The organism is Terriglobales bacterium (genome assembly GCA_035567895.1).
Classification (GTDB): domain Bacteria; phylum Acidobacteriota; class Terriglobia; order Terriglobales; family Acidobacteriaceae; genus Gp1-AA112.
On sequence record DATMPC010000060.1, the window covers coordinates 54,971 to 104,200 of the forward strand.

At 55.8% G+C, this 49,230-nt stretch carries 39 protein-coding genes and 1 tRNA gene (1 of these 40 running past the window's edge); 24 read left to right on the top strand and 16 right to left on the bottom strand.

Annotation, left to right across the window (positions count from 1 at the left end; genetic code table 11):
* From VNX88_13805 to VNX88_13820, 4 genes are all read left to right on the top strand, one after another.
* A protein-coding gene (locus tag VNX88_13805) for an aldehyde dehydrogenase family protein (protein ID HWY69740.1) crosses the window boundary here: on the top strand, nt 1-610 show its final stretch. It extends 884 nt beyond the left edge of the window; 610 of the gene's 1,494 nt are visible here — the last part of the coding sequence; its start codon lies beyond the left edge, outside the window; its stop codon occupies nt 608-610.
* A 98-nt stretch (nt 611-708) separates the two neighbouring features.
* On the top strand, nt 709-1,824 hold the full coding sequence (gene ald, locus VNX88_13810) for an alanine dehydrogenase (GenBank protein HWY69741.1): 1,116 nt from the start codon (nt 709-711) through the stop codon (nt 1,822-1,824).
* Nucleotides 1,825-2,133: 309 nt separating this feature from the next.
* Complete coding sequence (locus VNX88_13815) at nt 2,134-4,356, top strand: ATP-binding protein (protein ID HWY69742.1); 2,223 nt, start codon at nt 2,134-2,136, stop codon at nt 4,354-4,356.
* A gap of 312 nt (nt 4,357-4,668) precedes the next feature.
* Nucleotides 4,669-6,024: a sigma-54 dependent transcriptional regulator gene (locus tag VNX88_13820; GenBank protein ID HWY69743.1), complete on the top strand. Its 1,356-nt coding sequence runs from the start codon at nt 4,669-4,671 to the stop codon at nt 6,022-6,024.
* Between the two features lie 98 nt (nt 6,025-6,122).
* Here the strand turns inward: VNX88_13820 and VNX88_13825 are convergent, their stop codons facing one another.
* The 7 genes from VNX88_13825 to rlmB all read right to left on the bottom strand — a co-directional run bounded on the left by VNX88_13825 (nt 6,123) and on the right by rlmB (nt 16,072).
* Nucleotides 6,123-6,740 (bottom strand): UbiX family flavin prenyltransferase, encoded by a 618-nt coding sequence (locus tag VNX88_13825; protein HWY69744.1) that lies wholly within the window; start codon nt 6,738-6,740, stop codon nt 6,123-6,125.
* Between the two features lie 35 nt (nt 6,741-6,775).
* The gene (purB, locus tag VNX88_13830) at nt 6,776-8,113 is read right to left on the bottom strand and encodes an adenylosuccinate lyase (GenBank protein ID HWY69745.1); all 1,338 of its coding nucleotides are present in this window, start codon (nt 8,111-8,113) and stop codon (nt 6,776-6,778) included.
* A 163-nt stretch (nt 8,114-8,276) separates the two neighbouring features.
* Complete coding sequence (locus VNX88_13835; GenBank protein HWY69746.1) at nt 8,277-10,517, bottom strand: oligopeptide transporter, OPT family; 2,241 nt, start codon at nt 10,515-10,517, stop codon at nt 8,277-8,279.
* 244 nt (nt 10,518-10,761) lie between these two features.
* Nucleotides 10,762-11,175 (bottom strand): thioredoxin, encoded by a 414-nt coding sequence (gene trxA, locus VNX88_13840; GenBank protein HWY69747.1) that lies wholly within the window; start codon nt 11,173-11,175, stop codon nt 10,762-10,764.
* A 698-nt stretch (nt 11,176-11,873) separates the two neighbouring features.
* On the bottom strand, nt 11,874-13,286 hold the full coding sequence (locus tag VNX88_13845) for an MBL fold metallo-hydrolase (protein ID HWY69748.1): 1,413 nt from the start codon (nt 13,284-13,286) through the stop codon (nt 11,874-11,876).
* 12 nt (nt 13,287-13,298) lie between these two features.
* Nucleotides 13,299-15,014, bottom strand: coding sequence for a hypothetical protein (locus tag VNX88_13850; protein ID HWY69749.1), 1,716 nt, complete (start codon nt 15,012-15,014; stop codon nt 13,299-13,301).
* The gene (gene rlmB / locus VNX88_13855) at nt 15,011-16,072 is read right to left on the bottom strand and encodes a 23S rRNA (guanosine(2251)-2'-O)-methyltransferase RlmB (protein ID HWY69750.1); all 1,062 of its coding nucleotides are present in this window, start codon (nt 16,070-16,072) and stop codon (nt 15,011-15,013) included. The genes VNX88_13850 and rlmB overlap by 4 nt, the downstream gene beginning before the upstream one ends.
* 102 nt (nt 16,073-16,174) lie before the next feature.
* On the opposite strand from rlmB, the gene VNX88_13860 reads away from it, so the two are divergent.
* The 5 genes from VNX88_13860 to VNX88_13880 all read left to right on the top strand — a co-directional run bounded on the left by VNX88_13860 (nt 16,175) and on the right by VNX88_13880 (nt 20,446).
* Nucleotides 16,175-17,356 carry an acetyl-CoA C-acetyltransferase gene (locus VNX88_13860; protein ID HWY69751.1) on the top strand — a complete coding sequence of 394 codons (1,182 nt, stop codon included), beginning with the start codon at nt 16,175-16,177 and terminating at the stop codon, nt 17,354-17,356.
* 318 nt (nt 17,357-17,674) lie between these two features.
* Nucleotides 17,675-18,271 (top strand): RNA polymerase sigma factor, encoded by a 597-nt coding sequence (locus VNX88_13865; GenBank protein ID HWY69752.1) that lies wholly within the window; start codon nt 17,675-17,677, stop codon nt 18,269-18,271.
* Nucleotides 18,268-18,762 (top strand): hypothetical protein, encoded by a 495-nt coding sequence (locus VNX88_13870; protein ID HWY69753.1) that lies wholly within the window; start codon nt 18,268-18,270, stop codon nt 18,760-18,762. Before VNX88_13865 ends, VNX88_13870 begins: the two co-directional genes overlap by 4 nt.
* A 25-nt stretch (nt 18,763-18,787) precedes the next feature.
* Entirely contained in the window at nt 18,788-19,318 is a 531-nt protein-coding gene (locus VNX88_13875; GenBank protein ID HWY69754.1) for a zinc ribbon domain-containing protein, read from the top strand.
* 354 nt (nt 19,319-19,672) lie between these two features.
* Nucleotides 19,673-20,446 carry a response regulator gene (locus VNX88_13880; GenBank protein HWY69755.1) on the top strand — a complete coding sequence of 258 codons (774 nt, stop codon included), beginning with the start codon at nt 19,673-19,675 and terminating at the stop codon, nt 20,444-20,446.
* A 290-nt stretch (nt 20,447-20,736) separates the two neighbouring features.
* Here the strand turns inward: VNX88_13880 and VNX88_13885 are convergent, their stop codons facing one another.
* A complete protein-coding gene (locus tag VNX88_13885; protein ID HWY69756.1) occupies nt 20,737-21,285 on the bottom strand; it encodes an inorganic diphosphatase in 549 nt (182 codons plus the stop codon).
* A 46-nt stretch (nt 21,286-21,331) separates the two neighbouring features.
* Between VNX88_13885 and purS the strand changes: the two genes are divergently transcribed.
* The 4 genes from purS (at nt 21,332) to VNX88_13905 (ending at nt 28,397) form a co-directional block, all read left to right on the top strand.
* A complete protein-coding gene (gene purS, locus VNX88_13890) occupies nt 21,332-21,577 on the top strand; it encodes a phosphoribosylformylglycinamidine synthase subunit PurS (protein ID HWY69757.1) in 246 nt (81 codons plus the stop codon).
* Between the two features lie 131 nt (nt 21,578-21,708).
* Nucleotides 21,709-23,580, top strand: a complete 1,872-nt coding sequence (gene glmS, locus VNX88_13895; GenBank protein HWY69758.1) for a glutamine--fructose-6-phosphate transaminase (isomerizing) — start codon at nt 21,709-21,711, stop codon at nt 23,578-23,580.
* 208 nt (nt 23,581-23,788) lie between these two features.
* Nucleotides 23,789-27,544 (top strand): alpha-amylase family glycosyl hydrolase, encoded by a 3,756-nt coding sequence (locus VNX88_13900; GenBank protein HWY69759.1) that lies wholly within the window; start codon nt 23,789-23,791, stop codon nt 27,542-27,544.
* Between the two features lie 112 nt (nt 27,545-27,656).
* Entirely contained in the window at nt 27,657-28,397 is a 741-nt protein-coding gene (locus VNX88_13905) for an FAD-dependent oxidoreductase (GenBank protein HWY69760.1), read from the top strand.
* A gap of 290 nt (nt 28,398-28,687) precedes the next feature.
* Here the strand turns inward: VNX88_13905 and VNX88_13910 are convergent, their stop codons facing one another.
* Nucleotides 28,688-28,927, bottom strand: a complete 240-nt coding sequence (locus VNX88_13910) for a hypothetical protein (protein ID HWY69761.1) — start codon at nt 28,925-28,927, stop codon at nt 28,688-28,690.
* A gap of 41 nt (nt 28,928-28,968) precedes the next feature.
* On the bottom strand, nt 28,969-30,798 hold the full coding sequence (locus tag VNX88_13915; protein ID HWY69762.1) for a sodium:solute symporter family protein: 1,830 nt from the start codon (nt 30,796-30,798) through the stop codon (nt 28,969-28,971).
* Nucleotides 30,799-31,058: 260 nt separating this feature from the next.
* Here VNX88_13915 and VNX88_13920 point away from each other — a divergent pair, with 260 nt between their 5' ends.
* Entirely contained in the window at nt 31,059-31,976 is a 918-nt protein-coding gene (locus VNX88_13920) for a GntR family transcriptional regulator (protein ID HWY69763.1), read from the top strand.
* A 39-nt stretch (nt 31,977-32,015) separates the two neighbouring features.
* Here VNX88_13920 and VNX88_13925 read toward each other — a convergent pair whose 3' ends face one another.
* Nucleotides 32,016-32,501, bottom strand: coding sequence for a hypothetical protein (locus VNX88_13925; GenBank protein HWY69764.1), 486 nt, complete (start codon nt 32,499-32,501; stop codon nt 32,016-32,018).
* 205 nt (nt 32,502-32,706) lie between these two features.
* On the opposite strand from VNX88_13925, the gene VNX88_13930 reads away from it, so the two are divergent.
* The 3 genes from VNX88_13930 (at nt 32,707) to VNX88_13940 (ending at nt 34,127) form a co-directional block, all read left to right on the top strand.
* Nucleotides 32,707-33,564 (top strand): hypothetical protein, encoded by an 858-nt coding sequence (locus VNX88_13930; GenBank protein ID HWY69765.1) that lies wholly within the window; start codon nt 32,707-32,709, stop codon nt 33,562-33,564.
* Nucleotides 33,565-33,640: 76 nt separating this feature from the next.
* Nucleotides 33,641-33,925 carry a type II toxin-antitoxin system HicA family toxin gene (locus tag VNX88_13935; GenBank protein ID HWY69766.1) on the top strand — a complete coding sequence of 95 codons (285 nt, stop codon included), beginning with the start codon at nt 33,641-33,643 and terminating at the stop codon, nt 33,923-33,925.
* Nucleotides 33,918-34,127: a type II toxin-antitoxin system HicB family antitoxin gene (locus VNX88_13940; GenBank protein HWY69767.1), complete on the top strand. Its 210-nt coding sequence runs from the start codon at nt 33,918-33,920 to the stop codon at nt 34,125-34,127. Before VNX88_13935 ends, VNX88_13940 begins: the two co-directional genes overlap by 8 nt.
* 34 nt (nt 34,128-34,161) lie before the next feature.
* On the opposite strand, the gene VNX88_13945 is transcribed toward VNX88_13940, so the two are convergent.
* Complete coding sequence (locus tag VNX88_13945) at nt 34,162-34,917, bottom strand: ABC transporter ATP-binding protein (protein ID HWY69768.1); 756 nt, start codon at nt 34,915-34,917, stop codon at nt 34,162-34,164.
* 104 nt (nt 34,918-35,021) lie between these two features.
* Nucleotides 35,022-36,521 carry an efflux RND transporter periplasmic adaptor subunit gene (locus VNX88_13950; GenBank protein ID HWY69769.1) on the bottom strand — a complete coding sequence of 500 codons (1,500 nt, stop codon included), beginning with the start codon at nt 36,519-36,521 and terminating at the stop codon, nt 35,022-35,024.
* Nucleotides 36,522-36,796: 275 nt separating this feature from the next.
* Here VNX88_13950 and VNX88_13955 point away from each other — a divergent pair, with 275 nt between their 5' ends.
* The 4 genes from VNX88_13955 to VNX88_13970 all read left to right on the top strand — a co-directional run bounded on the left by VNX88_13955 (nt 36,797) and on the right by VNX88_13970 (nt 43,008).
* Entirely contained in the window at nt 36,797-38,560 is a 1,764-nt protein-coding gene (locus VNX88_13955) for a GWxTD domain-containing protein (GenBank protein HWY69770.1), read from the top strand.
* A gap of 102 nt (nt 38,561-38,662) precedes the next feature.
* Nucleotides 38,663-40,366: a TonB-dependent receptor gene (locus VNX88_13960; protein HWY69771.1), complete on the top strand. Its 1,704-nt coding sequence runs from the start codon at nt 38,663-38,665 to the stop codon at nt 40,364-40,366.
* A gap of 238 nt (nt 40,367-40,604) precedes the next feature.
* Complete coding sequence (locus VNX88_13965) at nt 40,605-41,462, top strand: CHAD domain-containing protein (protein HWY69772.1); 858 nt, start codon at nt 40,605-40,607, stop codon at nt 41,460-41,462.
* A 25-nt stretch (nt 41,463-41,487) separates the two neighbouring features.
* Entirely contained in the window at nt 41,488-43,008 is a 1,521-nt protein-coding gene (locus tag VNX88_13970; protein ID HWY69773.1) for a Ppx/GppA phosphatase family protein, read from the top strand.
* Here VNX88_13970 and sixA read toward each other — a convergent pair.
* Together sixA and ppk1 are read right to left on the bottom strand one after the other, a co-directional pair.
* The gene (gene sixA, locus VNX88_13975) at nt 42,960-43,604 is read right to left on the bottom strand and encodes a phosphohistidine phosphatase SixA (GenBank protein HWY69774.1); all 645 of its coding nucleotides are present in this window, start codon (nt 43,602-43,604) and stop codon (nt 42,960-42,962) included. The genes VNX88_13970 and sixA overlap by 49 nt on opposite strands.
* Nucleotides 43,601-45,754 carry a polyphosphate kinase 1 gene (gene ppk1, locus VNX88_13980; protein HWY69775.1) on the bottom strand — a complete coding sequence of 718 codons (2,154 nt, stop codon included), beginning with the start codon at nt 45,752-45,754 and terminating at the stop codon, nt 43,601-43,603. The genes sixA and ppk1 overlap by 4 nt, the downstream gene beginning before the upstream one ends.
* A 310-nt stretch (nt 45,755-46,064) precedes the next feature.
* On the opposite strand from ppk1, the gene VNX88_13985 reads away from it, so the two are divergent.
* Nucleotides 46,065-46,140, top strand: a tRNA-Lys gene (locus tag VNX88_13985).
* 784 nt (nt 46,141-46,924) lie between these two features.
* Here VNX88_13985 and VNX88_13990 read toward each other — a convergent pair.
* Complete coding sequence (locus tag VNX88_13990; protein ID HWY69776.1) at nt 46,925-47,881, bottom strand: LysR family transcriptional regulator; 957 nt, start codon at nt 47,879-47,881, stop codon at nt 46,925-46,927.
* A gap of 204 nt (nt 47,882-48,085) precedes the next feature.
* Between VNX88_13990 and VNX88_13995 the strand changes: the two genes are divergently transcribed.
* Together VNX88_13995 and VNX88_14000 are read left to right on the top strand one after the other, a co-directional pair.
* Nucleotides 48,086-48,847: a hypothetical protein gene (locus VNX88_13995; GenBank protein ID HWY69777.1), complete on the top strand. Its 762-nt coding sequence runs from the start codon at nt 48,086-48,088 to the stop codon at nt 48,845-48,847.
* 133 nt (nt 48,848-48,980) lie between these two features.
* Nucleotides 48,981-49,230, top strand: a 250-nt coding sequence (locus VNX88_14000; GenBank protein ID HWY69778.1) for a hypothetical protein, incomplete at its 3' end; no start/stop codon positions are given.

The window sequence follows — 49,230 nt, forward strand, 5'->3', positions numbered from 1 at the left end:
GGGCGTCTACAACCAGTTCGCCGACAAGTTCGTGAGCCGTGCGAAAGCGATGAAGGTTGGAGCAGGCATCGACGAACAGAGCGACATGGGCCCCCAAATCAACCAGCAGCAGATTGAGACGACGCAAAAGTATGTCGAGATTGGCAAGAATGAAGGCGCAAAACTGCTGACCGGCGGGAACCGCATTACTTCCGGCGGCCTTGGCGACGGATTTTTTTGGGAACCCACGATTTTCGGCGATGCGCACGGAAAGATGCGAGTCGCCCAGGAAGAGATCTTTGGTCCCGTGGTTTCGCTGATTCCAACCGACAGTCTCGAGCAGGCAGTCGAGATTTCAAACGGCGTGGCGTATGGTCTTTCCTCGGCTGTGTACACGCGCGACGTGAACAAAGCATTCACGGCCATGCGCGATCTGCAAACGGGAATCACCTACATCAACGCGCCAACCATTGGCGCAGAAGTGCACCTGCCGTTCGGGGGCACGAAGGCAACCGGTAACGGACACCGCGAAGGCGGCATCGGCGCAATCGATTTCTATACGCAATGGAAAGCGATCTACGTGGATTACTCCGACCGTCTGCAACGCGCACAGATTGATACAGGGGAATGAATGATTCACCACGGATACACGGAGTCACGGAGAACAGCAGCGGCTTTCCTCCGTGACTCCGTGTCTCCGTGGTGAAAAATGATTTTTCGAGGCATACGATGATTATTGGTGTTCCGAAGGAAGTAAAAGATCACGAAGCAAGAGTGGGCATCGTGCCCTCCGGCGTGAAGGCGCTGGTCGAAGCCGGCCACAAGGTTCTGGTTGAGACCAAAGCTGGCGAACTTTCATCCATGCCGGACCGGGATTACAAGCAGGCAGGCGCTGAGATCGCCAGCTCGGCGGCAGAGGTATGGAACCGAGCCGAAATGGTGGTCAAGGTCAAAGAGCCAATTGAACAGGAAGTGCAGTTCTTCCGCGAGGGACTCGTGCTCTTCACCTATCTGCATCTGGCTCCGATTCCTGACCTGACGGATCATCTTCTCAAGAAAAAGGTAGTTGGCATCGCCTACGAAACGGTCACGGACCGTAGTGGCACGTTGCCGCTGCTCACACCAATGTCTGAGGTTGCAGGACGCATGTCCGTCCAGGTTGGCGCCAGCTATCTCGAGCACGAGAAGGGCGGCCGCGGCATTCTGCTAGGCGGCGTTCCCGGAGTGGCCCCGGCGAAGGTCATGATCATCGGTGGTGGCATCGTCGGCATCAACGCAGCCAAAATCGCTCTTGGCATGGGCGCCGATACGACGATCATCGACATCAATCTGAATCGCCTGCGAGAGCTGGATGACATCTTCAATGGGCAGGTTCGCACTCTAGCGTCGAACTCCTATACCATTGCGAAGTCTTGCGCCGAAGCCGATCTCGTGATCGGAGGCGTCCTGATTCCTGGCGCCGCGGCTCCGAAGTTGGTAACTCGCGAGATGGTGAGCCACATGAAACGCGGCGCAGTAATCGTTGACGTCGCCATCGACCAGGGTGGCTGCATCGAAACCGCTAAGCCAACCACCCACAGCAATCCGGCATACACAGTGGATGGAGTGGTTCACTACTGCGTGACGAACATGCCGGGCGCAGTGCCGCACACTTCTACGCTCGCGCTAACCAACGCAACCTTCCCCTATGTGCTGAAGCTGGCCAACCAGGGCGCAAATGCGGCGATCAAAGCTGATCCAGGAATTCGGGAAGGCGTGAATACCTTCCACGGACATCTCACATACTCAGCCGTGGCGGAGTCCCAACGAAAGCCGTTCAAGCCAGTAAAAGACCTCGTGGCCTAAATGGTAGAGACGCATCATGCTGCATCTCTGCGAAGCGGCTTGGGGCATTATCAGTATCTGTAAAGCAAGAACAAGAACACGGATTGAACGGATCTAACGGATCGGACGGATAAAAACGAACTTGTGATTTCCATGATCCGCTATTAAGAAAATCACGCGGTATCTGACGACTCCATAACCTGATCACGAAATCGCCCGAGTTGGGTGTATCCGTCCGATCAGTCGATCCGTCCAATCCGTGTTTTAGCTTTTGCTTCAGACGGAAGTTCGTAGCCCCTTCCCAGCCGCCCTATAATTTCAGCAGCACCCGTGCCAGCCACCAACCCCAAACCAGTCGAGCGCAAGGCCCTCATCATAGGCCTTGGCATAGCTATCTTCGTCCTCTTTCTAGTGCTCGCCTCGCAGCAGGCGTTCAATCTGACCTTCCTGAACCCCGGCGGAGCGCAGCAGACCGTTCTCCTCACGGCACTCTCCGCCCTTGTCTTTCTGCTGTTCGTCGCGCTCACGTTCGTGTTGCTGCGCAATCTACTCAAGCTACTGGCAGAGCGCCGCGTTGGCGTCCTCGGCTCCAAGTTCCGGACGAAGATGGTTTTCGGAGCGCTGCTGATGTCGTTTACGCCGGCGCTCTTTATGTTCTTGTTCACTTATCTTCTGACCAACCGGTCAATCGATCGTTGGTTCTCGCGTCCGGTACAGAACCTGCGTGAAGGCTCGGAGCAAGTCGCAGCGCTGCTCGTTGACTATGCAAACGCGAATGCCCAAGCCGAAGCAAAGGCTTTGGCAGCCAATTCCCGCATTCAGCGAGCTTTCGAGGTCGGTGATTTTGCCGCAGTTAATTCCGTACTCCACGAGGAAGAACCAGCCCTGCAAGACGGCTTTGCCCTTGCGTTGCACGGACATGTACCGGTGGCTTCAATTAATCTCCCTACGGAGTGGGAAAAAATTGGGCCGCCCCTTGCCGAAGCGGTTGCAGCGAGTCGCCGGTTTGCCTGGGGGAATTCGATTTACGCGGTTGCACAAAGCGGTGCGGGAAGAAACGGCGCAATCATCGTGGCGATTCCCCTGCCGGCGAGCTTCGATGCCACGATGCAGCAAATTGCTGAAAGCCAGCGCAACTATCAGGAACTCGCCACTGCGGGAAAAGCGGTACGCCGTGCATACATCCTCCTGCTTCTCCTGATTACCGCGCTCGTGCTGTTTGCCGCTACGTGGCTTTCATTGTTTATTTCCAAACTGGTAACTCGACCTGTTGCTGCTCTTGCCGAAGCGACTCAGGAGCTCTCACAAGGACACTTCTCTTATCGCGTAGCGGTAGCTGCCGCGGACGAACTCGGAGAGTTGGTAGCCTCCTTTAATCGCATGGCCGCCGACTTGGAAGAGAGTCGCACAAAGATCGAGCAATCCTCGCGCGAACTCGAGAAGGCAAATGCGAACATTGAACACCGACGCCGTCAGACCGAAATCATCCTCGAGAACATTCCCACCGGCGTGCTTTCTTTGGACGGCTCGGGAAGGGTTCGCCACGCGAATCCCGCATTTGTTCGCCTACTGAAGTTCCGCGATCAATCTTCCGCGAATGCTTCCTCGGAAAATTTCGAAGGCGCTTCCTTACGGGACATCTTTGGCCCCGAGATCGCAACGCAGATGGTTCACCTGATGCGCAAGGCTGACCGGATGGGGACGACCACGAGCCAGTTTGAGCTGCAGTCGGGCGGCGGCAGACTCAACGTTGCGATAACCGTCGCATCCATGCGCTTCGACCGCCAACGGCTCGGTTATGTAATGGTGTTCGAAGACTTCACAGAATTGTTGCGCGCGCAAAAACAGGCCGCCTGGCGCGAAGTAGCGAGGCGCGTGGCGCACGAGATCAAGAATCCACTTACGCCCATCGCGCTCTCGGCAGATCGCATTCGCCGGCATCTAGAGCGTGGGACTCCTCCGGACAAGAATTCTATGGCGGTAATGTCAGGCTGCGCCGACACAATCACGAATGCGGTAGAAACCGTTCGTCAACTGGTCGATGAATTCTCCACGCTCGCCCGATTTCCGACGGCGCAACCTCGTCCCAGCGAAATCAACGCAATCATCGAAAGCGCCTTGCAACTATTCAGTGGGCGCCTCGATGGAGTGACAATTCGGACTCATCTCGCTCCAGAGTTGCCGGTCGTCCTGGCCGATCCCGAGGCCATGAAGCGGGCCATTGCCAATCTCATTGACAACGCGGCTGAAGCTCTTCACGATTCGCTCGTTCGCGAGATCTATATTTCCACATCCCTTGTAGAAAGCCGTGACTCAGTAGAGGTCGTAATCGCGGACACCGGCCACGGAATCACCGACGATGTGAAAGAACGGCTGTTCCTGCCCTATGTCTCAAGCAAGAAAAGAGGCACAGGCCTGGGACTGTCGATTGTGAGCCGCATCATGCAAGAGCACAACGGCTCGATCCGCATCGAAGAGAATCACCCAGTAGGCGCTCGTTTCATTTTGGAACTGCCTATGGCAGTGGAGGCTGCGACCCCCGTGAGTTCATGAGCCTTATGGAAGTCAAAGACTCGAACACGGATTGAACGGATTTGACGGATCGGACGGATACATTTTCCCGGGGAGTGCGGAATGAAGCATGAAGACCTAACCGAGAAGTTGATCGGAATTCACTACACTCTGGAAAACGAGTTCGGTCACTGATTTCTTGAGAGCAGTTATCGCCGAGGGTATAGAGAATTAGTACAAGACCCAGGGTGCATCCGCTGCAGCAGGTTAGCCAGCAATTGGTTCATCCGTCCGATCCGTTAAATCCGTTTAATCCGTGTTCTGCTTTTCCACCTGTAAAATCCTTCCTTACCCATGAACTCTATTCTTGTAGTCGATGACGAAGCCGACATTCGCAAATCGTTGCGCGGCGCATTGGAAGACGAAGGCTTCAAGGTCGACACGGCTGAGAGCGGCGAAGCATGTCTGGAGACGCTGAAGGCGCGTTCTTACGATGTCGTTCTTCTGGATATCTGGCTGCCGGGAATCGACGGCCTGGACACGCTCGAAAGAATCAAAGAACACGAGGATCCGCCAGAAGTCATCATCATCTCGGGGCACGGCACGATTGAAACCGCCGTTCGAGCCACCAAGCTCGGAGCCTTCGATTTTTTGGAGAAGCCGCTCTCGCTGGAGCGGATGCTGATCCTGATTAAGAACGCAATGGAGGCGCGGAAGCTGCGCGGTGAAAACCGCGAATTCCGCAAGCAGCTCGAAGCCAAGAGTGTCATCGTCGGCGAGAGCGTTCCTACGAAGGCTTTGCGCCAACAGATTGGATTGATGGCGCCAACCAATGGGCGCGTCTTGATCTACGGCGAGTCCGGAACGGGAAAAGAACTGGTCGCGCGCGCCATTCACAACCAGAGTCTGCGTCGCGATAACGTATTTACCGAAGTAAACTGTGCAGCGATTCCTGAAGACTTCATCGAGCCGGAACTGTTCGGATACCGAAATTCGGCGGTCTCAGGCGAGGCTGCCGAGAAGATCGGGACGTTTGAACGCGCCGACGGCGGAACGCTGTTCCTCGACGAAGTTGGCGACATGAGCCTGAAGACTCAGTCAAAAGTTCTGCGCACTCTCGATGAACAGCGCTTCACCCCGGTAGGCGCCGCCGATCCCATCACCGTGGACGTGCGCGTAATCGCTTCAACCAACAAGAACCTCGAAGAGGAGATCGCCAGCGGTAACTTTCGCGAAGACCTCTTCTATCGTTTGAACGTTATTCCGTTCTATGTACCTCCGTTGCGAGAGCGCATCGAAGATGTTCCCCTTTTGGCAAAACACTTCATCAGGGAATTCTCCTCACGTTATAGCCGGCGTACGAGAGAGATTACCGACGACGCAACCGAAGCGCTCATGAAGTACTCCTGGCCGGGTAACGTCCGCGAGTTGCGGAACGTAATCGAACGCATCGTAATTATGAATCCCGGAGCAACAAAGCTGGAGCGCAAGCACCTCCCGCCGCTCGTTTATCGCGACGGATCGCGCCGTAGCTCGACTCCAGAATTCTCGTCGTTACAGCAGGCGCGCGCGGCCTACGAGCGCGATTACATTCTGAAGAAGCTGGACGAAAGCAAAGGCAACATCAGTCGTGCCGCCGAGATTCTCGGTCTCGAGCGCAGCCACTTGTATCGAAAGATGAAGGCGCTGGGGATTTCAGTGAAGGAATAAAGTAGATACGCAGCATGCTGCGTATCTATTGATGCCGCTGCGGCTTTCTTCTCATTCGTTTGTTGGTCCCGAAAAAGGAACTGAGCCATTTGAGCTGCTCAGTGAGACTTCCATTGATAGGCGCCCTCCTGCTGCAATCCAAGATGCGCCAACACCCGACAAGCAAACTGCCGAGCCATCTCCTCTAGCGATTGAGGCAGATTGTAAAAAGTGGGAATGAGTGGATACACGGTAGCGCCAGCATCGGCAGCCCGATACATATTCCTGATATGGATCTTGTTCAGCGGCGTCTCGCGCACGCACAGCACCAGAGGACGCGCCTCCTTGAGACAAACATCTGCCGCGCGTTCGATCAAATTTCCCGCTAGACCGTTGGCCACGCGCGCCAGCGTTCCCATGCTGCAGGGAAGAACGATCATTGCGTCGGTAGGATAAGAGCCACTAGCTACATTCGCGCCGATGTCACTATTGCCCTGTTGCTGTATCTTTCGGCTCCTTTCACCCAGTAGCTGGGCAACAAGATCATTGCGGCCGCGAATTTGGAGCTCCTCGGCAAAGACTCGAAGGGCATTGTCAGACGCGATGAAGTTAACAGTTGTAATTCGGGAATCAGCTTCCACGGCAGTGAGCAGCTCGCGCGTGAAGATCGCACCGCTTGCACCAGTTGCAGCAACCGTGAGGTTATGAGGAAGGTCCGGCATACCGGCTGGAGGCATTCAAAATAGCAGATCGCATTCGAACAAGCGCGACTCTAGCTGCTTCCTTTCGCGGTTTTCTCTGTGTCTCCGTGTCTCCGTGGTGAAAAAACCCGCTTGAAGATTCCATCCACGTTGCCAAGCTGACGCTTCAAATCGAACGCACTCTCCAATTGTTGTTCGGAGAGTTTGCCGCGAATTTCAGGATCGCCGCGCACAGCATCGCGAAAATTGTCGCCATTCTTCCAGGCTTCCATCGCATGCTTCTGCACTAAACGGTACGCGTCTTCGCGTGACATGCCAACTTCAGCGAGATCGAGCAGCAGTTGCCCGCTAAAGATCAAACCACCGCTACTTTCGAGGTTCTTGAGCATGCGGTCCGGATAAACCAGCAAAGTGTCTATCAAATGCGTGGTCTTGTGGAGCAGATAATCGACAAGAATCGTCGAATCGGGAAGGATAATGCGCTCGACCGACGAGTGTGAGATGTCGCGCTCATGCCATAGCGGCACATTTTCCAGCGCGGCTTGAGCATTCGAGCGAACGACGCGCGCGAGTCCACTGATCTGCTCGCACGTAATCGGATTGCGTTTGTGCGGCATCGCCGACGAACCCTTCTGCTTTTCGCTGAAGTATTCTTCCGCCTCGCGCACTTCGGTACGCTGCAGGTGGCGTATCTCGACCGCAATCTTGTCCAGAGTGCTCGCAATTACCGCCAGAGTGGCGACGAAGAACGCATGCCGGTCGCGCTGAATTACCTGGCTGGAGATTGCAGCGACCTTTAATCCCAGCCGCGCGCAGATTGTTTCCTCCAATTCGGGAGTCAAATGCGCCAGAGTTCCCACCGCGCCGGATATCTTTCCGACACGCATGTCCTCAGCCGCGTGATCAAAACGCTCGATGTTCCGCTCGATCTCCGAAAACCAGTTGGCTAATTTCAGGCCAAACGTAGTTGGCTCGGCATGGACGCCGTGCGTTCTTCCAATGGTTGGAGTGTTCTGAAACTCAAACGCGCGCCGCTTGAGGACGGTCTTGAGGGCCTCGAGATCGTTACGAATAATGAGAAAAGCATCGTGGATCTGCAGCGCCTGCGCTGTATCGACAACGTCATTCGAGGTGAGACCGAAATGCAACCAGCGGGATTCAGGACCTACCTTTTCCGCCACCGCCGTGGTGAACGCAATCACATCATGCTTCACCTCGGCTTCGATTGCGCGAATCCGCGACAGGTCGAAGTCGCCGCGATCCCGAATGGCTTTCGCGGCCGATTGCGGCACCATACCGGCCTCGGCAAGGGTCTCAGTGGCCGCAATTTCGACCTTTAACCAGGCGCGAAAACGGTTTTCTTCGCTCCAAATGCGCCCCATTTCGGGTCGCGTGTACCTTGCAATCAAGTTTTTGTGTCCCCGAAATGAGCTGGAAACGCCTCTTATCTGCCCTGAATACGACTAAAAGCATAGCGTAGAACTTCACCCTGTGACACAGCCGGCCTCGGCCGTGAGGGTGTGATGGCATGCAAACTACACAGGCGAGAGCGCCTGTCCCAAGAGCAACGCGCTATTTCCTCTCCGGAACACGCTCGGCGCTCTCCAGCGGCTTGCGCGCGTAGTGATACAGCGACCATCCGAGCACGAGAAAGGTAACGACAGCGACCACGTTCAAGGCAACGGGTCCAAAGCCCATGGCAGGCAAACGCGAGCTGATGTCCAGCGGGTTGGGTTTGTCTGCGCCGAATATGAGCTTTATCCCGATACCGGCGAGACCCATAATGCCGCCGGCAGCGATTAGGCCACTGGCAAACAAAGAGCCGGGGCTTACTTCGCTCTCAGCCGGTGTTTCTCCGGCGCGCTTGGCCGCGGAGTCAACCAGCCAACGCACTGCGCCGCCGGCAAAGATCGCGAGTGTGGTTCCGATCGAGAGGTACGCGCCGACAGCGAAGGCAAGCGAGCGAATTCCCAGAAGCTCGACAACTATGACCAGGAATACCCCGAGCATCACCAGTCCCCAAGGCAACTTGCGCGTGAGAATGCCGTTGATTACCGTCGACATTAGCTGCGCCTGGGGCGCAGGCGCCTTCTCGCTGCCAATGCCCTGAATCCATTGCACTTCAATCTGTCCCGATTTGGGATTGTAGAGGTATTTGCCGCTAGCTATCTCGGTGGAATTAATCGAATTGAGTACATAGTAATCGTGGCCAGGGAGGGTCACGGCTTGTCCTTGCGCATCGCGGTAGCTGAAGCGATCGCGGGCGAAGGCGCGCTGCCCATTCGTTTCCTCAATGCTGACTCCCGGCGGCAGGTGACCGAGATCCACCTGCTTTAGCAGCGGGCGAAACTCCTCAAGACCCTTGTTCATCCCAGTCAGCGTGTAACCGACGGCGAAGGTTGAGATCGTGACTCCAATCAGCAAGGCCGCCTGCTGCCACTTGGGAGTCGCTCCAATCAGATAGCCTGTTTTCAAGTCTTGCGAAGTATCACCGGCATTCGATGACGCGATGCACACGACTCCTCCGATGGTCAGCACAAGAGCGCCGAACGCGGGAGCTGTCCAGCCCAATGCCAGGAAGATCGCGGAGGTGGCCATGAGGGTTGCGATCGTCATTCCCGAAACAGGATTGGCTGAGCTGCCGATAAGGCCGGTAATCCGGGAAGAGACCGTAACGAACAGGAACCCAAAAATGACGACAAAGATTGAGGCAACGATGTTGGCTAAGAGCGAGGTCTGCGCGCCAGGGACAGGCTTAAATGTGAGGAACCCCCACATCATGATGATCAGCAGCACTGAGCCTCCGACGGTTACAGACAATGGCAAATCGTCTTCTGTACGCAGGTTCGAGCGCTCACTCTTGTCTCCGCCCAGTTGCTTCATGCTGGTGCGCAGGGCAGACACGATCGTCGGCATCGTCTTCAGCAGGGTAATCAGTCCGGCGCAAGCCACAGCGCCGGCACCCATAGGTCGAACATAAGTGCGCCAAAGATCGGTCGGCGACATCTGCGAAATCGGCACTGTACCGGGATAAATCGGAGTAGCCATTCCTGCGCCAAAGAAGTGGATCGCTGGCATCAACACAAGCCACGAGAACACGCCTCCGGCGAGCAGGACTCCGGCGACTCGCGGCCCGATGATGTAGCCCACACCCATGTACTCGGAGGTCGTGTTCGCACGAATCGAAGCGCCGGCATATTGCTTAATGTCCCATGTCGGCGTGCTCGGCCAGGCCGAGAGCAGATTCTCATTTTGGAAAAAAGTGTAGAGCGCTCCCAGACCTAGTCCCCAGAAAACGCGGCCCGCGAAACTGCCACCTCGGTCTCCCGCGATGAGAACGTCCGCGCAGGCTGTTCCTTCGGGATAGGTGAGAGTGCCATGCTCCTTCACAATCAATTGGCGCCGCAACGGAATCATGAAGAACACACCGATGAGTCCGCCTACCAAGCTCAGCAGGAAGATGCGAGCGACCTCCAATTGAAATCCCAGAAAGATAAGGGCGGGTAAGGTGAAGATCACGCCGGACGCAACGGATTGTCCAGCATTTCCAGTGGTCTGCACGATGTTGTTTTCGAGGATCGTGGCGCGGCCAAAGGCGCGCAGAATGCTGATCGAGAGTACCGCGATGGGAATTGAGGCAGAAACTGTAAGGCCAGCACGGAGGCCAACGTAGACCGTAACACCGCCAAAAAGAATGCCGAAGATAGAGCCGAGAATCAGCGCACGCGGGGTGAACTCCTTGAGTTTCGCATCAGGAGGCACGTACGGTTCAAACTTCGCATCCGGGGTTTTGGGTTCAGTGATGGTAGCCAAAGCTCATCCTCCCGCGCGGAAGCTGGTACCGTGCTGTTCCGGCGACCGATGATTCTAAGGGGAAACGAGGAAAAGCAATAGTGGCAGTAGGGACGCAGCATGCTGCGGGTGGGCGGCACTTCTTCTGGATGGCGAACTTCGTTTGGATCTCTTAAAGCTGCTGTGTCTCTAAAACGAAAAGCGCGCCAGCAAACGGCGCGCTTTCTGAATAAGTCAATCTGAACTCACTAGCTAAGCAGCTCTCTTACACATGCTTGTCCAGTGCCTTTTGAATCGTGTCCTTGGGAACGTACCCCACGATCTGTTCTGCCACTTTGCCATCCTTGAAGATCAGCAGTGTCGGAATTCCACGGACGCCGTAACGCATTGGTGTTGCGTTGTTAGCGTCAACATTCATTTTGTAGACCTTGGCCTTACCGCTGTATGCCTGCGCCACTTCGTCGACCACTGGCGACAGCGCCTTGCATGGCCCACACCAGGTCGCCCAAAAATCCACCATTACCAGCTGGTCCGACTTGAGCACGTTCTGCTCGAAGCTTGCGTCGGTAACCTCCAGCACGGCTCCTGCCGCCGCCACCGGCGCGCCATTGTTGCTGGAGCGCGTAGCATCCTTCTCGGTCGTGGGCGTCGTGGGTGCGCCTTTTGTATCTATCGCCATTGAATTTCTCCTGATCGGAAATAATCAACCCCAATCCTAGCATCACACCGCGGGATTATCCGACCAACATAATAGATGACGGCAAGACCGAGAAAGTAGCAAGTGCCCCGGAAGCCCTTGCTGTGGTGCAACATACGGGCTCGCTGTGGGCAAGCCCAAAAATTAAAAGCGCCTGCCGGCCCGAAAGCCGCAAGCGCCCGGCAGCCCTCCCCCAGAACTGCCTTCGAAAAGGAGAATATTGTGAGTCTCTGCCCCTGTAAAGACCTCTGTAGTAACTTCGTGGTAATCGCAAAAAGTTACCCAGTTGTGGAATTGCATCTGGCTGAAGCGTCAGGACTTGACCCTGAAATCTACTAGCAGCGGTAGGGGATCAGGGGCCAAGGAGCGAAAGGCCGTTTCGCACCACCCGAAAGCGCAGGTTTTAAGGCGGGATCGAAGTGAGTTTCGAGTAGATTTTCGCCAGCCTGGGTAGGAGTGCTGTCTGACCTCAACACTGTCATCCTGAGGCCCGCCGTTGGCCGAAGGACCTCCCGCGATGATCGGGACAAATATGCTGTCTGGTGGCTTTTCTACGAAGATCCTCCCTGAAAAAGCCAGGACACAGCAACGGACTTGATTCATTCCGGGAGGTCCTTCGCCAAAATCGGGACTCAGGATGACAATTCTTTAGCTTTTGCGGCATTCTCCACAATCTGCTGTTAGGCGATCTCCACTTTCTGCAGCCACTGCGCCACGTCGACTTTCCAGCCGAGCTTTTGGGTAAGGGCATCGCGCAGCGCGGTCGCGGCCTGCGGTTCGCCATGAACCAGATATGTTTGGGATGGTTTCTGCTTGAATGTCGAGAGCCATTCCAGCAGCTCAGGTGTATCGGCGTGATCGCTGAACTGCTCCAGCGAGGCGATCTGCGCGCGCACGCGAACGTCCTCGCCGAACATTTTGATCGAAGCTGCGCCGGCCTTGATGAGAGCTCCCCGTGTGCCCGGCGCCTGGAAACCGATGAAGATCACAGTGTTCTTCGGATCGGGAAGGCGATGAATCAGATGGTGCACGATGCGTCCACCGGTGACCATGCCACTTGCGGAGATGATGATCATCGGAAAGTGCGCATCGTTGAGCTTGCGCGAGTCTTCTTGTTTTTGGTCGAAGAAAAAGCCGTCCCATTGAAGGGGAGATCCGTAGCGGGCGATCAAATCACGCGTGCGCGCTGTGTATTCCTCGGAGTGCTTCAGGAAGACCTGAATGGCCGAGATGGCCATGGGACTATCGATGTGCACTGGGATCTTCGGAATCTGCTTCTCCTCCATAAGCTCTTTCAGGAGGAAGAGAAGCTTTTGCGCACGCTCTACGGCGAAGGCGGGAATTACCACGGTGCCGCCCCGCGCAGCCGTATCCGAAATCAGCTTCGCCAGCTCCGGACGAACGTCGCTCGTCGGGTGCAAACGATTCCCGTATGTGGACTCCATCACCAGTGTGTCGGCGGACTCACCTTCTCGCGGGCCGGAATGCTGGACCTTTCCCGGAGATACCTCATCATCGTGCACGCGGCCGATATCGCCGGTAAACAGCAGCTTCTTGCTCGCGCCATTCATCGTTAACGTGATCTCTACCATCGATGAACCTGCAATATGCGCAGCCGGCACAAAACGAAACGTAAAGGCCGGGCTGAGCTGTGTGGGTTGGTCGAAGGGGACAGGCTCGAAGTATTTGAGGGATTCCTGGGCTTCGGCAAGCGTGTAGAGAGGAAGCGCAGGATCATGCTTCGACGTCTTGTTGCGATTGTAGTGAGCTGCATCTTCTTCCTGAAGATGTCCTGAATCGGGAAGCAGAATGCCGCAAAGATCGATCGTCGCCGGGCTGGCGTAAATCCTTCCGCGAAAGCCTTGCTTTACCAGCCTCGGAATCCATCCAGAGTGATCCAGGTGTGCGTGCGTGAGAATAACGGCATCGATCTCATTCGCTGGAATGGGCAACGGCTGCCAATTGCGTTCGCGCCACTGTTTGAGTCCCTGGAACAGACCGCAGTCAACTAATACCTGGAGATTCCCGGTGTTGATGAGATGTTTGGATCCCGTAACGGTACCGGCGGCGCCGAGGAATTGTATGTAGGCCATTCAGCTTCCTTTCTATGGATGCCCAATTTTTATTGGTGTCGTGTTGTCGGACCGATCCGCTTCCGGCACGCTTCCGTCGTTAACCGTCAGATTGATTGGCCGGCTGCCGACTTCGATCCTAACGGCTACCTTGCCGTGGGCTGGAACAAGCTGGCGAGTTGGCACGTCTCCAGCCTCGGTGTGCACGATCACGGGCAGCTCTGCGCCCGCTCCCCCCTTGTTCTCGATCGTGGCTGAGACCAAAAAAATTCCTTGCAGGCTTGGGCGCGCATATCCGTTGCTCGCGGTGAACTCGGGAAGGCCACGGTCCTGATAGACCCAATCGTCAAAGAACCACTCCAGGTCCTTGTGTGAGTTCTTTTCCAGGAGCTTCTGGATGTATGAAGGTTCTTTGTCTGACTCAGGATCGTACTGCTGCAAGGAATCAAGCAAGACTCTTTGCCCGACGATCTCCCGCAGCATCCACCAGACATACATCGCCTTCGTGCGAAAGAAGACTTCACTCGTCGTGTTGACCAGGCTGTTGCTTTTCGCCGTTTCAGGAGCACCGGAGTCCACTAGTGTCAGCGGCGTGAGCCGTTGCTGCATGTAGCCGATAGCCGCGGCGCGCCCGTCTTGCTGTTCGCGCATGAGTGCCTGGGCCAGGTGCGCCGCTCCTTCGTAGATCCACGCCCGCGGCGACCAGAGGGTCTTATGCGCGAACATGTACGTGATCGTCACTTCGAGCGACTTGCGGTCGATCGTCTTCAACGGAGTGAGCAGAACCGTATCTGCGTCGAATGTCGTGTCTTCTGCTTCTGGGAGTTCAATCAGGGAAGCTGGAAAATCGGACTTGCCGGTAATCATTGGCGTCGTGTCGCGAATCACCCGCGCATAATCCTGCGCTTGGGTTTGATGGTCAGGAAGGAAGTTCACGGAGAATGCAGTTTTGCCGGTCTCTTGTCGCGCTAGAGCGGCCTCATAAGGTCCAGCAACTAAGACAGGGCCAGTCAGACCGAGGTGTCCCCACCAATGCTCGATGATCGTCACGCTGCCTAAGAATTCAATGCGCACTAGCTGGGCATTGCTCAACACGCGATTCTGGTTATCCGTTTCAATCTGCACCCCCATCGTGGACAACGAGTGTCGCACTGACCATGCGCTCGTTTCCTCGAAGACGCGATTACCCTCGCTCAGCATCGCCGGATCCAGCGACACCGGGAACCAGAGCACGTGTCCTACGCCGCGAAGGCAGGTGAAGCTGGGCGTAATTCGGTCGTAGTCGGTGGCGGCTCGGATCACGAGCGGTACACCAAGTTGAGCGAGTCGAGTGGTATCGAGCGAGATGGTTCCGCTGTAGCCGACTTCTATCTCGAGCGACGCTCCCGGAGCGATCGCTACCGGCAGAGTGACGATTGCCTCCTGGACATTCCCGCTGTGATCGAGATCGGAGCGGACTTTGGATGTAGTGAAGGGAACTGCGTTGCCACTCTGCTTGATCGATGCCCACGTCAACGAGGATGAAAGTTGAAGCGGAAGCAGGCGCTGCGATTGAGCGGAATCATTGCGCAGCGTGATTTTGCCACGAGCGAAGAGCGAGTCTGTCTGCGTTTCAATGCGAACATTGAGATCCCAATTCAGGAAAGTAAAGGCATTCCGATCTGGTTGCGAGGGCTTTTTAGGTTCCTGCGCCGTTGCACTCACCAGAGTCAACGCGATAACCAGGTAGGCAGTGCCCGGGAATCTCACGAACCGAGGCCCTTGCGCTGCTTGACCGGGACCTCGTTCGTTACCTCGGCTGGCCTCGCACGTCTCTGCCGGGCAACCTCATACATCACGATTGCACCTGCCACTGAGACGTTTAGCGAAGAAACCCTTCCCGCCATGGGAATCGAGACGAGGTAATCACACTTTTTTCGTACGAGATCGTGCAATCCGTGACCTTCAGCTCCCAATACGATGGCGCAATCCATTCGATAGTCGAGTTCGTCATAGCTGCGATCGCCGCGCTCGTCGAGACCAATGATCCAAAGATTGCGCTCCTTCATCTGCTCGAGTGTCCGTGCCAGGTTGACCACACGCGCGATGTTCACGTGCTCGGAAGCTCCGGCGGACGCTTTTGCGACCGTTGGGTTAACAGCCGCGGCCCGGCGCTCTGGGATGACAACCCCATCTGCTCCGGCTCCATCGGCGGTGCGAATGAGTGCTCCGAGATTGTGGGGATCTTCTACGCCATCAAGCGCGACTACAAAGCTGTGCTCACCTTTTTTATGGGTGAGAATTTCGTCCAGTTCGGAGTAGTTTTTGCCGGCTACGACCGCGACCACTCCTTGATGGGACTTAGTTCGAGCAAGACGATCGAGCTGTTCGCGCGGCACGAAGCGCAACGAGATGCCTTCTTTTCGCGCGAGATCGATCACCGCCTGCAGTCGCTGGTCGTGACTATCGCGCGCAACTTCCACGTGGTCGAGCGAGCGACTGCGCGAAAGCAGAGCCTCTTCGACTGCATGGATGCCGTAAAGAACGTCCATTGGAATGAGTGTACAGCGTGCCGTCTTGCAGTCGCGGCGGCGTGTTCCCGTGAGTGCCTTCACGATGATGAGGTAGCGCGCAGACAGTGTCGGATGTGCGTTTGCACATTGGTTGCGTTTGGAATTCGTGCCGCTAGAAGCGGCACGAAAACCTGATGCGCGGCACGGAGAGACCTGAGCCTGCCAGAGACGCGCATGCCACCAGCATGGCAGAGACGCAGCATGCTGCGTCTTTACGACGCAGACTGGAACTGCCGGGCGGCGGTTTCTCCACACGCGCTCTCGCAAGGCGCAGCATGCTGCCTCTCTACCTTTGTTATTCTGAAAAGTTGGACCAATGCGGAATATCGCGTCTGGGCTACATCTTGAGGAGTTGCTTTGGAAGAAGTTTTTATTCTCTCCGCTGTCCGCACACCCATAGGCAAATTTGGGGGTTCACTCGCCCACATGACCGCCGCCGACATGGGAGTGGTTGCAGCCAAGGCTGCGCTGGAGAGTGCTGGAGTTTCGTCCGAAGGCGTCGAGGAGACGATCATCGGCAACGCGCGCCAGGCCGGTGGAGGACCAAACGTCGCTCGGCAGATTTCCGTCCGCAGCGGGGTTCCCGAAACTGTACCTGCATACACGGTAAATCAGGCGTGCGCCTCCGGACTCAAGGCCATCTCTCTCGGGTTTCAGGAAATCGCAAACGGCAATCTGGATTGCGTGCTTGCAGGCGGCACGGAATCGATGTCGCGCCTACCTTATTACCTCGAGGGCGCGCGCTGGGGATACCGTCTTGGGAATCAGGAGCTGGTCGATGGCATGTATCGTGACGGATTCTTCTGCCCCATGGCCCAGATGGTAATGGGAGAGACCGCGGAAGTCCTTGCGCGCGAATTTCAAATCTCAAGGGAAGAGCAGGATCAGTATGCGTTGTGCTCTCAGCAGCGCGCTGAGCGCGCGATCCAAAGCGGACGCTTTGACGCGGAAATCGTTCCAGTCACAATCGAGAGCAGGAAGGGCACACAGGTGTTCGCGCGCGATGAGCATCCGCTGCCCCAGGCATCGCTCGACAAGATGGCAAAACTCAAACCTGTGTTTGCCGCAGATGGAACGGTGACAGCGGGGAATGCTTCGGGAATCACCGATGGAGCCGCCGCCGTTGTCCTGGGCAGCGGGGCCTTTGCGAAGAAACACAATCTCAAGCCGCTGGCGAGAATTGTGGGCGCCACAACTGCTGGAGTCGATCCGAAGCGCATGGGTATCGGTCCTGTACCGGCGTTGAAGAAGCTGGAAGAGAAGTACGGCATTAAGGCTTCAGCTGCCGATCTCATCGAGCTGAATGAGGCCTTTGCAGCGCAGGTGCTTGCCTGCGATCGCGAGCTGCACTTTGATCACGACAAGCTGAACGTCAACGGTGGATCGATTGCGCTCGGACATCCCATCGGCTGCACGGGCGCGCGAATTACGGTGACCTTGCTGCACGAAATGATTAAGCGCAAGTCCAAGCTCGGGATCGCGACTTTATGCGTCAGTGGTGGGATGGGAATCGCTATGGCGATTGAAAACGTGGCGTAGCGCGACCCGGCACCATGTTTGAGCTATGTGGCACAGCCGCCCTCGGCTGTGGCTCTTGCGGTTCATATCCAAGCTTCAAGACTCTCGGCCATGGTTCTTCCGGCCCTTCGGGCCTGGTCACGTACGCAACGCCAAAGTCGAGCTTGATCGCCAAAAATTGCGCTAGACCGAAAGCCACAGCCGAGGGCGGCTGTGCCACATAGTTTTTTCGGTTTAGGTGTGCTTACCTTAAGAAACGTAAACTCATCCCGAATCAGGTACTTACGGCCCGGCGAATTGATGCGACTTTTGCTTACAATCGCTCGTATTAACAGTCAAATGTTTAGAGCGGCAACTCGTCCGGTGGAGTGGACTCTACGAGAGAACGTTGAGATCGCCCGTGGTCTGCGTCGGCGAGACCCGGATCTGCTCGACCGCCTGATCGAGCGCTATCAACATCGGCTGCTGCGTTACCTCGTCTTTCTTACCGGCAATCGCGAACTCGCCGAAGACATCTTCCAGGAAACCTGGATCCGCGTGATGGAACGCGGCAAGCAGTACAACGGCCAATCAAAGTTCGATACTTGGCTCTTCGCCATCGCACGCCATCTCGTAATTGACTGGTCGCGCAAGAAGACCACGACTAGCCTAGAAGCCCTTCAGGAACAATTTGGCAACGAGCACGCATTCGATGTTCCTTTCGCGGGACCGTCTCCTTTTGACGCCGTTACCACGCGGGAGAATCGTGAGAGCGTGCAGGCCGCTTTGGGCCGGCTGGATTCGCTGCATCGCGAGGTGCTGGTGCTACGGTTCCACGAAGAGCTCTCGCTCGACGAGATTGCCACCGTGACCGGCGCGCCGCTTTCGACGGTGAAGTCGCGCCTCTATCGTGGACTTGCTGCATTAAAGCCGGCGTTCGCGGAGGAACAACTATGAGCCGCTACGATCACGCGCGGGCTTTGGAACTTTCGAGCAGAGCTTTTGCGGACTTTCTTAGCGAGCGTGAGCAGACTTGGTTGAGCGAACATCTCGAGAGTTGCTCCGAGTGCAAGGCACAGCATGAGCAGTTGCACGCCGCGATCAGTGCACTGAAGACCGTTTCCATCAGTGCCGGCAACGATTTGGTGCAGGGCACGCAGCGGCGCATTCGCGCGCTCTGTCTGCAGACTGCAGCACGACAACGCAGGATGCGTCCGATTTGGATCTCATCAGGCTTCGCATCTGTGTGGATGGCATGCAGTACGCCTTACCTTTGGCAGTCATTCGATGTCACCGGACATTGGCTGCACATTCCCGATTTGCTATGGCAGATGGCATTCCTGGTGGCATGGTTTACACCCGCGCTTACTGGCGCGGCAGTAGCCTTGTGGTTGCGTCCGCAACTCGCTCAAACTGCATCTAGGCAATTGGCGCGAGCTACTGCTTAGCTTACGAGTCGGCTCTAAGTAATTTATGGATTACGCCAACGTAGAAGAACAGAAACCGCAGATTGCCGATGAGATTCGTCTCATTCCGAAGTGGTCGGTGGCTCTTGCTGTTCTGATCTTTGCCGCCGTCCAGGCTACTGTTCACCTCTATCTGGCGAGGCACGATCACAATCTGCCGCCGCGCGGGTTTCTGATCTTTTGGAGCGTTGCTTGGGGTACGGTTCTCGGTGTTTACACGCTTATGGTCGGTTACGTCACACGCGATGCCAAGCGCCGTGGGATGAACCTCGCGCTTTGGACTCCGTTGGTGATCTTCATGCCCGGCGCCATTGGGCTAGTGCTCTACTTCCTGCTACGACAGCCGTTGCTCGCTATTTGTCCGCAGTGCTCGGCGAGCGTTGTGCCGGGAATGAACTTCTGCCCCGAGTGCCGCTTTCAACTTGCTCCCACCTGTCCACAATGCCAGCGCACAGTTCGCATCACTGATTCTTTCTGCGGCAATTGCGGCGAGAACCTCACGGCAGATCACGTTTATCATCACCGCGAGCGACGTTAGGTGTCGGACCTGCGGGCGCCCTCGGCCGGGTGTTCGTCGGGTACGAAAAGCAAATACCCACGCGGATGAACGCTGATTTTCAGGATTCACACGGACTTTCTTTTCGGGATGGGATGTCCCTGACCTGCATCTTTAAGTTCTTACCCAGGATATTTCTGTTCGTCTCAAACGACGCCGCCCAAATCATCTCTTGATTCCGACCAAAAAGTACGCCGCCCTCCCAATCCGCGTGAATCCCTAGAATCAGCGTTCATCCGCGTGAGCATTTGGTGTTGTTGTTGGGTTTGCGTCGAACACCCGCGCGAGGGCGCGCGTCAGTCCTGGTCCTAACGGTATACTTTTCAGTCACACTCAATGGCAATCTCGACCATCATCGTTGACGACGAGCAGCTCTCGCGCGAGGAACTGACCTATCTGCTGAAGAGTGTTGGCGATGTTGAGGTAGTAGCCCAGGGAAGCAATGGGGTCGAGGCAATTCAGCTTATCCGCGAACACAATCCTGAGCTGGTATTCCTCGATGTTCAGATGCCCGGTCTTGACGGCTTTGGGGTGATAAAGAGGCTGGTCGACAAGAAGCATCCTCTCCCCCAGATAGTCTTTGCCACCGCCTTTGATCAATACGCCGTCCGCGCCTTCGAAGTGAACGCGGTGGACTATCTGCTTAAGCCCTTCGATAAGAAGCGGGTTGTTCAGTCGGTCGAGAAAGCCAAGCAGAAACTCGCCGCAGCACCCACTTCGAGCGAACGCCTCGAATCCCTGATCAATCTGCTCGAACAGCAGCAGAAACCACAGCAGCAGAAGATACTCTTGCGTTCCGCAGGCCGGTTGATCCTGGTTGACCAGAAGGACGTCTGCTTCGCGACCATCGACGAGGGCGTCATTACCGTCGCTACTCCCAGCATGGAAGGACATTCCAACTGCCGGACGCTCGAAGAACTGCTCGAGAGCCTGGATCCCAACGTCTTCTGGCGGGCTCACCGCTCCCATGTGGTGAACATCAATCGCATCAAGGAAGTTCTGCCCTGGTTCAAGAGCTCCTACCAACTCCGTATGGATGATCGCAAGCATACGGAGCTTCCCGTGAGCCGGGCGCAGACGAAGCGGCTGAGGGAGTTGTTTGGTCTGTAGTTGGGCTTGGAAGTGGCCTGGATATTCGGGGAGCAAAAAGCATCTGCAAGCCTCAAGGATTCCCTGGTCAGCCCTGTTGCGTTTTGGGCCTCCTTTCCGCAAGTAGTCGATTAGTCTAGTGATGCTAACGGTTTAGCGGAAAAATCCCGAGAATCCCTGCTCGTTCCCTGCCGGCTCGCGGGAATCCGCTAATTTTGGGCAGAATTCGAATGATTTTCGACTCGAATTCGAAAACCACCCTGTATATGTCGCTGTTTTTGGTTTCTGCTGAATTTCTTGCGGGAGAGTTTCTAGCTTGTCTTTCCCGCCGCCCGCTTCTGCTGATCGGTGAAGGCTTTTTGGCTCTCGGTGATAAGGGCTCGGGCCACGGAGGCGTCCTGCCAACCTTTGGTTTCGACGCGCTTGCCTTCCAGGTCTTTGTAGATCGAGAAAAAGTGGGTAATCTCCCGGAGGATGTGGGGATAGATCTCTGAGTGGTTCCAAACGTCCTTGTAACGGGGATTGCTCTTGCCCACGGCCAGTAGCTTCTCGTCGTGGACACCTTGATCGAGCATGTCGAGAACGCCGATCGGGCGTACTTCCATCACGCAGCCGGTGAAGCTGGGACTATCGACGAGTACCAGCACATCTAGAGGATCGCCGTCATGGCTCAGCGTGCTCGGCAGGAAGCCATAGTCGCCGGGAAAGTGCACTGGGGAGTAGAGATTCCGGTCGAGGCGAAAGACGTGAAGCTTTTTGTCGTACTCGTACTTGTTGATGGACTGAAGAGGAATCTCCACCACCACGTTCACAACTTCCGGTGCCTTATCCCCCAGCGGCAGCGCGCCGTAATCGATCATGCTTCAAGTCTATCGTTCCTAGTCCCGTATAATCGAGGCAGATTCGATGAAAGCTCACGTTTACGTCACTCTTAAGACCACGGTTCTCGATCCCCAAGGAAAAACGATTCAGGGTGCCTTGAAGAAGATGAACTACAAGGGAGTGGAAGACGTTCGCCAGGGAAAGTATTTTCTTCTGACACTGGAACCGAACCTGGAAAGAGATAAAGTGAAGACGGAAGTTGAGCGTATTGCCCGTGAAGTGCTCACGAATCCGGTAATCGAAGAATTTGCGTACAGGCTCGAAGACTAGTAACCTTCTTCAATCCCCTCGTAATTGCCCCCCTCAAGGTAAGTTCAGGTACGCTCCTGGGCAGCAACTCGCATCCATGGGAATAGAATCTTTTAGACTGCAAACGGCTCTGAGCTGAGGAATATTCGCGTATGTGCGGCATCGTTGGGTATGTAGGTCAAAAGAGCGTAGTCCCAGTAATCATTGAGGGACTGCGCAAGCTTGAGTATCGCGGATACGATTCCGCAGGAATTGCGGTCGCCGGGAATGGAGATGGACTTCAGGTGCGCCGCGCAGAAGGCAAGTTGCGGAATCTGGAAGAGGTTATTCGCCTCAAACCTCTTGAAGGCTCTTATGGGATTGGCCACACGCGCTGGGCGACGCATGGACGTCCCACCGAAGAAAACGCTCATCCACATCGCGATTGCACCGGACGGGTGGTTGTAGTTCACAACGGTATCGTCGAGAACTATCTCTCGCTGAAGAAAAGGCTGATCGAAGAAGGTCATAAATTCACCACCGAAACTGACACTGAGGTCATCGCCCACCTCATTGAAAACGCGCTGAAGAGCAGCAACGGCACGCGTCCTGCGCTTGAAGACGCAGTGCGCAAGACAGTGAAGCAGCTCACCGGCGTTTTCGCGCTGGTGGTCATCAGTGCGGATGAGCCGAACAAGATCGTCGCGGCTCGCAATGGGCCGCCCGCCGTGATCGGTCTTGGAGAGAACGAGTACTTCGTCGCCTCCGACATTCCGGCCATTCTGCATCACACCCGCGATCTGTTCTTCCTCGCCGATGGCGATTTGGCAGTGATCACACCTTCTGGAGTGCACGTCACAGATTTCGACGGCCAACCTCTCCAGCGGAAGGCGCAGCGCGTCACGTGGGATCCTATCCAGGCGGAAAAAGGCGGCTTCAAGCACTTCATGCTCAAGGAGATTTATGAGCAGCCGCGCGCCGTTCGCGATACCACTTTGGGACGCATCTCGCAGGATTCCGGCAAGGTCTTCCTGGAGGAGATGGAAATCAGCGAGGACGAGTTCCGCAAAGCTAACAAGGTGAACATCGCCGCTTGCGGAACCAGTTGGCACGCTGGGCTGGCGGGTAAGTTCATGATCGAGCGCCTCGCGCGCGTACCGGTAGAGGTCGACTACGCCAGCGAATATCGATATCGCGATCCCATAACGGGACCCGATGCTCTCACGTTGCTCATAACGCAATCAGGCGAAACCGCCGATACAATCGCAGCGCAACGCGAAGCCAAAGCCAAGGGCTCTAAGACGCTCGCTATCTGCAATGTAGTCGGCGCGATGATTGCTCGCGAGGCGTCCGGCACCATCTACACGCACGCGGGTCCAGAAATCGGAGTGGCCTCCACCAAGGCATTTACGGCGCAGCTTACGGCGCTGTTCTTGTTCGCCATGTTCCTTGCGCAGAAACGCAATCAGTTGAACGAAGCCCAATCGATCAGGCTGGTGCAGGAACTCACCAAGCTGCCGGGCAAACTGGAATCGATTCTTAATCACGACGAGGCCTGCGACAGTCTTGCGCGCCAGTATCAAAAGGTCCAAGGCTTTCTATTTCTCGGACGCGGCATTCACTATCCCATCGCCCTCGAAGGCGCTCTCAAGCTCAAAGAGATCAGCTACATTCACGCCGAAGGTTATCCTGCGGGCGAGATGAAGCATGGTCCCAACGCATTGATCGACGAGAATCTTCCCGTGGTAGTTCTGGCAACGAAAGATCCGGACGATCCCGATTCGGTATTGCGTTATGAAAAGACCACATCGAACATCAAAGAAGTCACTGCGCGTTCAGGCAAGGTAATTGCCATCGCCACCGAAGGCGATGAAGAGATACACGAGTCCGCAGACCACGTCCTTTATGTTCCCAAGGCTCCCGAGCTGCTGCTTCCCATTCTGGAAGTCGTGCCACTCCAGTTGCTGGCGTATCACATCGCTGTCCGCCGGGGCTGCGACGTGGACCAGCCGAGGAACCTGGCCAAGTCAGTAACGGTAGAGTAGCGATTCGCTTTCGTTAACGTGGTTCCGGCCGTCCTCGGCCGGTGCGAGCAGACCTGCGGCCCAGTTCATTCCACTCACGCGTCTCTCTTTCGACTATCATTGCCACCGAAAATCTTCGTTCGGCTCGAGGATGCAGGCAGTCGGCTTTCTTGGCGTGCAATCTCACTGCTCTCGATTCTGTTTTAATAGAAGTCTCCTCAAGGGGCTAATGGATCCTTTCCCGAGATTCGAGTTCCACGTCTCACGCGCCGCCCGCGAGCGCTACGGTTTTGAGGAGGAGCTGTTCTCGTGGAACGGCAACGTGATGTTTGCCAACGTTGCTGCCAGCCGCCGCTTCGCCGAGAAGATGAACCGGCAGCGCGATGTGGAGCGCAATCCTGAGCGGACCGTTCATGCCGGCGCGCTGAACGCAATGGCCTTGATTGACGAGTTGCTGCATGCGCTGCTCGCGCAATACCGTCAGCGACGCGACGCCAGCGTAATGATCGATGCACTCGCGTGGTTCGAGGCGCAGGTCGGCCGCGATTCGGTTCACAGTACATTGCTCGCTTTTACCGAGCAATTTCCGCCTCGCGATGTGTATGCCGGAAAGCAGTCTGCGAGTGAGTGGCTAGACGGTTCGAGCGGAGATACCCCGCATCGCTCCGTGGCTTTGGAAGAAATGATGATGCTGTGGTTGGCGAACTCCAATCCAGCGTTTCTCCGCTTCAAGGAGCTATTCGACGATTCTGAACTCAAGAAGAGCACGGCTTATCCAAAGATCACGTCTAACCTCAAGGAGTATTTCAAGACCCGTCCGACCTTTGGTCCTGCGAATCAGAACCTCGTCGATTTGTTGCAGGCGCCGGCATTGGCATCGCCAGATTCCCTGGAGGGACAGCTGGCCTACATGCGTGAGGCCTGGCAGCAAGAGCTTGGCGACATGATCCGGCGCATTCTGGTGGCTCTGGATATTTTCAAAGAGGAAGAGCTCGCTATCTGGATGCGCTTCCACCCAGACGCAGGACACGCTGACCACTTTGGTTTCCCGCAGGACCGTGGCGACTCCAGCGCCGCTGCTATTCCCCATTACAACCTGAAAGAGCCTGAATACGAGCGTTTCAGTCCAGACGTGGACTGGATGCCGCGCACGGTGATGATCGCCAAGAGCACCTTCGTATGGCTTGATCAATTGTCACGGATCTACCAGCGCCATATCCACCGCCTCGACCAGGTTCCCAATGAGGAACTCGATACGCTAGCGCACCGAGGATTCAATGTGCTCTGGCTGATCGGTGTTTGGGAGCGAAGCAAAGCCTCACAGCGGGTCAAGCAGCTTACTGGGAACCCCGAGGCCGCAGCTTCCGCATATTCGCTGTTCGACTACACCATCGCCGAAGAACTCGGAGGCGAAGGTTCCTACCTCAATTTGAAGGATCGCGCTGCCTCTCGTGGTATTCGCATGGGAACAGACATGGTCCCGAATCACACCGGGATCGACTCGCGCTGGGTTACGGAGCATCCTGACTGGTTCATCTCGCTTCCGTATCCGCCTTTTCCCGCATATCGCTTCGATGGGCCAGATCTTTCTACTGACGGACGCGTCGAGATCAAGATTGAAGATCACTACTACAACAAAACCGATGCCGCGGTCGTCTTCCGCCGTCGCGATCGCTGGAGCGGGGAGTCTCGGTACATCTACCACGGGAACGATGGCACGAGCTATCCGTGGAACGACACCGCGCAGCTGAACTACCTGAACGCCGAAGTGCGGGAAGCGGTGATCCAGAAGATTCTGTATGTCGCTCGCCTATCCCCGGTGATTCGCTTCGATGCCGCCATGACATTGGCGAAGCAGCATTACCAGCGCCTGTGGTTTCCCGTGCCGGGCACTGGAGGCGCGATTCCTTCGCGCGCGGAGCACGGACTCACTAAGCCGGAGTTTGATACGGCGATGCCGAGCGAATTCTGGCGTGACGTAGTGGATCGATGCGCTGCTGAGGCTCCTGGCACCCTGCTGCTTGCCGAGGCCTTCTGGCTGCTCGAAGGATATTTCGTGCGCACGCTGGGCATGCATCGCGTCTACAACAGCGCCTTCATGAACATGCTGCGCGATGAAGAGAACGCAAATTATCGGAACGTGATCAAGAACACGCTCGAATTCGATCCGGAGATTCTCAAGCGCTACGTCAACTTCATGAACAATCCTGACGAGCGCACTGCGGTGGACCAATTTGGGAAGGGCGACAAATATTTCGGAGTCTGCACGCTTATGGCCACCTTGCCTGGGTTACCGATGTTTGGACACGGACAGGTGGAAGGCTTCACGGAGCGTTATGGAATGGAATATCGTCGCGCCTATCACGACGAATCCGCAGATCCGTGGCTGGTGTCGCGCCATGAACGTCAGATTGCTCCGCTGCTGCACCGGCGCCCGCTGTTTGCCGAAGTCCGCAATTTCCTGCTCTATGATTTCTACAACGAGTCAGGATCGGTAAACGAAAACGTCTTTGCCTACTCGAACAGCCTGGGCGGCGGCCAGCGAGCGCTGGTGGTTTACAACAATAAGTTCGCCGATGCTCACGGCTGGATCCGAATCTCCAGCTCTTTTGCTGAAAAATTTCCCGACGGAGGTCGCGCGCTTCGCCAACGCGACTTGGCGAACGCCCTGAATGTCACCGGCGACGCGGCGCAATTCGTAGCTACGCGCGATACCGTCACCGGCCTCGAACACATATTTAGCGGTAGTGAGCTGAGAGAAAAGGGCATGCGATTCGATCTCGGCGGATATCAGTGTCACGTCCTTCTCGACTGGAAGCATCTGCGCGACGACGTGAATCATCCCTGGCGAGAGTTGTACGAGCACTTGCGCGGCAAAGGCGTCGCCAGCCTGGCCGATGCAATGCGGGATTTGCAGTTGAAGCCGGTGCACGATGCACTGGGCGCTGTTCTCGATCCTCCACTCATCGCAAACCTTTTCGAAGTGACTACTCCGCAGAGCGAACAAGCCGGCAAGCAAACCGCACTGGCTCCGGAACCTGCTGCAGTTTCGACGAAGAAAGGGCCAGCAGGCACTCGGGGACAGAAAACTGGTGATGGACACGCGTTGCAACGCAGAAAAGAGGCGCTCGATCTATTAGCCCAGCGCGTGGAGTCGATGCTGAAAGCTGCTCAAGCGCTCGTTTCGGGTGAGTCTGCCGAGTCCATGGGAGTGCCCGGGCACGGCGAATGGCATGGGAGTTTGGAGGCCGCCGTAGCCTCTTTCACGCGCAAGGTGGAAGCAACTCGCCGCATCCCTTCGCTGGAAAAACATTTCCGTGTGGCGTGGTCAACCCATGCGTGCTCGGTTCTTCCCAACGATGCGGAAAAGGAGAACCTGGCGCGTTGGGCCACTGTGATTGCCTGGGCGGCGTTGCATGGTCTCGGCGAACTGCTGAGTGCGTCTGAGCCCGAACAAGCCGGCAAGAGGCTTTTCGACGCGCTCAGGTTGCGCGAACCGCTGGCCGACGCCTTCTCCCGATTTGGTCTTGAGGGTGAGGAAAAATGGCGCGCAAGCGCGCGCGTCCGCGCCGTGCTGGCAAATGAAGCGTGGCTGCCTGGAGCGCCGCGATCAGCCAAATCGCCGTATAGCTGGCTGCATGATCCCGATGTTTTGTGGCTGATCAACGTTCATGACTATCAGGGCGTTCGTTACTTTAACAAGGAAATGTACCAATGTTTGCTCTGGTGGATGGCGTTGCCTGCGCTCATACGGATCGCTGAATCGCCGACTCCGGATCCGCAGAAGTTGCACGAACTGGAACTGCAGATTGAGTCCCGAATCGATGCAGCCGAGGCGGCCGGATACCAGGTGATGGCATTGTTCGAATTGGGGGAGGGAGCCGGATCACAGGGACCGCCAGCGGTAGTCGACGATGACGAGCCGCCGGTCAATGAACCGGAAGAAGAGGAGATAACTCCCAAGGGACGACGCACTCCGAAATAACGGAGGGCATGCGTGTGTTCCTGCAGGCTTATCTCAAGAACCCACGACGCAAATGGTTCATCGTGATGAGCGTCCATCAGCAACCTCCCACTGCTATGTTTGAGGACAAGAGTTGATCGAGCGGCCTTTGCATACCGCGCGCCTGGTGCAGCAGGAGTGGCTCTCGCAGTCGAGCGAAACCAAGCATCTGGTTTTCGCGATCGAGGACATGGAGCGGTTCGACTTCGCCGCCGGCCAGTTCATCTCGCTGGTCGCGCCTCGCGATGGCAAGACGATTACCCGCGCATATTCTCTGGCCTCAGCGCCACGTAAGAATGAATTTGATCTCTGCCTGAATCGCGTGGAAGAAGGATTCTTCTCCAACTTCTTATGCGACATGAAGGAAGGAGAGACAGTAAAGTTCCACGGTCCGCACGGCACTTTCGTTTTGCGAAATCCGCTCCGTGACTCAATTCTTATTGCGACCGGCACTGGCATAGCCCCGATCCGTGGATTCGTGCAATGGCTATTCGCTGATGAGTCGCGGCACAAGGGCCGTGAGATTCATTTGGTTTACGGCACCCGTTATCCTGTCGATATCTATTACAAGGACTATTTCGACCTGGTGGCCCACGATTTTCCGAATTTCCACTACGTGATTACGTTGAGCCGAGCTCCCGACGACTGGAAGGGCGAACGCGGATATGTGCAGGACCAGGTGCGCAAGATCGTTATGGCTCGTCCCGAGTCGGAACGAACGAACATGGAGGCCTATGTCTGCGGCCTGAACGACATGATCTCGGCAACACGGAAGATGCTGAAAGAGGAACTAGGTTGGGACCGCAAGCAGATTGTTTATGAGAGGTACGACTAACGCCGACTTCGCCGAGGCAGCTTTGGCGCGTTATCGCTGTGGGTTCCTTTGTGGAACTGTCATCCCTCGCGCCGCAGCTACAGCGCTTTTGCATCCAGAATTAGTTCTTGCGGCGCGGGGGATCTGCTGTTTCGTTGGTGATGCAAACAGCAGATCCCCCAGGCCGCATCAGCTTTGATGGGTACGTTAGCAGGCACGCGGCGGCCTGAGGGATGAGTGTCTATATTTGTTGGGCAGCGGAGATTAGCCGTCGAAGCTTGGCGGAGAGGTCTACAGTCACTCCAATCGCTTTAGTGCCCGCCCCGCGCGGGAACCTCACGCGACGCCGGAGGGGTTTTCGACACGCGCGATCCCTGGCGCCCAAGCAAAACCATTACGATCCCAAACACCAGCAGCACTATTCCCCAAGTGAGGTTGATGTTAATGCCTACCGAGGTCGACGCCAGCGGCCGCACTGCTCCGTAAATTGTGAGCAGCGCTCCGACGAAGAGAAACATCGAGCCGATTGGAAGACGAATATCTAAGCCCATTCTGATTTCCTCTGCGCTTTCGCGGCCTATCGCTTATTGCTTTACCAAAACACCACATTCAGCAAAATCGTGAGACCGAGCACGATGATCGCGAGCACTCCCGGACGTGTGTACCAGGCTGCATCTGTCTCCTTCGGCTTCTCTGTGAGTGAGTAAACCAAGCCAACTAGTTCGGATTCGGCGCGTGGCTTGGTTATCAGACTCACAAGGATCGTGACTACAAAACATGTAGTCCAGGCAAAGATTGCTGTCCAGAAGTTCTGAGCCATCTCGCTGGGATAATTCCGCAATACCGTGATCCAGCCGCCCTTGATCCCGATCGGCTGTCCGACCGGTAGGGTCAGTCCGTGGTGCAGAGCAGCAGCAACGGTGCCTGAAAGCAGGCCCGCAAATGCGCCGTGGCCGGTAGTGCGCTTCCAGAACATGCCCAGAAGGAATGTGGCAAACAACGGCGCATTCACGAAGGCAAATACCAGTTGCAGCATGTCCATGATGTTGTTGAATTTCACGGCGACATATGCCGCGGCGATGGAAAGTACGATGCCAAAAACGGTGGCCATGCGACCCATCCACAACAAGTGCTCGTCGCTGGCTTTTCGATTCAAATACGCGTGATAGATGTCATAGGTCCACACTGTATTGAAGGCGGTTACGTTTCCAGCCATTCCCGACATGAAACTGGCGAGCAGCGCGGTAAGTCCGAGTCCGAGCACACCAGTAGGGAAGTAGTGCAGCAGCATCATCGGGATCGCGAGGTCATAGTCGTATTGTGGTTTGCCCGTGCTGTCGAGAATCGGACTTCCACTTGCGTCGACCTTCGCTGGGATCAAACCTTTTCTCAAGGTTACAGATCCTGAAGACGCCGGATTTTCCGTCGGTTGCAGCGCAACTGTCGCATTCTTATCGGCGAGGCTGACTCTCGCGGTAGCTGAAGGACTGGCGGCGATCGCAATCAATCCAGGCAGAATTACCAGAAAGGGAAAGAACATCTTTGGCAGAGCGGCGATCAACGGCGTGCGCCGCGCGGCGCTCATGGAATCCGCAGCCATTGCCCGCTGGACAACGAGAAAGTCAGTGCACCAGTAACCGAAAGACAGAACAAATCCGAGGCCGGCGACGAGTCCAAACCACTCCACTCCCATGGGATTCGTGCTCGGGCTACCCATGCCGCGCCATGAGTGGCTGAAGCTCTCCGGAAGCTTTGCCGCGAGGCCTTGCCATCCACCCACATTTCTCAATCCCAACCACACGAGTGGAAGAAAGCCCGCGACGATCAAAAAGAATTGGAGAACTTCGTTGTAGATTGCGCTCGTAAGTCCACCGAGAAGAATGTAGGCAAGAACGATGACCGCGGAAAGAAAGATCGAGAAGTCAAAGATCGCTTCGTAACCCAGATGCAAGCCGTGAAAGAGCGAGTCGAATATGTGCAGCGTTTGGATCAAGCGCGCCATCGCATACATCGAGATTCCCGACGAAAAAATCGTCATGATCGCAAATGAGATCGCGTTCAACCCTCGCGTCTTCTCGTCGAAGCGCAGACGCAGATACTCCGGCACGGAATGCGCGCGCGAGCCGTAGTAAAACGGCATCATGAAGATTCCCACGAAGACCATGGCTGGAATGGCTCCCACCCAATAAAAGTGGCTGGTTGCAATTCCATATTTCGCGCCCGATGCGCCCATGCCAATCACTTCTTGCGCGCCTAGGTTGGCAGAGATAAATGCCAGCCCGCAGATCCACGCGGGAATCGCGCGCCCAGCGAGGAAAAAGTCGGTGCTGGTGCGCATGTAACGTTTGAGTGCCACGCCGATGCCCAGCACAAAGGCGAAGTACACCAGCATGATGGTCCAGTCGATCGCGGTAAGGTTCACGAGACCTCGTAAGGCAAATCGAATTAGTTGACTAGAGTACACGCGACGATGCGCGGGCCGGAAGGTGCGAATGGCCGAAGGTATTTACCAGACAAGCTCCGATTAGGACTCTTTAGGAGCGAGTGCTGACGGTTCACAAGGGCGTCACTTGGCGGAGTCCTTGATCTCCCTATCTTGGATAACTAGGGGGCAAGTTACACAGAATTTCCGCAATTTAGCGGAGAATGTATGTCCATTCGGGATACTAGGAGACAGTGCGCATGCGCTTCTGGATTTCTCATGCGAGCGAAGTGGCGATTCGCGAGCAACTGACAACGCAGATTGTCCTCGCGATACTAAGCGAAGATCTAAAGGCGGGCACTCGCCTGCCCAGTACACGGGAACTGGCGCGCCGGTTTCGCATTCATGCGAATACCGTCAGCGCTGCTTACAGGGACCTCAAAAAGGCGGGATGGCTCGAGCTACGCCAGGGAAGTGGGGTTTACATTCGCGAGCATTCCGAGCAAAAGCCTTTGTTGCCCGAATTGGGCCTCGATCGGCTGATCGCGAGCGTATTCCGGTTGGCCCGGCAATCCGGCATTCCGCTTAGTGTGGTTCGCAGGCGCCTGCGCCACTGGCTCGACCTGCAGCCGCCCGATCACTTTCTTTTGATCGAACCCGATGCGGAACTGGCGAACATTGTGGTAGCCGAGATGCAGCAGGTGGTTACGTTTCCCGTAATGGCGTTGGGTTTGAGTGCATGCAATTCGCCGGAGCTGCTGCAGAGCGCGATTCCCGTCGCCATGCCCAGCAAGGTGGCTACTGTTCGCGGAAAGTTGCCGGAGGGAGTGGAGTGCATTGGGCTGCGGGTGCGGTCGGTAACGGACTCGCTGGTTCCATGGATGCCTGCGCGCAGGGACGCGCTGGTTGCCGTGGTCTCGGGCTGGCCTGACTTCCTGAAACGGGCGCGAACCATGTTGGTCGCCGCAGGCTTTGACTCCGATGGCCTTCTGGTCCGGGATGTGCGGGAAGGCGGATGGGAAAAGGGACTCGGTCAGGCCGCGGCGGTGATCTGCGATTCTTTAACTGTCACGCGAGTTCCGAAACAGTGTCGCGCTATCCTTTTTCCCCTGCTCGCGCAGGCGTCACTCGCGGAGCTGCGACGCTACCAGGACTTCATCACGCAACCGTTCACGTAGCTGATTGCGATATTCGGACAAGTGTCAGAAGTCTTCCGCTCAGCGCCGATACACAACTTTTCCATGGGGAATCGAAATATGGTGCATGATCTTACCTCCGACGATTCCCGAGATAATCCCCAGGTAGAGTGGATCGTACACCTGAGTTTCGGGATCCGGCTTGGGGCCGTTCGCCAATGCTGCTCCAATGCCAGCTCCTATTACGGTACCGATAACCGCTCCGAGAAAAGCGCTCTTAATCGGGTGCTCCAGGCGAATCTGGCGAATGCTTTGACGATTCAGGTCGAAGTTATGTACAACTGCGCCGCCGGAGGGGGACCTAGTCAGCCTGTGTTCCTCGCAAAACAGTTCAGTATCCGTCGCGTTGAAGAAAAAACACCTGACGGTGATGCCCTGAATCTTCACGGAGATGCAGGAGCCCGGTGGAATAGCCTGCACTGCCAGCCAGTCCCCAGTTAGAGCCTGGCTGCTCGAAAGGAAAAATCCTGCGCAAAGGAGGGAAGAAACGATTGTACGGTATCGCATGAGAAGCAACACTACAAAGCTGGTTTCGAATTCCTGAGAGCTTTGTGACACTTTCACGAGTGCCATACCAGGGAATTTCCATGTTGCTCGCGGATTGCGTGACCGGCTGTGACATTCAAGAAAGTGTCACAAAGCGCCATCGCTGCTTCCTCCGCAAACCCTATCCTCTGAATCGAAGCGAAAGATTGCGCAGGGAGAATCGACGATGATTCGTTTTCCGCTACTTCTTTTTCCAGTCATGGCAGTGCTCATCTGTCAGCAGGGAACTGCTGCTGGCCAGTTTCTCGTACGGCCTGCGCCCGTCGTGGAGCAGGCTGCGCAGCCAGCCGGTGTCGAGGAATCGACAACCTCTTCCATCACGATTCCGGCGGGTACAACCGTGCTGATGAGCCTGAGGAGCCCCTTGAATACTGTCTCGGCGCAGGCTGGTTCAGGGCTTTACCTGGAGACGATGGCCGATGTAATTGAGCAGAATCGCATCGCGATTCCCGCGAAGACTCTGGTGCAGGGTGTAGTGGAAAGGCAAGAGCGTCCGGGACGCGTGAAGGGCCGCAGCCAGCTTCAGTTTCACCTTACGACCCTGATTCTGCCGAGCAACTATACGGCGTCCATAGCAGGCAGTTTGCAGAGCCTGCCGGGATCTGGACTCTATGAGAACAAGCGCGAAGGCGCCATTCAGCCTGTCGATCAAATCGATAAAGACGCGGCTAGCATCGTCAAGTCAGTAGCAGCAGGGGCGGCAATCGGCTCGATTAGTCGCGGAGCCTTCGGCGCTGGAATGGGATCTCTAATCGGCGTGGGATTCGGCGTCGGGAAAGTCTTGTTCAATCGCGGCGACGACATCGGCCTGCCTGTAGGAACGCCCGTAGAGATGGTCCTCGATCGTCCGCTCACCATACCGATTCGCGAACTTACAGCATACACGTACAAGCTGGATCTTCCCGCGAACAGACAACCTTCTCTTGCCGTTCGCCCAGATCGGGAAACGTCGTCCCGGCGTCCCACCTCACCGAGCGTGGCAGTAGCCCCTGAAGGAACTCGAGAAGTGAAGTTCTACTGGTGAGGCAAGAAGCGGACAGCCTGAGAAGGCTGTCATAGAGAATGATTTCCGAACCGTGAGTGCATGTGAATAGCGGCGAATGCAGTCTGGTATCTTTCAGAACACGATGACGGGATCCGACAAGTTGATCGCCACGATACTAAGCGGCAGGTCAGACGCGAACATCTCCTTCTCTGAGTTGCTCAGACTCTTGAAGTATCTAGGTTTCGAGGAGAGAGTTCGCGGTAGTCACCATATTCTTTTCAAGACGGGCATTCAGGAAATCATCAATCTGCAGGCAGTCGGCTCGAAAGCAAAACCGTATCAAGTCAAGCAAGTTCGGGCTATCATTCTGAAATACAAACTGGGCGGAGAAAATGAATAAGTACGAAATCATTATCTATTGGAGCGAGGACGATCAGGCTTTTATCGCCGAGGTGCCTGAGCTGCCCGGCTGTGCTGCGGACGGTAAGACGCAGCAAGAGGCCCTCGCCAATGCCGAGACTGTAATTCAGGAATGGATAACCACGGCGCGCGACCTTGGCAGATCAATCCCTGTCCCCAAAGGACGCCTGATTTTTGCGTAGCTTAATCGCGACGAGATCCTCGCGCAGTTACGCCTTAAACCTGCCGCCCGGTCTTGCGGTCATCTGCAATCACGCCGTCGCGGATGTAAATCACGCGATGCGCGTACTCGGAAACGTCGTGTTCGTGGGTAACCAGTACGATGGTGTTTCCTTGCGCATGCAGGTGATCCATTAGCGCCATGATCTCGTTGCCGGTTTGGGAATCGAGGTTTCCGGTCGGCTCGTCGGCAAGCAGGATGGAAGGATTGTTTACCAAGGCGCGCGCGATTGCGACTCTCTGGCGCTGACCGCCGGAGAGCTCGTTCGGCTTGTGCATCATGCGTGGCTCAAGATCCACTTTGCGCAGGGCTTCTTTGGCGCGTCTGATTCGCTCTTCCGAGGGTGTTCCGTTGTAGATCAGAGGTAGCTCGACGTTGTGCAGAGCTGTAGCACGAGCCAGCAGGTTGAAGGTCTGGAAGACGAATCCAATTTCTTTGTTGCGGATGCGGGCAAGTTCGTCGTCGTCCAGCTCGCTTACCAGATGTCCATTAAGCCAGTAACTGCCTTTGCTGGGTGAATCCAGACATCCAATCAGATTCATCAACGTCGATTTGCCGGAGCCGGAGGGGCCCATGATGGCAACGTATTCATTCCGCTTAATGTCGATACTGACGCCGCGCAACGCATGCACCTGCTGCTCTGAACCCATGTCGTAAGTCTTCCAGAGATCCTCGACCTTGATGATGGTGGAGGTCGCTGGCCGGGTGCTAATTGCGTCCATCGTCGTTAGTTCTGCCATTTGCGTTGCCATTCCGGTCTCCTAACACCAATACGGGGAGACGCTAAATTCGGTTCCCCAATATTGGACGAAAACACCCTATTCACGCTATAGACGTTCCAAAATAGCCACGGTTACTAGGAGTTGTCGTCCTTTTTCGCGATGCTGTTATCTACTTTTACCTTGGCGCCGACCTTCAGAGTGCGCAGGACTTTATAGCTTCCCGTAACAATCTCCTGACCCTCGTTCAGCCCGCCGGTGATTTCCATATCGGTCGAGCCTTGAATTCCGGTCTCAACCGGCTTGAAATCGACCTTTTTGGTGGTCTTATCGACTACGAAAATACCTTGAACTTCCTTCTTGCTTTTAGGATCGCTTGTGCCAGTTTGAGACGCTTTAGCGTTTGCGCCAGAGCCTTTTTTCCCCGCAGCGGCCGTACGTTGTGCATCCAGGTCGCCTTGAGTTCGTACTGTCAAGGCCTGAATTGGAATTGCGATCACGTTACTCTTGCTGGCCGTGGTGATCTTCGCCGTGGTCGAAAATCCAGGTCGCAGGTTTTCCGGAGGGCTATCGAGCGTGACCACTACTTTGAAGTCCTTCGCTTCCTGAGTTCCCGCTGTAGTCTGCGAAGTAGCGACTCCGGAGGAGCGCACCAGGGCCTGATCGCCGATTTCGGTTACGCGGCCTTTGAACACCTTATCGGGAAGCGCGTCAATAGTTACATCCACGCTTTCGCCGAGTTTCACATTCACGATATCGGTTTCGTCAACGCGAACCTCCGCTGTTACTACCGACATGTCGGCCAGCGTCATGAGAGTGCTGCCTGGCGAATTCTGGATTCCGACAACCACGGTTTCGCCTTCGCGCACCGGAAGGTTCGTAACGATGCCGTCGAAGGGCGCGACGTATTCGGTCTTGCCTAAGACGTCGGTCAGTTTGCGCAGAGTTGCATTCGCCTGGCTCACGCGCCCAACGCTGGAGGCTCTTTGCGCGTTCATCTGCGAAACCTTGGCTTGCGCTGCAGTCAGTGTCGCCGCGGCAACGTCGTAAGCAGCCTTTCTGGCGTCGAAGTCCGACTTCGAGATGAGCTGGCTTTGATAAAGGTCTTTCGCGCGGTTGTAGTCGAGAGTCTTCTGTTCCAGGTCTGCCTTGTCGCGGGCAAGTTCGGCGATTGAAGTGTCGATGGCGGCATTAGCCGAGTCGAGGTCTTTCTGAGCGGTTTCGATGCCCGCTTGTTGCGCATTCACATCCGCCGAGCTCTGGACATTCTCGAGTTGCGCGAGCTTTTGACCTCGCCTTACGGTCTCGCCTTCCTTTACGTACAGCTTCACGATCTTGCCGAAACCCTGGGCTCCTATGTTGACGTAGGTCTTGGCCTTGATCTCCCCAGAACCTGTCACCACGCTCGAGATGTCCTCGCGGACGACTTTTGCGGTCGTCACGGTGGTGACATTGCTTTGGCTACTCCGGACGCTGACTGCAATCAGCGCCACCAAGACGACAGCCACTGCAATCGCGATGATGATCTTCTTGGTTTTGCTGCTCTTCTTGCGCTCCGGGTCGCCGTAAGTGCTGGTGACAACAGAAGGTCTGGGGCCGCCACCAACCGGCAGATCAAGTGTTTGCGTGTCTGGCATGCACCCTCCAGGCAGTGATACGCCAACTTCGGACAAAAAGTTTCTCTAGGCAGTCGAGGATAGACAGTCCTACGGCTGGGGACAGGCGAGGAATAACTCAACTAGCCGGGAATGAGAATTATAGCGTGAGTTTCGCTCCATCGGAGGTGTAAACTTTTGCTCAGAGACTCTGGCCTATTCGACCTCGGAAAATTGTGACGGTTTGCTTGCTCCTGCGCGGGGAAGTGCCTAGAATAGTGAGGCCCAACGTGTGTCTCTCGGGAGTGGGTTGCAGTATGGATTCGCCATTTATCCGCAAATCTTCGGGCCTTATTCTTTTTTTTCTACTGTTAGTTTTGTCGGGTTCGCTGGTAGCACAAACCGCTTCTGCGGATGTCTCCAGCACTACCCCGACAGATCAGTCGGCAGCAACGACTAAAGCAACTGAGAAAGATCAGAGTTCTCCGGACGTTGACAAGCGCAACCGGCAGTTGACCGACAAGCAAAAGAAAGAGCAGCAAAAGCGCTTCAACCAGGAAGTCCAGAAGGTTTATAAGAAGTGGCTCGACGAAGACGTGCGCTACATCATCAGTGACGAAGAGAAGTCTGCCTTCAAGCAACTGTCGAATGATGAAGAACGCGACAACTTCATTGAAGCGTTCTGGGCACGTCGCGATCCAACTCCTGACACGGTCGAGAATGAATTCAAAGAAGAGCACTACCAGCGCATCGCCTACGCCAACGAGCATTTTCCTGCCGGTATTCCCGGCTGGAAGACCGACCGCGGGCGCATGTACATCATGTATGGCAAGCCCGACGAGATCGAGTCGCATCCCAGCGGCGGCACTTACAACCGTCCCCAGGAAGAGGGCGGGGGCGAGACTTCGACATATCCATTTGAAACCTGGCGTTATCGCTATCTAGAGGGGATCGGGCAGGAAATCATTATCGAGTTCGTAGATACCTGCATGTGCGGCGACTATCACATGACAATCGACCGCTCCGAAAAGGACGCGCTGAAGAACGTTCCCGGCGCGGGTCTGACGCAATACGAGCAGATGGGACTTGCGAACAAAGCCGACCGATTTACCAACAGCGGCCTTGAGCAACTGGGAGCCGGCCCGTTCAATCAGGATCTCCAAAGCAAGCAGTTCGACCGCCTGGAGACGTTCGCCAAGTTGAATCGTCCCCCGGCGATTAAGTTTAAGGATCTGGACGAAGTTGTTACCAGTAAGGTCCGCTACAACCTTCTTCCCTTCGACGTTCGTGCTGATTTCGTGCGTGTAACCAGCGATACCGTTTTGGTACCAGTTACTCTTCAAATCCGGAAGAAGAATGTTACCTACGTCAACAAGGATGGCGTGGAGCGCGGAACGCTGAATATCTACGGTCGCGTCACCACTCTCACTGGGCGCATCGCTCAGACATTCGAAGATACGGTGCAGGACGATCAGCCAGTGGAGCTGCTGCCAAAGATTCTCGAGAACTCTTCTATCTACTGGAAGGCTCTGCCGCTGCGTCCGGGCCGCTATCGTTTCGACATCGTTGTAAAGGACGTAAATGGCGACCGCATGGGAACGTGGTCGCGCGGAATCACGGTTCCCGACATGAGCGACGACAAGGGATTAACCAACTCGACGCTTATCCTTGCTGACGTGATGGAGAAAGTTCCGTCCAAGTCCGTAGGAGCCGGGAACTTCGTAATCGGCACTACCAAGGTTCGGCCTCGGCTCGACGGCGCCGATGGCACTCCAGCTAAATTCAATCGCAACCAGAAGCTTAACTTCTGGATGCAGGTCTACAACCTTGGGGTCAGCGATCAGAGTAAGAAGTCTTCAGCGCAAATTGAATACGACATCGTGAACTCAGCCACGAAAAAGGCTGTTGTGCACACAGTGGAAACGACCGATCAACTCGGCAATTCCGGCGAACAGATTACGCTTGAGAAGAGCATGTCACTGGCGAGTCTCGAACCCGGCATGTACGAGTTGACGATCAAGGTGAACGACAATATCTCCAAGCAGTCGATCGCTCCAACGGCGAAGTTCCTGGTGCAGTAAGTAGGAACTGGAGTCCAGTCGTACTGGGACTGAGCGATTCGGCATGAACCGTCGGGCTTCGCAAGAGGAGCCGATACGAGTTCGATATCCAGGGGTGGATAAATGGCAAACCGGCTCAAGTGGTTGGTTGTGCTGTTAGGCGCAGCGCTCCCAGTATGCGCTGCGACCTCGGGCTCTATTGCAGGCATGGTGAAGAGCGCCGACGGGACTCCGCAAATGGGGGCCTTGGTCGAGGTCTTCGCTGCCGGGACGTTGCAACCTTTTGTCGCCTTCACGAGCCAGGCAGGTTCGTTCCAAATCCCGAGCCTTACCCCGGGAAGTTACCGCCTTAAAGTTACAGCAGCCTCGTTTCTACCCTCACTCGTTGAAAATGTCGTGATTCGTTCGGGAGGAAGAGCCGTCATTAACGTGACGCTCAATACCTTGGCAGAGGCAATTCGCTTCCTGCCTCCTCGCCAGGCTTCTGAACAGGATCAGGATGACTGGAAGTGGATTCTCCGGTCGGCGGCCAATCGGCCCATTCTTCGCTTCGATAATGATCAGGGACTTATCATCTCTACCTCCGCGGTCGGTGAAAATCGCGACAGCCATAGCGTGAAAGGCAAAGTCGCATTCGTGGCGGGAGCCCAGGCTGACGGATTCGGCAGCGCTCCAGATTACGGAACGAGTTTTGATGTGCGGCAAGCGTTGTTCTCGGCAGACACTTTGTCCTTCGACGGCCGGGTAGGCAACGGAAATGGTCAGCCGGCTGGGGTGATCCGCACTGCCTACAAACACCAGTTTGCAAACGGCGAGACTCCGACCGTTGCAGTAACGCTGCGACGCACAGCCCCGCAGGGTAGTGCAGCTACCAACGCGCTCAGTTCTATCGCTTTCACTTTCTCGAATACGACGAACGTTGGCGGTCTGATTGATCTGAGCTATGGCAGTGAAGTGCAGGGTGTTCAGTTCATCCGCCACATCAGTGGAGTGCGCCCATTTGCTACCGCCGGAGTTCATCTGGGCAAGGACATGGTCGTGGAATACCGCTATGCCACTGCGGAGCCGACGAGCGCTTTCGACCGCGCACTCGATAACGGCGGCGATGACGAATCTGTACCCATGCCCCGGATGTCGGTCGTGAACTATGCGCCTGCTCTCGAACGTGCTCGTCACCAGGAGATAGCAATCTCACGCAAGCGTGGCAACACAAAGTTCCAGGCTGCCGTCTTCTTTGACCGCATCTCCAACCTCGCTCTAACTGGCTCTGGCGATGTTTCCTCAATCGCCTCCGACGTAATCCCTGACGTCTCTTCCGATACTTTCACTTTTAACGGCGGGAACCTTGAGACTCGCGGAGTGCGCCTCGTAGCCGAACATACTTTCTCGCGCGAACTGACCGCCCTGCTTGACTACGCGTATGGAGGCGCCGTCTCCGCTCCAGACTGGAATTCGACCGGATCCTGGACCGATCTCCGTGAAGCGCTTCGGGTTGAAGATGCGCACTCCGTTACCGCGAAGTTGAATGGCCTGATTCCGGAATCCGGCACGCGCTGGGCAGCGTCCTATAAATTCACAAGTTCCAACGCAGTGACTCCGGTCGATGTCTTTAACGCTTCTCCGGGACACGCCGATCCGTTCTTCAGTGTAGTGATTCGCCAGCCGATACCCGGGGGATCCTTCATCCCTGGGCATATCGAAGCGGTGCTTAACGTTCGTAACCTGCTGGCTCAGGGCTATCGACCCTTCCTGAGTCCCGATGGACGAACTCTTTACCTGGTGCAAGCTGCGCGGGCGGTGCGGGGTGGTCTGGCGTTCACGTTCTAGCCGATCCCGCACTTTGGTATGGGAGGTTATCGGAGGAATTCCCTGCTATTTCTTTGCTAATTCCCTGGTCAGCTGAGAATCCCCTGTGTTTATGCGGCTTGCGCAATCAAAAGTTTTTTCTACGGGAAAAATTCCCTACTTTTTTCCCTGAGCAGGTAAATTCAGCTTGTCAGCATTCAGGGGACTCGGCAGTCCGAAATTGCATCCTGTCCGTCACTCGTTTATCTTCTAGCTCCGCATGCCAGTGATCAGCAAAGCTGCCAAGGATGAATTCCACTCGCCACCTGAACGGTTGCTGGCTTCTATAGCGAATTTGCGGCAGCAGCCTACCTCCAAGGGCGCGCACTTTTATCGGACCAGCTTGCGGCGCTTTCAGGCTTGGAATGACGTCTCTCACCCTCACATCGACCCGGAGCAGCAACAAGCCCTCAAGTTTCTCGACAGATTGCGGAAAGCTACCGGTAAGTTGCGTGACACTGAAATCCACCTCGAACTGCTGGAGAATCTCGCCGGAGTAAGGTCCGCCGAGAAGACAAAGCTTAAGAAGGAGCGGAAGACACGTCGAAAGTCTTACCGTAAGAAGTTGAAATCGCTGCTCCGCGATTCGATTCTGAGCAGCATCTCGCGCGCTTTGCGGGTGCTCAACGCACCGCAAGCTCAAGCGAAAGAGCCCAGGCCTATGATCGACGACAGCACAAAGCTTGCCTTACAGGAGTACCGCGCATTCGTGCAGCAGCGTGGGCCTCTCTCTCCAGAGAACCTGCACGAATATCGGCTTGAGTGTAAGCGCTTTCGGTATACCGCCGAGCTTGCAGGAGAGACTCCTGAAGGAGAGATCCTCATTGCAGCCTGGAAAGGGGTTCAGGACGTTATTGGAGAATGGCACGATTACCTCACGCTGTCGGAGGTAGCACAAGAAGTTCTTGGGGACTCTCCTCTGCACACCAAGCTCTTGGAGCGAACACAGAAGAAGTATCAAGAGTCGTTGCGAGCTGTTGCCAACTGTGAGCAGAAGCTTCTCATCGCGAGAGGTCCCGTTCCGAAAAAGGAACCTAGGCGTGCACGTTCGGGCCGCAGCTCTTCCCAGGCAGCCTGAGCATTTCTGACAGATCCTAATCCCCATGCCCGTCTTTGCGGCAGTAGATATCGGCGCAAATTCCGTTCGACTCAAAATCGCTGAACTCACGCGGCGAAGGTTCCGCGTGATTCACGAGGACCGAGAAGTAACCCGCCTTGGCGAATCCGTATTTCGCAATAACGTGCTCGCCCCCGACGCTATGGCGCACACCGTGAAAGTCCTCACACGCTTTTATCGGACTGCGCAGAAATTTCGCGTCGAGCAGGTGCGGGTGGTGAGCACGAGCCCGTTGCGCGACGCCAAAAACTCCAGGGCGCTGATCGAATGGGTCAAGTCCGCTGTTGGCTGGAAGATCGAAATCATCTCCGGCTTGGAGGAGGGCCGGCTTATCCATCTCGGCGTGCTCTCCAACGCCCGCATCGAGAATAAAGATGTACTTATGTTCGATCTCGGCGGCGGCAGTTGCGAGATTACCATTTCCGAACGCGGGCACATTCGCGAGATGTTCAGTCTGCCTCTGGGCGCTGTGCGACTAACGCAGGAGTTTCTGTTGCACGATCCTGCAAAGACGAAAGAAATCGCGCGATTACGTGAATACATAGCAGAGCAGGTGAATCGCATTGCTCCAGCGATTCGTCGTTACCGAGTCGATCTCGCCATCGCTACCTCGGGCACAGCTGCGGCGCTGGCCGGCGCTGCTCGTGCTTGGCGGGGCAGATCCAAATACTCGCACACTGTGTCGCGTAGGGTCGCAACCACTCTCGCCCATGAGCTCGCCGAAAAATCAGTTCAGGAGCGCTCGCAATTCCCTGGAATCGGGCCTCGGAGGTCCGAGATCATTGTCGCAGGAGCTTTCGTCTTCGCGGAGATGATGGTTCACTATGGCCTACCCTCCTTCCAATATTCGCCTCTTGGACTACGGGACGGATTGCTCGCGCAGATGGCGGCAGATGCCGACATCGGAACCCGACAACATCGTCAATTAGAAGCTGAGAGAGAGGATGCGCTGCATTCCCTTGGCAAGAGGTACAGCGTCGATGTACGCCATGCGACGCAAGTTCGCGATCTCTCACAGCAACTATTTAAGTCACTGAAGGGGATTCATGGGTTACCCACCGAATATGCCGGGTGGATCGCTGCGGCGGCGATGCTGCACGAATTAGGTTCCTATGTGAATCGTAACGGGAGACACCGGCACACGTACTATCTCATCGCCAATTCAGAACTGTTTGGCTTTTCACCTGAGCAACGGCACATTGTGGCGTCGATTGCTCGCTATATGGGAAAGTCGCGGCCTAGCGAGCGGGATCGCGAGCTTCGAAACTTGCGTCCGTCAACCCGTGAATTTCTCGATCGTTCTGTCATTCTGTTGAGGCTCGCTCGCGCACTGAACCAGGGCCGCCGCGGCATCGTACAGAAGCTGCGGGTGCGCGAGGTGGGAGCGCAGGTGACGCTTGAGCTGCGCGGCAAGCCTGGAATGGATCTTGAAATATGGACCGCCGAGAAAGAACGGGGCTACTTTCGCGATGTCTTTGGGCGGGACCTCGTGGTTAAGGCGGTTTGAGGCGGCTTCTTTTTCTTCTTCTTACCTTTGCTGTACTCGGCGAATGCTGCTGCGCCTGCGCCATTTTGGGAAAGAACCCCTGCATTTGAACCTTCTGCGACGCTGGCGTCGGCGCACGCCGTGGCAAGCCTTTGTGTGAGCAGCCAATGTAGAACGGACTTCTTCTGCTCGGACTCTACCTTCGCCACAGCTGCCTTCTTGAGCTCGAGGTACGCACGATCGCCATTTGCAACTATCATTCTTCCGAGAAATTCGCTGAAGTTTGGATTGTGGCCTACGAGCACAACTGATTCGTACTTGGAATACTTGCGCAGCAGGTCGCGAAAATGCTCGTATTTCGCTTCCGGCCTAAGTGCATTCTCCAGATTCAGTTTTCCTTCGTGACCGATCTCATTTGCGATCAACGACGCTGTCTGAGTAGCGCGTTTTAGTGGGCTCGATATCACAGCGTCCACGGAAACTTCCATGGCGGATAGAATGCGGCCCATCTGCGTGCATTGATGCACGCCTTCGGCATCCAGCGGGCGTTTTTCATCTTTTCTGGGACTAAGTTTCTTCTGGCCAGCACTGGCGTGACGAACGAAATAAAGGATCATAACTGCTCAACTCTTGGGCGATAACGGGAGCGCTGAGGGCGGCTTAACGGGGGAATTGCTGCCAACGACTTGTTACCTTCTGCCAATCCTATCAGGAATTCCTGAGCATTGAAGGCGGGCGCTGTGCGACGGCGTCCATTTACCCGCGAGGCAATGCGGACGTAATCGCCGCTCGGTTCCAGAATCCTCGTCTTCGCGGTGTCGGCAAGATAGGACTCCAAAATCTCCTGCCGAACTCGTTGTTCGAGCAGGGGATCCAGCACCGGAAAAACGACCTCCACTCGCTCATAAAGATTGCGCGGCATCCAGTCTGCGCTGCCAAGATAAAGTTGTTCGTCTCCGCCATTCGCAAAGGAATAAATGCGGCTGTGCTCAAGTAGCCGTCCGACGATGCTGCGTACTCTGATTCGGTCGCTGATGCCGCGAATCCCAGGACGCAGCGCACACATGCCGCGAACGATCAGATCGATTTCCACTCCTGCCTGCGACGCGCGATACAGCGCCTGAATCACAGACTTGTCCAGCAGCGCATTCATTTTCGCGATAATTCGCGCTGGACGTTTTGCCCTGGCGTGATCGGCTTCGCGCTCAATCAATGCAATTGTGCGTTCCGCACAATCTACGGGCGAAACGAGCAGCGGATCGTAATGAGGATGGTCAGCGTATGCAGTGAGGAAATTGAATACTTCCTGTACTGCTTCCGTGACCTCCTCGTTGGCCGTGAAAAGACTCAGATCCGTATAGAAGCGGGACGTAACTGCGTTGTAATTGCCGGTGCCCAGATGTGCGTACCTGCGGGTGACGCCATCGGGATCGCGCCGGACGAGCAGAGTGAGCTTGCAATGTGTCTTGAGTCCAACCAACCCATGGAAGACCTGCACTCCCGCGTCCTCAAGACTGCGTGCCCAACGAATGTTCGAGGCTTCGTCGAAGCGCGCCTTAAGCTCGACTACGACGGTGACCTCCTTGCTAGCTGCCGCCTCGCTCAAAGCCTGCACAATCGGAGATTCTTCACCCGTGCGATACAAAGTCTGGCGCATCGAAATGACATTGGGATCCTCGGCGCCGGTTTCGATAAACCCGACTACGGCGTTGAATGAATCGAACGGATGATGCAGCAGGATGTCGTGCTTCCTGATCTCCTCGAAGATATCGCGCGACTTGCCCGTAAGATGCAGCTCCCGCGGGACGAACGGCTTAAACTTGAGATCGGCGCGCTGAGTCTGCTCGTAAATGCTGGAGACGCGGGACAAGTTTACCGGCCCGTTAGTTCGGAATACCTGCCACTCATCGAGTCCGAAGTTCCCCCGCAGACGCTCCACGATTTCCGGCGCGGCAGAAGCTTCAATCTCGAGTCTTACGGCATCGCCTTTCCGCCGATTGTGGAGCTCGGTACGCACCGATTCCAGCAGATTGCGCGATTCTTCTTCCTGTAGATACAGATTGCTGTTGCGTGTCACGCGAAACGCCGCCGCGGATACGATTTCGTATCCGCGATACATCTTCGCGGCATGCGATGCGACGAGATCGGCGAGGAATACGTAGTCGTGAGTCCCTTCGCTGGAAGGAACCCGCAAAATGCGCGGAAGTGACCGCGGTACCGTGATCACTCCCATGTAAACAGCCGAGGACCGCCGACGACGGCGCAAAAGGAACGCCAGACACAAAGCCTTATTGACTACACGTGGGAATGGATGTGCAGGATCAATGGTGATGGGAGTGAGCAACGGATCCACTTCGCGTTCACAGTAGTCGTTCAGAAAATCCGCAGCATTCGTGTCCAACTCACTGAGTTCGAGAATGCGAATGCCATTTTCTGCAAGCGCCGGACGCAGACGATCGTTCCACGACGAATACTGCGCGTCCACAAATTCAATCGTCTGCTTGATCACCAGGTCCAGTGCCTGCTCGGGCGGCAAACCGTCAGGACCGGGTGTCGTGTAACCATCCTCAATGCGCTGCAGAAGTCCAGCCAGGCGCACTTCAAAGAACTCGTCCAGATTTGATGCCGTGATGCTGAGGAACTTCACCCGCTCGAGAAGTGGATTATTTTCGTCATCAGCCTCTTCCAATACGCGCTGATTGAACTTGAGCCATGAGACTTCACGGTTCAGGAAATACTCAGGTTTATCGGTCGAAAGAGGCGGCATTTTCAGCCTGGAAGGGCGATGGAACTAGGCTTTTTCCAGTGGATTCCGTTCACGAAAAGTGTACCGCAGCGTGCGCCAAATGGAAATTTGCCCATGGGTTGGGCCTCTCGGCCACAAAGGATCGGCTCTGGAAAGCGTTGGAGCGCTCGAGACTTGCTGATACTGACACTGTAATTTAAGATTCTGAGAGGTCAGCGTTTCATGCGCTGCCCGTCTGGTGTGCGACTCTCCCTGGAAACTGCGTTTTCCTCTCCGAGTCACTGAAATCGGCGCACATTCCAGTCCATTGCAGATCCTCATCGTAAAAGATGGGCGCGTAGCTCAATTGGCAGAGCAACTGACTCTTAATCAGTAGGTTGAAGGTTCGATTCCTTCCGCGCTCACCATCTTTTCAGCAACTTTCAGATGTGAAATTTAGAACTACTGATGCTTTGTCAGTAGCTTAGCGGTTCAGAGTTTTTATCGTCAGATAGCAATTTCAATCGGTTACAAAATTTGAGCATTCTGGCTGTGCCCTAAAACGTGTGACAAAATTTTCTGAACGCGATTCGGATTCGTAGCGCAAGGGGCGCTAATAAATGGACAAAACGATGAATGCGTGAATCCCTAAGGCCGCGCTAGGAAATGAGGCCCTCTGATGCTCCTGACATCGCAAGGCATAGCGTACGACACAAATACGTAACGAACACCAGGACTACTGACTGGCGGGCGGCTGTGGTGGTTTGACTGTCCCTGGGCCATTTAGTCTTACACTCTCAGCCCTAGGAAGAAGTAGCGGCCGCAATGATCCCCTGCTCGGTCGCCCAACCAAAGAGATTCCGTTTTTGAATTGCGGCGGCCATCAAGTCGGCGAACACGTCTGGTGTGCCAGCAAAACATGGAATGCCCAAGCCAGCGACTGAAGCGCATCAAAGTGAGGCCTCAGCCATTGCGACTTTTCGGCAAGCAACTCGCCCTAGGTGCAGCTGGCTCACTTCTGGCTTGAGGCAGGCATGTTCAAGTAGCTCTTCTTGTAAGCGTTGACAGCGGCACAGGTTAGCAGCTAATGCCGATTCGGGAATTACAGCGGCTCGTACCTGTTTCCCAATTGTGGATGTCTTTGCCTCAAACGGTTCCGCAATGCGACAAGAACAAGCGATCCAGCCCCGCTTTTCCACAGCACGAATCAAACTACCTGGGTGGTCGCACCGCCCGCCGATTCGCGGGCACACCTCTCCGGTGCCTCGTCACGGGCTTCTTAGTGTCGGCAGCCTCAAACAATTGCCGAAACCCGTGTGCCAACAGTTCGACGGCCTTCCCCAAGGCGCCGAGTTGCGCAACCCGGACTATCGCGACGGATCGGTGCAGGTCAAACGATGGGGGACGCAATACCTTCACGGGATCGGAAGAATGATTCCTGGCAATAAAGCGAGCGGGTAGCAGCCCGACACCATAACCGGCCTGAACGAACGCCAGCTGCATGTGCATGTTGTGGATTTCAGCCGCAATCATGGGGGTGAAGCCGGCACGCTCCATCCGATCGATGAGGCTCGCCCGAAGAACGCACCCGGGCGGATTGAGCACCCAGGGTGCTCGGCCCAAACTTTTCCAATCACCGTCAAGGTTGCCTGCGGCGCCTTGAACGATCTCCATTCGGTCGCGAGCGATGATATTCGTCAGAAGAGGTGGAGGCGCGGTTCTGCCTTCGGCCAACAGGACGGCAGCAACGTCGAGTTCACCGGCGAGCAGCCGGTTAATTAATTCGCCGGTCAGAGCGCTCGACAGCTGCAGTCGGACCTTGGGGAATTTCTCAGTCAGCGCCTGTATAGGTTCGATAAGCGTCCCCTCGGCCAGGGCATGCGAGAGCCCGATGCGCAAGAGGCCGTGAGGTTCGGCGTCGCTCGACGTAAGAGATTTCAGCGCCTCGGTCCGCTGCAGCAGATCTCGCGCTTGTTCGAGCACCCTGGAGCCAAGCGAGTTCAGACGCGGCGGCTTTACCGAGCGGTCGAGCAGCTCGGCACCCAATGCAGCCTCCAGCCTTTGCACTTGCCGGGTAATCGCAGAGGGCGTCCGGAATAGACGATCGGCTGCACCGACGATGGACCCGGCATGGGCGAACTCTACGAGAGCGCGTAAGTCTTCGAGCATGGGGGTCTCCTAAGACGATCTCCCGACGAAAAACAGAATCGTGCGGCACTGGCATTATAATCGTGAGAATAATGAAGTGGTGGAATTTTCTGTCTTGCGTCAACATATCAGGAAGTACATGTTTTTGCGGGAATCTGTATGCCTCATGCGATCCCAATTCGGCAGAGGCGCGGCTAAAGCAGAATATTCACGAGAGGAATCGATATGAAAATCATGGCTATCTTGGTGGCAGTCGTTGCGCTTGTTTCCGGGGCATTTGCCTTGGACAACGCAAGTAATTCAACCGCCGCCACAATGGCGGTCGCCGATCCGTCGCGCCCGGACTCTGACACCACACGGGATGCTGACCGAAAGCCGGCGGAAACTTTAGTGTTCGTAGGCATTAAACCAGGGGACAAGGTTGCCGACTATGTCGCCGACCAAGGCTATTTCACGCGCCTCTTCGCCAACGTTGTCGGCTCCAGCGGTCACGTTTACGCCGTGGAGCCCACCGCATTCTTCAAGTTCGAGCATTTCGTTAAGGAAGTCGCCGAGCTGCAGGGCTATGCTGTCGCCCATCCGAACGTAACGGTTACGACTGCCGCGGCGCTCGAAGGACTAAAGTTCCCCGAGAAGCTCGACCTGTTCTGGATTTCCCGAAACTATCACGACCTGCATGACAAGTTCATGGGGCCGGTTGACACTGCCGCGTTTAACAAGGCGGTATACGAAGCGCTGAAACCCGGCGGCCTTTACGTAGTTCTCGATCATTCCGCCGCTCCGGGCGCTGCCGCCGAAGTAACCGAGACTCTGCATCGTATCGAGTCCTCGACGGTGCGCCGAGAGGTCGAAGCGGTTGGGTTCAAGTTCGACTCCGAGAGTTCGATTCTCGCCAATCCGGCGGACCCGCGCACGGCCAAAGTGTTCGACCAGACGATTCGCGGACACACGGACCAGTTCATCCTGAAGTTCCGCAAGCCTAAGTAATGAGGATGGTTGCCTCCCGGAGGAGCGCGGCGGACAAACAGCCCGGCTATGTCAATGTCAAGAACCATCGGGACAGGTCAGGCTAGTGCGGGTGTTGGCCGAGTAGAGACACATCACAACAGGTGAACAGAAAATGATTAAGACTATTATCTTATGCATATGTCTCGCAGCTTTCTCACTTTCGCTTGATGCACGTGCCCAGGATGAGCGCCAGTATACTGAGGGCCCGGTCACTCTCGTGCAAGAAATAGGAGTTGAGTACGGGCATTTTGAAGAGTACATCGATTGGCTAAATTCGACATGGAAGCCGACCATGGAGGCCACGAAGAAAGCTGGACTGATCATCGATTACAAGGTCTTCGTGCTCACTCCCAAATCACCGG

Bases quoted from the DNA above. Each gene is read 5' to 3' on its own strand.
- ppk1 (HWY69775.1), bottom strand. From the start codon at position 45,754: ATGCCGCCTCTTTCGACCGATAAACCTGAGTATTTCCTGAACCGTGAA.
- VNX88_13935 (HWY69766.1), top strand. From the start codon at position 33,641: ATGCAGTCTGGTATCTTTCAGAACACGATGACGGGATCCGACAAGTTG.
- VNX88_13900 (HWY69759.1), top strand. From the start codon at position 23,789: ATGGATCCTTTCCCGAGATTCGAGTTCCACGTCTCACGCGCCGCCCGC.
- VNX88_13960 (HWY69771.1), top strand. From the start codon at position 38,663: ATGGCAAACCGGCTCAAGTGGTTGGTTGTGCTGTTAGGCGCAGCGCTC.
- sixA (HWY69774.1), bottom strand. From the start codon at position 43,604: ATGATCCTTTATTTCGTTCGTCACGCCAGTGCTGGCCAGAAGAAACTT.
- purS (HWY69757.1), top strand. From the start codon at position 21,332: ATGAAAGCTCACGTTTACGTCACTCTTAAGACCACGGTTCTCGATCCC.
- glmS (HWY69758.1), top strand. From the start codon at position 21,709: ATGTGCGGCATCGTTGGGTATGTAGGTCAAAAGAGCGTAGTCCCAGTA.
- VNX88_13885 (HWY69756.1), bottom strand. From the start codon at position 21,285: ATGATCGATTACGGCGCGCTGCCGCTGGGGGATAAGGCACCGGAAGTT.
- VNX88_13845 (HWY69748.1), bottom strand. From the start codon at position 13,286: ATGGCCTACATACAATTCCTCGGCGCCGCCGGTACCGTTACGGGATCC.
- VNX88_13965 (HWY69772.1), top strand. From the start codon at position 40,605: ATGCCAGTGATCAGCAAAGCTGCCAAGGATGAATTCCACTCGCCACCT.
- VNX88_13945 (HWY69768.1), bottom strand. From the start codon at position 34,917: ATGGCAACGCAAATGGCAGAACTAACGACGATGGACGCAATTAGCACC.
- VNX88_13995 (HWY69777.1), top strand. From the start codon at position 48,086: ATGAAAATCATGGCTATCTTGGTGGCAGTCGTTGCGCTTGTTTCCGGG.
- VNX88_13950 (HWY69769.1), bottom strand. From the start codon at position 36,521: ATGCCAGACACGCAAACACTTGATCTGCCGGTTGGTGGCGGCCCCAGA.
- VNX88_13930 (HWY69765.1), top strand. From the start codon at position 32,707: ATGATTCGTTTTCCGCTACTTCTTTTTCCAGTCATGGCAGTGCTCATC.
- VNX88_13875 (HWY69754.1), top strand. From the start codon at position 18,788: ATGGATTACGCCAACGTAGAAGAACAGAAACCGCAGATTGCCGATGAG.
- VNX88_13925 (HWY69764.1), bottom strand. From the start codon at position 32,501: ATGCGATACCGTACAATCGTTTCTTCCCTCCTTTGCGCAGGATTTTTC.
- VNX88_13955 (HWY69770.1), top strand. From the start codon at position 36,797: ATGGATTCGCCATTTATCCGCAAATCTTCGGGCCTTATTCTTTTTTTT.
- VNX88_13970 (HWY69773.1), top strand. From the start codon at position 41,488: ATGCCCGTCTTTGCGGCAGTAGATATCGGCGCAAATTCCGTTCGACTC.
- VNX88_13870 (HWY69753.1), top strand. From the start codon at position 18,268: ATGAGCCGCTACGATCACGCGCGGGCTTTGGAACTTTCGAGCAGAGCT.
- VNX88_13820 (HWY69743.1), top strand. From the start codon at position 4,669: ATGAACTCTATTCTTGTAGTCGATGACGAAGCCGACATTCGCAAATCG.
- VNX88_13865 (HWY69752.1), top strand. From the start codon at position 17,675: ATGTTTAGAGCGGCAACTCGTCCGGTGGAGTGGACTCTACGAGAGAAC.
- VNX88_13990 (HWY69776.1), bottom strand. From the start codon at position 47,881: ATGCTCGAAGACTTACGCGCTCTCGTAGAGTTCGCCCATGCCGGGTCC.
- VNX88_13920 (HWY69763.1), top strand. From the start codon at position 31,059: ATGCGCTTCTGGATTTCTCATGCGAGCGAAGTGGCGATTCGCGAGCAA.
- trxA (HWY69747.1), bottom strand. From the start codon at position 11,175: ATGGCGATAGATACAAAAGGCGCACCCACGACGCCCACGACCGAGAAG.
- VNX88_13910 (HWY69761.1), bottom strand. From the start codon at position 28,927: ATGGGCTTAGATATTCGTCTTCCAATCGGCTCGATGTTTCTCTTCGTC.
- ald (HWY69741.1), top strand. From the start codon at position 709: ATGATTATTGGTGTTCCGAAGGAAGTAAAAGATCACGAAGCAAGAGTG.
- VNX88_13825 (HWY69744.1), bottom strand. From the start codon at position 6,740: ATGCCTCCAGCCGGTATGCCGGACCTTCCTCATAACCTCACGGTTGCT.
- VNX88_13880 (HWY69755.1), top strand. From the start codon at position 19,673: ATGGCAATCTCGACCATCATCGTTGACGACGAGCAGCTCTCGCGCGAG.
- VNX88_13940 (HWY69767.1), top strand. From the start codon at position 33,918: ATGAATAAGTACGAAATCATTATCTATTGGAGCGAGGACGATCAGGCT.